34 protein-coding genes (1 of these 34 only partly in view) are annotated in these 43,090 nt (G+C 63.3%); 23 read left to right on the top strand and 11 right to left on the bottom strand.

Going from position 1 to position 43,090, the window contains the following annotated elements:
- Together V7787_RS17340 and V7787_RS17335 are read left to right on the top strand one after the other, a co-directional pair.
- Positions 1-4,402: amino acid adenylation domain-containing protein (locus V7787_RS17340; RefSeq protein WP_336088757.1), on the top strand; the 4,402-nt coding region annotated here is incomplete at its 5' end.
- 55 nt (positions 4,403-4,457) lie between these two features.
- Complete coding sequence (locus V7787_RS17335; protein WP_198747612.1) at positions 4,458-5,411, top strand: alpha/beta hydrolase; 954 nt, start codon at positions 4,458-4,460, stop codon at positions 5,409-5,411.
- 203 nt (positions 5,412-5,614) lie between these two features.
- Here the strand turns inward: V7787_RS17335 and V7787_RS17330 are convergent, their stop codons facing one another.
- The 6 genes from V7787_RS17330 to pvdM all read right to left on the bottom strand — a co-directional run bounded on the left by V7787_RS17330 (position 5,615) and on the right by pvdM (position 14,911).
- Positions 5,615-8,041: a TonB-dependent siderophore receptor gene (locus V7787_RS17330; RefSeq protein ID WP_064493125.1), complete on the bottom strand. Its 2,427-nt coding sequence runs from the start codon at positions 8,039-8,041 to the stop codon at positions 5,615-5,617.
- Between the two features lie 241 nt (positions 8,042-8,282).
- Positions 8,283-9,932, bottom strand: a complete 1,650-nt coding sequence (locus V7787_RS17325; RefSeq protein WP_064493126.1) for a cyclic peptide export ABC transporter — start codon at positions 9,930-9,932, stop codon at positions 8,283-8,285.
- Between the two features lie 16 nt (positions 9,933-9,948).
- Complete coding sequence (locus tag V7787_RS17320; RefSeq protein WP_336088756.1) at positions 9,949-11,283, bottom strand: lysine N(6)-hydroxylase/L-ornithine N(5)-oxygenase family protein; 1,335 nt, start codon at positions 11,281-11,283, stop codon at positions 9,949-9,951.
- Positions 11,284-11,398: 115 nt separating this feature from the next.
- Complete coding sequence (gene pvdO / locus V7787_RS17315; RefSeq protein ID WP_051101450.1) at positions 11,399-12,259, bottom strand: dihydropyoverdine dehydrogenase; 861 nt, start codon at positions 12,257-12,259, stop codon at positions 11,399-11,401.
- A 14-nt stretch (positions 12,260-12,273) separates the two neighbouring features.
- Positions 12,274-13,548 (bottom strand): pyoverdine-tailoring periplasmic protein PvdN, encoded by a 1,275-nt coding sequence (pvdN, locus tag V7787_RS17310; RefSeq protein ID WP_064493128.1) that lies wholly within the window; start codon positions 13,546-13,548, stop codon positions 12,274-12,276.
- Between the two features lie 16 nt (positions 13,549-13,564).
- Positions 13,565-14,911, bottom strand: a complete 1,347-nt coding sequence (pvdM, locus tag V7787_RS17305) for a pyoverdine-tailoring dipeptidase-like protein PvdM (RefSeq protein WP_336088755.1) — start codon at positions 14,909-14,911, stop codon at positions 13,565-13,567.
- Between the two features lie 220 nt (positions 14,912-15,131).
- On the opposite strand from pvdM, the gene pvdP reads away from it, so the two are divergent.
- Positions 15,132-16,760 carry a pyoverdine maturation tyrosinase PvdP gene (gene pvdP, locus V7787_RS17300; RefSeq protein ID WP_064493130.1) on the top strand — a complete coding sequence of 543 codons (1,629 nt, stop codon included), beginning with the start codon at positions 15,132-15,134 and terminating at the stop codon, positions 16,758-16,760.
- 140 nt (positions 16,761-16,900) lie between these two features.
- Here the strand turns inward: pvdP and V7787_RS17295 are convergent, their stop codons facing one another.
- From V7787_RS17295 to V7787_RS17285, 3 genes are read right to left on the bottom strand one after another with little or no spacing between them, the layout of a single operon-like run.
- Entirely contained in the window at positions 16,901-18,304 is a 1,404-nt protein-coding gene (locus V7787_RS17295; protein WP_336088754.1) for an efflux transporter outer membrane subunit, read from the bottom strand.
- A gap of 3 nt (positions 18,305-18,307) precedes the next feature.
- Positions 18,308-20,272, bottom strand: a complete 1,965-nt coding sequence (locus V7787_RS17290) for a MacB family efflux pump subunit (RefSeq protein WP_198747610.1) — start codon at positions 20,270-20,272, stop codon at positions 18,308-18,310.
- Positions 20,273-21,451 carry an efflux RND transporter periplasmic adaptor subunit gene (locus V7787_RS17285; protein WP_064493133.1) on the bottom strand — a complete coding sequence of 393 codons (1,179 nt, stop codon included), beginning with the start codon at positions 21,449-21,451 and terminating at the stop codon, positions 20,273-20,275. It lies immediately after the preceding gene.
- Positions 21,452-21,664: 213 nt separating this feature from the next.
- Here V7787_RS17285 and V7787_RS17280 point away from each other — a divergent pair, with 213 nt between their 5' ends.
- From V7787_RS17280 to V7787_RS17260, 5 genes are all read left to right on the top strand, one after another.
- The gene (locus V7787_RS17280; RefSeq protein WP_064493134.1) at positions 21,665-22,141 is read left to right on the top strand and encodes a sigma-70 family RNA polymerase sigma factor; all 477 of its coding nucleotides are present in this window, start codon (positions 21,665-21,667) and stop codon (positions 22,139-22,141) included.
- A 168-nt stretch (positions 22,142-22,309) separates the two neighbouring features.
- Positions 22,310-22,789 carry a hypothetical protein gene (locus V7787_RS17275; protein WP_019437855.1) on the top strand — a complete coding sequence of 160 codons (480 nt, stop codon included), beginning with the start codon at positions 22,310-22,312 and terminating at the stop codon, positions 22,787-22,789.
- A gap of 72 nt (positions 22,790-22,861) precedes the next feature.
- A complete protein-coding gene (locus V7787_RS17270; RefSeq protein ID WP_336088753.1) occupies positions 22,862-24,187 on the top strand; it encodes an MFS transporter in 1,326 nt (441 codons plus the stop codon).
- 94 nt (positions 24,188-24,281) lie between these two features.
- On the top strand, positions 24,282-24,578 hold the full coding sequence (locus tag V7787_RS17265; RefSeq protein ID WP_064493136.1) for a type II toxin-antitoxin system MqsR family toxin: 297 nt from the start codon (positions 24,282-24,284) through the stop codon (positions 24,576-24,578).
- Between the two features lie 2 nt (positions 24,579-24,580).
- Entirely contained in the window at positions 24,581-24,982 is a 402-nt protein-coding gene (locus V7787_RS17260; protein ID WP_019437852.1) for a type II toxin-antitoxin system MqsA family antitoxin, read from the top strand.
- A 119-nt stretch (positions 24,983-25,101) separates the two neighbouring features.
- Here the strand turns inward: V7787_RS17260 and V7787_RS17255 are convergent, their stop codons facing one another.
- Entirely contained in the window at positions 25,102-26,784 is a 1,683-nt protein-coding gene (locus V7787_RS17255) for an electron transfer flavoprotein-ubiquinone oxidoreductase (protein WP_023389616.1), read from the bottom strand.
- Positions 26,785-27,319: 535 nt separating this feature from the next.
- Here V7787_RS17255 and V7787_RS17250 point away from each other — a divergent pair.
- From V7787_RS17250 to V7787_RS17210, 9 genes are all read left to right on the top strand, one after another.
- Entirely contained in the window at positions 27,320-28,069 is a 750-nt protein-coding gene (locus V7787_RS17250) for an electron transfer flavoprotein subunit beta/FixA family protein (RefSeq protein ID WP_003254232.1), read from the top strand.
- A gap of 1 nt (position 28,070) precedes the next feature.
- Complete coding sequence (locus tag V7787_RS17245; protein WP_004573654.1) at positions 28,071-29,012, top strand: electron transfer flavoprotein subunit alpha/FixB family protein; 942 nt, start codon at positions 28,071-28,073, stop codon at positions 29,010-29,012.
- A 75-nt stretch (positions 29,013-29,087) separates the two neighbouring features.
- A complete protein-coding gene (locus V7787_RS17240; protein ID WP_020193859.1) occupies positions 29,088-29,909 on the top strand; it encodes a substrate-binding periplasmic protein in 822 nt (273 codons plus the stop codon).
- A 9-nt stretch (positions 29,910-29,918) separates the two neighbouring features.
- Positions 29,919-30,272 carry a DUF4398 domain-containing protein gene (locus tag V7787_RS17235; RefSeq protein WP_014859265.1) on the top strand — a complete coding sequence of 118 codons (354 nt, stop codon included), beginning with the start codon at positions 29,919-29,921 and terminating at the stop codon, positions 30,270-30,272.
- The gene (locus V7787_RS17230) at positions 30,269-31,081 is read left to right on the top strand and encodes an OmpA family protein (protein WP_233693018.1); all 813 of its coding nucleotides are present in this window, start codon (positions 30,269-30,271) and stop codon (positions 31,079-31,081) included. The genes V7787_RS17235 and V7787_RS17230 overlap by 4 nt, the downstream gene beginning before the upstream one ends.
- A 171-nt stretch (positions 31,082-31,252) precedes the next feature.
- Positions 31,253-32,695 carry an aminotransferase-like domain-containing protein gene (locus V7787_RS17225; protein ID WP_003254223.1) on the top strand — a complete coding sequence of 481 codons (1,443 nt, stop codon included), beginning with the start codon at positions 31,253-31,255 and terminating at the stop codon, positions 32,693-32,695.
- A 64-nt stretch (positions 32,696-32,759) separates the two neighbouring features.
- Positions 32,760-33,194, top strand: a complete 435-nt coding sequence (locus tag V7787_RS17220) for a hypothetical protein (RefSeq protein WP_336088752.1) — start codon at positions 32,760-32,762, stop codon at positions 33,192-33,194.
- 129 nt (positions 33,195-33,323) lie between these two features.
- Entirely contained in the window at positions 33,324-33,578 is a 255-nt protein-coding gene (locus tag V7787_RS17215) for a YkgJ family cysteine cluster protein (protein WP_019437847.1), read from the top strand.
- Between the two features lie 33 nt (positions 33,579-33,611).
- Positions 33,612-34,217 (top strand): START domain-containing protein, encoded by a 606-nt coding sequence (locus V7787_RS17210; protein ID WP_043195569.1) that lies wholly within the window; start codon positions 33,612-33,614, stop codon positions 34,215-34,217.
- Between the two features lie 175 nt (positions 34,218-34,392).
- Here V7787_RS17210 and gltA read toward each other — a convergent pair whose 3' ends face one another.
- Positions 34,393-35,682, bottom strand: coding sequence for a citrate synthase (gltA, locus tag V7787_RS17205; protein ID WP_003254218.1), 1,290 nt, complete (start codon positions 35,680-35,682; stop codon positions 34,393-34,395).
- Positions 35,683-36,034: 352 nt separating this feature from the next.
- Between gltA and sdhC the strand changes: the two genes are divergently transcribed.
- The 6 genes from sdhC to odhB all read left to right on the top strand — a co-directional run.
- Entirely contained in the window at positions 36,035-36,421 is a 387-nt protein-coding gene (sdhC, locus tag V7787_RS17200) for a succinate dehydrogenase, cytochrome b556 subunit (protein ID WP_008091902.1), read from the top strand.
- Positions 36,415-36,783 (top strand): succinate dehydrogenase, hydrophobic membrane anchor protein, encoded by a 369-nt coding sequence (gene sdhD, locus V7787_RS17195; protein WP_003254214.1) that lies wholly within the window; start codon positions 36,415-36,417, stop codon positions 36,781-36,783. Before sdhC ends, sdhD begins: the two co-directional genes overlap by 7 nt.
- Before the next feature lie 3 nt (positions 36,784-36,786).
- Positions 36,787-38,559, top strand: a complete 1,773-nt coding sequence (sdhA, locus tag V7787_RS17190) for a succinate dehydrogenase flavoprotein subunit (RefSeq protein WP_003254213.1) — start codon at positions 36,787-36,789, stop codon at positions 38,557-38,559.
- 11 nt (positions 38,560-38,570) lie between these two features.
- Positions 38,571-39,275 (top strand): succinate dehydrogenase iron-sulfur subunit, encoded by a 705-nt coding sequence (locus tag V7787_RS17185; protein WP_003254212.1) that lies wholly within the window; start codon positions 38,571-38,573, stop codon positions 39,273-39,275.
- A gap of 246 nt (positions 39,276-39,521) precedes the next feature.
- Positions 39,522-42,353 carry a 2-oxoglutarate dehydrogenase E1 component gene (locus V7787_RS17180; RefSeq protein ID WP_003254210.1) on the top strand — a complete coding sequence of 944 codons (2,832 nt, stop codon included), beginning with the start codon at positions 39,522-39,524 and terminating at the stop codon, positions 42,351-42,353.
- A 42-nt stretch (positions 42,354-42,395) separates the two neighbouring features.
- On the top strand, positions 42,396-43,090 hold the 5' portion of the coding sequence (gene odhB / locus V7787_RS17175; RefSeq protein ID WP_064493140.1) for a 2-oxoglutarate dehydrogenase complex dihydrolipoyllysine-residue succinyltransferase. The gene runs 529 nt beyond the window's last position; the window shows 695 of its 1,224 coding nt (coding positions 1-695); it begins with the start codon at positions 42,396-42,398; its stop codon lies off the right edge, out of view.

The raw sequence follows: 43,090 nt of genomic DNA, 5'->3' as shown, positions 1-43,090 counted from the left end.
CAGCCTGTCCGACGAAGGCGACGACCTGTACGTCAACCAGCTCAGCCTGCCGGTCGAGGGGCTCGAGCAAGAGCGCTTCCGCGCCGCCTGGCAGCATGTGATCGGCCGTCACGAGATCCTGCGTACCTCCTTCCACTGGGAAGGCGGCCAGAGCGCGCCGTTGCAGGTGGTGCACCGTCACGTCGACGTGGCTATGACCATGCTCGACTGGCGGGCACGATCCTTTACCGCCGCCGACCTCGAGACGGTCGCCCGCGCGCAGCGTGGCTTCGACCTCGGCCAGGTGCCGCTGCAACGCCTGTTGCTGGTGCGCACGGGCGACGCCGAGCACCAGCTGGTGTGGACCAGCCACCATATCCTCATGGACGGCTGGAGCAGTTCGCAGTTGTTCGGCGAGGTGCTGCAGCACTACGCCAGCGGTGAAGTGACCGGCGACAGCGGCCGCTACCGTGACTTCATCGCCTGGTTGCAGGAGCAGGATCAGGGGCGCCTGCAGGACTACTGGCAGGGCCGTCTGCGCCTGCTCGATGCGCCGACCCAACTGAGCCAGTCGATTCACCCGCGGCACACTGCAGACCTGCCGGGGCACGAGGCGCTGTACACCCGTTGGGACGCCCAACGCACCGCCGCCTTGCAGCAGCACTGCCGGGCCCAGGGCATTACCGCCAACACCCTGATCCAGGGTGCCTGGCTGTTGCTGTTGCAGCGTTACACCGGACAGCGCAGCGTGGCCTTCGGCGCTACAGTGGCCGGTCGTCCCGAGAGCCTGGCCAACGCTCAGCACATGCTTGGCCTGTTCATCAACACCTTGCCGGTGATCCAGACCCTCGAGCCGACACAGCGCCTGGATCAGTGGCTGCAGCAACTGCAGGCCGACAACCTGGACCTGCGCGAGCACGCCCATGCGCCGCTGGCCGACATCCAGCGTTGGTCGGGGCAGGGTGGCCAGGCCCTGTTCGACAGCATCATCGTGTTCGAGAACTACCCCATCGACCAGCGCCTGGAACAGGCCCAGGGCGGCCTGCGCTTCGGCGCCTCGAGCAGCCACGACGTCACCAACTTCCCCATGGACCTGGCGGTAACCCTCGGCGAGACTCTGGCCATCGAGTACCTGTTCCTGCGCAGCCACTTCACGCCCGAGGCCGTGCAGGGCATTCGCGCACTGATGGAGACCTTGCTGCAGTCGATGATCGACAGCCCTGTCGAATACATCGGCAACCTGCAACGGCTCAGCCCGGCGCAGTATCAGGCGCTCGACGCCTGGGGCGCGGTGCCGGCGCAGGCCGGCGAGCGGGTGATGCTGGCGCAACTGATCGCTCGCCAGGCGGCCGCGCGGCCCGAGGCCATCGCCGCCGAGTGTGCCGGCCAGAGCCTCAGCTACGCGGCGCTGGAGGCCCGTTCCGACGTGCTGGCGCGGCAACTGCTCGCCCGTGGTGCCGGCCCGGAGGTACTGGTGGGCGTAGCCCTGGAACGCTCGGTGGATATGCTGGTGGCCCTGTTGGCGGTGTTCAAGAGCGGTGGGGCTTATGTGCCGCTGGACCTGGACTACCCGGCCGAGCGCCTGGCCTTCATGATCCAGGACTCCGGCATGCGCCAACTGATCGGTCGTGCCGACCTGGGGCAGCGCCTGGCCCTGCCCGAGGGCCTGGAACCGCTCGACCCGGCGACCCTGGCGTGCGAAGCCGGTACGCCGGCCAGCGTGTTCCCGGTGCCGGGCGAGCACAGCCTGGCCTACTTGATCTACACCTCTGGCTCGACCGGTGTGCCCAAGGGCGTGGCGGTCAGCCATGGACCTTTGAGCATGCATTGCCAGGCCATCGCCGAGCTCTACGAGATGGAGGCCGGCACCCGAGAGCTGCACTTCATGTCGTTCGCTTTCGACGGCGCCCACGAGCGCTGGCTAACCACGCTGGCGGTGGGCGGTACGCTGATCCTGCGCGACAACGAACTGTGGACGCCCCAGCAGACCTGCGAGGCGCTGAGTCGGGGCCGGGTCGACATCGCCTGCTTCCCGCCCGCCTACCTGAAGCAGGTGGCCGAATATGTGCAGCGCAGCGGTGTCGAGCCGCCCCCGGTGCGTATCTATTGCCTGGGCGGCGACGCGGTGCCGGAGCAGACCTTGGCCGAGGTGCGCGAGGTGCTGCGGCCACGCTACATCACCAATGGCTATGGTCCGACTGAAACGGTAGTCACGCCGATGCTCTGGAAGGCCTCGGCCGAAGAGCCCTGCGGCGCGGCCTACGCACCCATCGGCCGGGTCGTGGGGCAGCGCTCGCTACGGGTGCTGGACGATGACCTCAACCCATTGCCGGTCGGTTTCGCCGGGCAACTGTTCATCGGTGGCCATGGCGTGGCTCGCGGCTATCACCAGCGACCATCGATCACTGCCGAGCGGTTCGTGCCGGACCCATTCGGTGAGCCTGGTGCGCGTTTCTACCGTTCCGGGGACCTGGTGCGCCTGCGTCAAAGCGGGATACTGGACTACGTCGGGCGTCTGGATCACCAGGTGAAGGTGCGGGGCTTCCGCATCGAGCTGGGCGAGATCGAAGCCAGCCTGCGCCAGCAACCGGGTGTCGGCGATGCCGTGGTGATCGCTCGCGACGGCGTCTCCGGCAAGCAGTTGATCGGCTACGTTGCGGCCACCGCCGAGGTTCGCGGCGATCAGCTCAAGGCCGCCCTGGCCGAGACGCTGCCGGCCTACATGGTGCCGTTGCAGGTGATCTGCCTGGAGCGCCTGCCGGTCTCGCCCAATGGCAAGCTCGACCGCAAGGCCCTGCCGGAGCCCTCCTTCGACCTGGCCAGCCATGCGCCCCCGCGCTGCGAGGAGGAACAATGGATGGCGCAGATCTGGGCCGAGGTGCTGCAGGTCGAGCAGGTGGGGATCGCCGATAACTTCTTCGAGCTGGGTGGCGATTCGATCCTCAGCCTGCAGGTTATTTCGCGGGTGCGCAACCATGCGCAACTGAAACTGGAGCTCAAGCTGCGCGACCTGATGCGTTGCCAGACCATCGCCAACCTGTTCGACCAGCAGGGCGTGTCGCGGGTCAGCGGCGAGCAGCAGGCCGTGGTGGTGGAGGGCGCCTTCCCGCTGATCCCGATCCAGGAGTGGTTCTTCACCGCGCAGACCCATGCGCCGGAACACTTCAACCAGGCGTTGATCCTGCGTGCCAACCAGCCACTGGATGCGCGGGCGCTGGAGCGCACACTGACCTGCATGCTCGGCCAGCACGATGCCTTGCGCCTGCGTTTCACCCACGAGCAGGGGCGCTGGATCCAGCGTTACCAGCCGTTGCAGGAGTGCCTGCAGCGCCTGGGCGACGACCCGCTGCTGTGGGTGCGCGAGGTGGCCGACGAAGAGGCGCTGGAGGACCTGGCCAATGAGCTGCAACGCAGCCTGGACCTGGCCCAGGGGCCACTGATGCGCGGCTTGCTGGCGACCCTGGGCAATGGCCAGGTACGCCTGCTGCTGGTGATCCACCACCTGGTAATCGACGGTGTGTCCTGGCGTGTGCTGCTGCAGGACTTGCAGGAGGCCTACCAGGCGTTCCTCGCCGAACGGGAGCCGCAGCTGCCGCTGCGCACCAGCAGCTTCGGTGAATGGGCCGCTGGCCTGGCCGGCCATGCGGTGACCCTGCGCGAGCGTGAGCTCGAGTACTGGGTGGCGCAGCTCGACCGGCAGGACGGGCCGCTGCGCTGTGACAACCCACGTGGCGGCAATCTCATGTGCCACCGCGAAGAGGCCGCGTTCAGCCTGGATGCGCAACGGACCGCACAGTTGCTCAAGGAGGCGCCCGCGGCCTACCAGACGCAGATCAACGACCTGCTGCTGACTGCGCTGAGCCGGGCCCTGTGCCAATGGGACGACAGTGCGTCGGCGCTGGTGCTGCTGGAAGGCCATGGCCGCGAGGATCTGTTCGAGCAACTGGACCTGAGCCGTACCCTGGGCTGGTTCACCAGCATGTATCCGGTACGCCTGAGCCCGGTGTCCGAGCCCGGGGCGTCGATCGTGGCGATTCGCGAGCAGTTGGCCCAGGTGCCGGACAAGGGCATCGGCTACGGCGTGCTGCGCCACATGGACGAACCGTGGGTGCGCGCGCGCCTGGCCGACCTGCCGCAGGCGCAGGTCACCTTCAACTACCTGGGGCAGCTCGACCAGAGCTTTGATGCCGAGCAGGCGCTGTTCCTGCCCGCGCCGGAGAGCGTTGGCGACAGCTTCTCGCAGCAGGCGAGCCTGGCCAACTGGCTCGAAGTGGTAGGCCAGGTGTTTGACGGCAAGCTGTCGTTCCGCTGCATCTACAGCAACCGACGCTTCCGCCAGGGCACCATCACGGCCTTCATGGAACAGTTCCAGGCCGAGTTGGTGCTGTTGATCGAGCACTGCCTGCAGGTCCAGGCCAACTGAATTTTCCTTCTTCTGACAGGCCGGATGCGGGTGCGTCCGGCCCAGGAACCGAGCCATGCCACTGAATCCTGAAATTGCCGAATTCCTCGACCTGGTCGACGCCAGCCCAGGCGATGGCCAGTCCATGGCCTTTCACCGCTCGACCCCCGCTCAGGCGCGCGACGCCTTCGAGCAGGCCTCCGTGCGCATGCGTTGGGAAGCGCCACAGGTGCACAGCGAGGACCTGCATTGCCAGGCTCGCGATGGCGCCACCCTGACGCTGCGTCTTTACCGGCCCTGCGCGCCTGCCGAGCAACCACTGCCGGTGCTGCTGTACCTGCACGGCGGTGGATTCGTGGTGGGCAGCATCGCCTCGCACGATGGTGTCTGTCGCGAGTTCTGCGCGCGCACCCCCTGCGCGGTGCTGACCGTCGATTACCGGCGCGCCCCGGAGCAACGCTTTCCGGTGGCGCTGGACGACTGCGCCGATGCCTTGGCGTGGCTGGCACACAACGCGCACGAGTGGGGGCTGGATGCCAGCCGGGTGGCCGTGGGCGGCGACAGTGTCGGCGCGACCCTGGCCAGCGTGCTGGCGATCGACGCCGCCCACCTGGGTGGGCCTGTCCAGCCGCGGCTGCAATTGCTTTGCTATCCAGTGGCCGATGCCTCGAAGAGCTGGGAGTCGCGTACGCTGTTCGCCGAGGGCTACCTGCTGGAAAGCGCCACCCTGGAGTGGTTCTACGATCACTATGCGCGCCAGGCCGAGGACCGCTCGAACTGGCGTTTCTCGCCGCTGCTGGCCACCGGCTTGCAGGGCGTGGCGCCGGCATACATCGGCCTGGCAGGCTTCGATCCACTGCTCGATGAAGGGCAGGCCTATGCGCGTCACCTGCGCGAGCAGGGGGTGACGGTCAGCAGCGAAGTGTTCGAGGGGTTGGTGCACGACTTCCTGCGCATGCGCCTGGTCACGGCCGAGATCGACACGGTGTATGCGAGGTTGGCGCAGGTGCTGCGTGATGCCTTGAACTGATGTTTTGCACTGGATATCGAGGGCCGCTATGCGGCCCTTTTGCGTTGCCCCGCGGGCAAGCCCGCTCGTGCAGATGAGCACATGGCTTGAGAGTGACGGGGGGCTGTGGGGGCGGGCTTGCCCGCGAATAGGGGGGCGTTGCTGCGTGGGGTGTGGCGCCAGGCCCACGACCCAGGGCCTGGCGCCCTGGGTCGTGGTTGCGGTCAGAACTTGTACTGCACGCTGGTCATGAAGTTGCGGGGCGCGCCGTACACGCCCCAGCTGTCGACGTAGGAAAAGTACTTGCGGTCGAAGACGTTGTTGAGGTTGAGCGATGCGCTCAGGTTCTGGGTGATGTCGTAGCGCGCCATGAGGTTGGTCACGGCATAGCTGCCCTGGGTGAAGGTGTGCAGGTCCTGGCCGGTCTTGCTCTGCCAGTTCACGCCACCGCCGATGGTCAGCTTGTTGTCCAGAATGCCGGGCAGGCGATAGGTGGTGAAGGTCTTGGCGCTGTGACGGGGGTTGTTGGTGACGATGCGGTTGTCGTCGGAGTCGGTGCTGACGCTGTAGGCGTAGCCGGCGAACGCCTGCCAGCCCTCGGCCAGCTCGCCGTTGAGCTCCAGCTCCACGCCCTCGGTGGTGGTGCCCTGCTCGGCGCGGTAGATGTCCGGCGCACGCACATAGACGGGCAGGTTGTCCTGTTCGATGCGGAACAGCGCCAGGCTGGCGTTGAGTTTTTCGTCGTTGAAGCTGCCTTTCACGCCCAGCTCGTAACCGGTGCCTTCCTGTGGGTCGAGGGCCTTGAACTTCTCATCGTGCACGCCATAGGGCTGCGGGTTGAAGATCTTGGTGTAGCTGCCGTAGACCGACCAGGTGTCGTTGAGGTCGTAGACCACGCCGGCATAGGGCAGGAATACGCCGTGGCGGTTTTCGTCGCTCTTGTTGTCGAGCGTCGGATCGTTCCAGTTCTGGTAGTCGCTGGTGCGTCGCCAGTCGGTGACGCGACCGCCGAGAATCACGGCCAGGTCGTCGGTCACGTGGAAGCGACCGGTCATGTAGGCGGCGTACTGGTTTTCCTGGATGTAGGTCTTGCCGACGGTGGTGGTGTCCGGGCGCGGGCCCTGGCCTTTCCAGTCCCAGATATTGTCGATGGTGCCGTCATAGCCGGTCCAGGGACCGAACCAGCCACCGTGATCCGGGGTGTTCTCGGTGTAGCGGGACAGGGTGACGCCGGTGATCAGCTCATGCTCCTGACCGAACAGGGTGAACGGGCCGGTCAGGTAGGCGTCGAGGTTGTTCTGGCGAGGCTTGCCCGACCAGCGGTTGGGGTACATGTAGGCGCCGGAGCCGTCCACCGAACTGATCTCGCCGTTCATGTAGTTGATCAGCTCGTCGAAGTCCATGACGCTGTGGCTGAGCTCGACCTTGCCGCTCCAGCCGTTGTCGAACTGATGCTCGAGGGAGGTGAAGACATTGGTCTGTTTGCGGTCGTTGTACGACCAGGTCGGCGAACTGTTCTTCGAGCGGCTGAAGTCGGTCTTGCTGCCGTCGGCGTAGCGGACCTGGAAGCCGGTGCGCAGCGGGTCGTTGACCTGGGTCTTGAGGTAACTGAAACCGACGGTCAGCATGGTTGCTTCGCTGAGGTCGAACTCGGAGATGCCGTAGATCAGCTGCGTATCCTGCTCGAGGCGGTCGACGAAAGAGTTCTGGGTCTTGTAGTCGACCACCAGACGCCCGCGGACGTTGCCGCTGTCGGTCAGAGGGCCGGAGACGTCGAATCCGGTGCCGTAACGGTCCCAGCTGCCAGCTTCGGCGGTCACGCTGCCCTGGAAGGTCGCGGTCGGGCGCTTGCGGATCATGTTGATGGTCGCCGACGGGGTGCCGGTGCCGCTGATCAGGCCGGTGGCGCCACGCACGATCTCGACACGGTCGTACATCGCCGTGCTCTGGGTGGTGTTGTCCAGGCGAGGGGAGGTGGGAACACCGTCGATCTCGAAGTTGTTGATCTGGAAGCCGCGCGACCAGTAGGTGTCGTTCTCGGCGCCGATGCCGGTGCGGAGCACGGTGATGCCTGGGGTGGCCTCCAGCACCTCGGTCAGGTTGGTCAGCTTCTGGTCGTCCAGGCGCTGGCGAGTGACCACGGTGACCGATTGCGGGGTTTCCTTCTGGGTCAGGTTCAGGCGCGTCGAACTACTGGACATGTAGGTGGTGTACAGGCCGGAGCCTTCGGTGATCGAGCCCGGCGCCATGCCCGAAATCGAGGTCGGGCTCAGCTCCAGTGCGGCCTTGCCGGCATTGGGTGGCGGCATCAGCAGGATGGTGTGGCCGTCCACGCGGTAGGACAGGCCGCTGCCCTGGAGCATGCGCTGCAGCACCTCGTCGGTCGACAGCGAGCCGGATACCGGGCTGGACTTCAAACCTTGCACCAACTCTGGGCTGTAGAGGATCTGCATCTGAGTCTGCTGGCCCAGTTGCTGCAAGGCGGTGGACAGCGGCTGGGCGGCGATGTTGACGGAGACCTGCTCGGCGTGCGCTGCGCTGCTCCCCAGCAGCATCAGGGCGAGCAGGGCGCCCGGCAGTACCGTACGGTTCGACTGCGATGGACGTACGGCGCGTGCCAGAGGGGTCGGGGACAGATTCGGGCGGTGCATGGGTGAAAGGGGCTCCTGAAGGAAGTGGGCAGTTTTTCTTTTGGAATAATCAGTAACTGATAATTAGACGCATCACGGATTGAAAACCGGAAAAACAGAATCAACAATCTGTCCTTTGCGATTTATCTGATGAAAACCCCGAGCGTTAATGCTATGGCGTCGACTGTTCCAGCTTCCTTGCGGGCGGATCGCGGCGCCGTGCCCCGGACAGGCCGGGCCGTGCGCCGCGCTCGTGGAGTGGTCAGGCCGGGACGTGCTGGGTGACCACGCGACCGGCTTCCATGCGTACCAACTGGTCGGCGATATCGAAGTAGCGATCATCGTGGGAGATCACGATGATGGTCTTGCCCAGGCGCTTGAGGTCGGGCAGCAGCTCGGTGTAGAAGATCCGGCGGAAGGTCGGGTCCTGGTCGGCCGCCCACTCGTCGAACACCAGCACCGGGCGATGCTCCAGCCAGGCATTGATCAGCGCCAGGCGCTTGCGTTGCCCGGTGGACAGGTCGGTGGTGGTGAACTTGCCGTCCTGGATGCTCACCTTGTGTGAGATTTCCAGGCGTTCCAGGTACTGGTTGGCATCTTCGGGAATGCTCTGTTCACCCTGGATCACATCGTCGAACAGGTAGTAGTCGGCGAAGATCGTGGTGAACAGCTGGCGATACTGGTCCCTGTCGCTGGCATCGATGATCTTGTCATCCAGTGCGATATGCCCCTGTTGTGGTGCGTAGAGTCCCAGCAACAGCTTGATCAGCGTGGTCTTGCCACAGCCGTTCTCGCCGACGATGAAGACAATTTCGCCCTGTTCGATCCGCAGGTTGACCGGCCCTAGTTGGAAGGGCGCGGCATCGCCCACCGCTGGGAAGGTGTAGCTCACCTCGACCAGTTCCAGGCTGCGCACCGTGGCCTTGGCAGCCGGTGCGTCGGTCAGCAGCAGGTGCGGCTCGGGGGAGGAGAACTGCCGGGAAAGATCGGCGATGCGCTGGAAGGCGATGCCGGCACGGCCGACGATGGGCAGCGTGCCGATCAGGTGTTCCAGCGGGCCTTTCATGTACAGCAGCACCAGGACGAAGCCACTGATGACCGCTTTGTCCTGTCCAGGGCCGGCACCGTGCATCAGCAGCGCGACGCCGATGACCACGAAGAACAGCATGGAGCCGAAGGTCTTGGCGATCACGAAGGTGTTGATCGCGCGGATCTGGGTCTTGCAGATGAAATCCGCGGTGGCCTGGATGCCATGCACGAACATGCGGTGGCGACGTGGGCGGTGGATGCGCAGTTCCTTCGCGCCACCGGCGACGGCGTTGTACTGGCGTTGCAGGTCGTCCTCGGCGTCGCGGGCGGCCATGAAGCCACGCACGCCTACCGATTGCGCCAGGTACTGGGCGCTCGTGCCCACGGCGATGGCCGCCAGCATCAGCAGGAACATCGGCCATGACAGCATGGCCAGGTAGCCCAGGCAGCCCAAGGTCACCGTCAGCGAGATCGCCAGGGGCGCGAAGGCGAAGGCGAAGTCGCTGATGGTGTCGACATCATGGGTCAGTACCGGAATCAGACGGTGGCTGCGAAAGCGCTCGATCTGCTCGATCGGCGCGGCGAGCACCTTCTCCCCCAGTGTTTTACGCAGGCGGGCGATGATGTGCTGGCCGACATAGTTGGTACCGATATCCGACAGGATCGTGCTCACCAGTGCCAGCAGGCACAACCCGGCAAAGCCCAGGATCAGGCTGTGCCCCAGGTCGCCCTCGGCGTGCAGCGCGCCGTTGATGGTGGCCAACAGCGTGGTCACGCTCAGGCCCCCGATCATGCCGAGGAAGATGGACAGGGTGACGATCGGCCAGAATGGCCTGAGCAGGGCCAGCAATTCACGCAGGGCCCCGCGGTTGGAAGTGCTCATCGGCTGGTTCCCGTCCTCAGGCGCAGGTCTGGCGCAGGCTGGCCGGCGCGTTGCTGGCCTGCTTGCCCAGGTGCTGGTAGAGCGACTGGCCGATCTCCGCCGCGCGTGCCGGCAATACCGACAGCAGCGTGTCGCTCAGGCCGTGGGAGGCTTCGCAGAACCCTTGCAGGTAGACGTTGGCGCCGAACTCAGGGTTGGCCAGCGCGCGGTAGTCGCGGTCCACCTCGAAGTCCTTCAGGTGCTGCTGCAGTGGCGCCAGCAATTCGCGGTGCGAGCGGCGTTCGTAGCCGGTGGCGAGGATCACCGCGTCGTAGCGGTGGGTCTGGCGCACATCGGTGGCCAGGTCGCGCAAGGTCAGCTCGATGCCTGCGGCAGTTTCCACCACATCTTCGATGGTGCGGCGGCACAGTACGGCGTGGCGGTGCTGATGGGCGACCTTCTGGCGGTAAAGGATGCCGTAGATGCGCTCGAGCAGGTCGACGTCGACTACCGAGTAGTTGGTGTTGTGGTATTCGCTGACCAGCTTCTCGCGCTCGGCGTGGGGCTGGTTGAACACCAGGTCGGTGTACTCGGGGGCGAAGATCTCGTTGACGAACGGGCTGTCGTCGGCCGGTTTGAGGGCCGAGGCGCGCAGGATCATGTCGACCTTGACCGATGGATAGCTGTCATTGAGATCGATGAAGGCCTCGGCGGCGCTCTGCCCGGAGCCGACCACGGCGATGCGCATCGGCTTGCCTTCGTTGCAAGGCAGCTGCTGCAGTGCGCTCAGGTACTGGGAGTGGTGGAATACCCGCGGGTCGTTCTTGAAGGCGCGGAAGGCGTCGGGGATCTTCGGCGTGCCGCCGCTGCCGACCACCACCGAGCGGGCACGGCGCTGGGTTTCACGGCCCTGCGGGTCGCGGGAGACGATGCGCAGGTGGTCGACCTTGCCCTCGCGTAGATCAGGTTCGATGCGCAGCACTTCCTCGCCGTACACCGCCTGGGTGGCGAAGTGCTCGGCGGCCCAGCGCAGGTAGTCGTTGTACTCCAGGCGGCAGGGGTAGAAGGTGCCCAGGTTGATGAAGTCGGCCAGGCGCTGCTTCTGGTGCAGGTAGTTCACGAAGCTGTAGGGGCTGGTAGGGTTGCGCAGCGAAACCAGGTCCTTGAGGAAGGAGATCTGTAGCTCACTCTGGGTGGCCAGGGTGTTGCCGTGCCAGCGGTAGTCGGTCTGCTTGTCGATGAACAGGGCGTCGAGGGCCTGGCCGTTGGTCTCGGCGAGCTCTTCCAGGGCGATGGCCAGGGCCAGGTTGGAAGGGCCGAGGCCGACGCCGATGAGGTCGTGGATTTTTTCGGGGGAAGAGGTCTGGCTCATGGTTGCGGTTCCTTGGATGGTCGAGTGGGGCGCCGCTGAAGGGCGCCCCGTGTCCTGCGCAAGTACACCGATAGGAACGAGCCTGCTGGCGGAGAATTTACCGCCGCCGGGCGCTTTACAGCTCGCGGACCACGCGGAATCCGATCCAGTCGCCACGGTCGTCGCGCACTGTGGTGTTGCGGTTGCCCGAGCGCGAGAAGATCGGCGCCTCGCCCCAGTCGTTGCCGCGGATCGAGATCTGCCGGCAGTCGGCTTCCTTCCTGGCGCTGCCGTCGGCCGGCGCGCCGACATAGCTGTCGTGGTAACAGTCGGCGACCCACTCGTAGACGTTGCCGTGCATGTCGTACACGCCGAAGGCATTGGCCGGGAAACTGCCCACCGGTGAGCTGTAGCTGAAGCCGTCCTTGGGGCCGTAGACGTTGGCGTTCTTGCTGATCTCGAGATTGGCGTCCGGCTCGAACGGGAACATGCCGGTGCTGCCGCCGCGTGCGGCGTATTCGCGCTGGGCTTCGCTGACCATGGCGTAGTGCTTGCCGGTCTTCTTCGACAGCCAGGCCACATAGTGCTCGATGTCTTCGTAGCTCATGCACACCGCCGGCTGGCGAGGGCCTTGCTGGTAGCTGGGCTTGCTGTTGGTGCAGCGCCGTCCGGGACGATCGTCGCCGTCGGCGATGACGATGCCGGTGGCCTTCTGGTAGTCGGCCCATTCACCGGCGGTGATCTGGAAACGGCTGATGGCGAACGGTTTGGCGAAGGTCACCGGATGCTGCGGACCTTCGTCGTCCTGGCGGCCCATCTCGTCGGGCGGGGTGCCCATGGTGAAGGTGCCGGCGGGCAGCACGACCATTTCCGGGCAGGTCTTGTCGCAGTCGCGGAACACCGTGCCGGGCTTGTCCGACGGCTGCGCGGCCAGGGCCGGCAGGCTGCAGGCGGCCAGCACGGCGGCCAGGGTGAGGCGGTGCAGAGGTGCGCTCATGGAAGATGCCTTGTTCAAAGTTGCTGGGTAATGAGGGACATGGCCCGGTCTATCTGCTGCTCGTCGTTGAGCAGGCTTGGCGCCAGGCGGATCACCGGGCCGACGTCGCGATATACGGCGTCGCACATCACCTTGTTGGTGGTGAGGTGCGCGGCGACGGCGTCGGCGTCACGATCCTTGATGCGGAAGAAGGTGAAGCCGGCGGAGAACTGTTCGCTGCGCGGGGTCACCAGCTGGATCTGGCGGTGCTCGAGCAGGCGCTGTTTGAGCAGGCTGTTTAGCTGGTGGATGCGCTGCTGCACCTCGGCCTTGCCCAACTGCAGGTGCAGCTTGAACGCTTCGCCGGCGGCCCAGCGGTGCTCGAAGGCGTGGTAGCCGCCCGGGGTCATGATGGTGGCGAAGTCCTCATCGCGGGAGAAGGTGGCGATGCTGGGCACCAGGTGCTGCATGCCGGTGGAGGCGGCGCAGATGATCCCGGTGCCGCGCGGGCCGAACATCCACTTGTGGGTACCGGCGATGAAGTAGTCGCAGTTGAAGTCGGCGAAGCGGGCGTTCTCCACGCCGAAGCCATGCACGCCGTCGACCACATACAGGATGCGCTCGGCTTCGCTGCGCTCGCGGTTGTGTCGGCGCACCAGTTCACCGATCTCGCCCACCGGCAGCTTGACGCCGCTGCCAGAGTGCACCCAGGTCATGCCCAGCACCCGGGTGTTGGGCTTGATGGCCTTGTCGAGGGTGCTCAGCACCTGGTCGGTGGAGACCGTCCATGGGTCGTCGAACAGGCGGATCTGGCGCACCGCGGTGCCCTGGCGCTGGTTGCGGAACTCCAGCGCCTTCTGCGCGGAATAGTGTTCGTGCTCGGTAATCAGGATCTCCTGCCCGGCGCCGACTTTGAGGCCGCCATAGATCATCGCCAGGCCTTCGGTGGTGCTGCCGGTCAGGGCGATCTGGCGCGGGCCGACCTCCAGGTAGCGTGCGGCCCACTCGCGTACTTCATCCTCGCGCTGCCATTCGTACTGGCTTTCCCAGTCCATCAGCGCGGCGGGGTTGCGGTCGAGGTCGGCGCGGTGGCGGTCGATGGCGGCCTGCACCGGGCGTGGGTGGGCGGTGACCAGGAAGTTGGCGAAGTGCGCCACGTTGGGGGCGAGGGGGAACAGCTCACGCAGGTTGCGCCATTTGTCGGCGCCGCTCAGCGGCTTGTCGGGGCTATCGGCCAGGGCCTGGGGCAGCAGCGGCAGGCTGGCGGCCAGCAGGCCAGCCTGCTTGAGAAAGGTGCGACGGTTGCTCATGGAAGACAGGCTCGACTCAACGGTTGGCGACGGGGTGGGCGGCTTTCTGCACTTGCTCCCAGACGCGCAGGAAGTTGCCTGCCCAGAGTTTCGCGATGTCCGTTTCGCTGTAGCCTCGGGTCAGCAGCTCGGCGGTGACGTTGCGGATTTCGCCGACGTTGTTCCAACCGTCCAGGCCGCCGCCGTCGTTGAAATCCGAGCTGATGCCGACATGGTCGATGCCGACTTTCTTCACCGTATAGTCGATGGCGTCGACGTACTGCGCGAGAGTAGCCTTGGGTTCTTCTTCCAGAGTGCTGTACAGCGCGCTTGCGTATTCGCCGAAACGCGCTTCGGGCCAGATGGCGATCACCGCATCGCCCGGCATCAGGGCGTTGGCCAGGCCCTGCAGGGGTTGCAGGTCGAAGCGCGCGCGCAGGGTGTCGAGTTTTTCCATCACCGGCTTGCTCAGGGGCTTGAGGTACTGGCCGAAGCCGACCACCTGGATGACACCGCCGCTGTCCTTGATCAACTGCATCTCCTTGTCGGAGAGGTTGCGAGGGATGTCTACCAGCGCCCGGGGCGCGGAGTGCGAGGCGACCATTGGTGCGCGGGTAAGGCGGGCGACATCTTCAAGCGCCAGGGTGGACATCTGCGATACGTCGATGATCACGCCCAGATCGTTGAGGCGCTTGACCGCCTGCTCACCCAGCGGCGACAGGCCACCGAGGGCATCGGCGGTGTCGTTGAAGAACGGCAGTGGGCGCGAGGAATCGGCCCAGTCGTTGTTGCCTGTGTAGCTGAAGCCGAACATGCGCATGCCGCGCGCAGCCCACAAGTCCAGCTGCGACAGGTCGTGGCCCAGTGGGTAGGCGTTGAGCATGCTGATGAAGATGGCGAACTTGCCTTCGCCATTGAGCCGGCGGAAGTCATCGGGGGTGTAGGCGATGCCGACCTGGTTGGGAAAGTCCCGGACCATCCCGCTGATGATCTTGTAGCGAGCTTCCTGTTCCTGCCGGGCGGCATCGACGAAGCCGGGGGTAGGGCGGTGCGGGGCGTTTGGGCCGTTCCAGATTTCCGGCCAGCCGAAGATGGTCAGCGCCGCACCGGACAGGCGACCACGGTTGGCCTTGACCAGGTCGAACTGGCCCGGGCCGTCCTTGTCGATTTCGTGGCCGGCGCTGCCCAGTTCGAGGGGCACGGTGACATGGCTGTCGAACGACAGCATGTGCTCGTGCAGGTTGTTGGCCTGTTGCACGATTTTCAGCGGGTAGCCGGCGTGCTGCTGTTGCCAGAAGAAATAGCCGGCGGCACCCCCCAGGGCGGCCACCAGGGCCAGGGGTAGGCCGATGTACAGGGCCTTGCGGGAACGGGTCTTGGTCATTGCCATCTCGTTGCACGATTGATCGGGGCGGCCTGCCGACATGAAGCGTGCTGCTTGGGCAGGGCTTGGGTATCAGGTGAACGAGCGACGGCCGGGCAAATTTATCGCCAGCTTCGAACCAGGCGGAGTCACGCCTGGCGCTAAATTTCGCCGGTGGCGCAACGTTTTAGCCTTGGACGGGCCGTGCTCCACGGCCGCAATGAATGCTCAGGTAGTTGCAATGACGATTTCTCGACGCGGGTTCATCGCCGGTGTGGCATTGGCAGGCGTGGCGGTGCCCGGCGCGATGTATGCGCAGCACGTGCAACGCCAGCGGTTTGACGAGCAGTTTCCGGAAACCCCCGGCGAGGCGGTGGTGGAACTGGCCGACGCGGCGCTGCAGCAATTGGGCGACACCTTGCGCGGTATCTGGCGTTTTACCCTGCAAGGGGAAGATGCCGGGCTGCCCGGCCTGCCTGAGGGTGAGTTGGAAATGTTTCTCGATGTTGCCCCAAGTGGCCGCGGCCTGCGTGGTTACCTGGACACGCCTGAGCGCCTGCGTGGCTCCGAGGAGCCACGTTACCGAGTGCTTGGTGACCTGCTGGTGGATACGAACAGGGCCTTGCGTTGGCGGCTGTTTCCTACCTGGCCGGGGGAAGACCAGGCGGGCTACCAGTGCACGGTGGTGCTCGACGAAGTCTGGGGTGGGTTCGGTAATGCCGGGCAGGCCACCCTGAATGGGCGCATCGCGGCGCTGGGGCGTTCGTTGACCCTACCCGTGCAGGACAACAAATTTCTTGCGCTCAAGCGCAGTTTCCCCGAGGCACGCGAGCGCACGCCTTTGTCCTCGGCCTTGCTGGCTTGGCTGATTGCGCCGGAGCACCGTCTGTTCCACCAGTTGTGGCATGCCTCGCGTGACAAGTGGCACAACCTCGACAAGGACAAGCAGGCGGCCCTACGCGGCTTGGGTTGGCAGCCTGGGCCGCGCGACCAGGAGCGTGACGCCCGTGGCCGGCACAAGGATCGCAATGGCTCGGGCGAGGACTTTTTCTTCATGCACCGACACATGCTGCGTGCCGCTCGGGCCATCCAGGACCTGCCGTCATGGGCGCGTTTCCCACTCCCGCAGCCAGAGCTCGAACGCGACCGCGTCGGCTTCGCCAGCTATTTCGACAACCATGACGGTACGGCCTTGCCACCCACCTGGCTGGCTTCGGACGATGCCGCCTATACCCAGTGGGTGCGCGATATCAAGACGCCGGATACCTTCCACGGTAACTTTCAGGTCTGGGAGTCGAGGTACACCGACCCGCATTACCTGAGCACCCTCACCCTAGGGCAGTTCGGTTCGCAGATGGAGTTGGGCCTTCACGATTGGTTGCACATGCGCTGGGCCTCGGTGCCGCGCGACCCGTCCAGCGGCTTGCCGGTGCCGTTCGCGCGCCAGCCGGAGGACTTTGCCGCACGCTGGTTCGAAGCGGAAAACGACTTTCTCGGCGACCCGTTCTCGTCCCATGTAAACCCGGTGTTCTGGCACTTCCATGGTTGGATCGATGACCGTATCGAAGATTGGTTCCGCGCCCATGAACGCGCGCATCCCGGCCAGGTGCGGCGCACCGAGGTCAACGGTGTACCGTGGTTCGCGCCGGGGCGTTGGGTAGAGGTAGCCGACCCATGGCTGGGGCCGGATACCCATGGCTGTTCGACTGTGCCGGGGCTGCGGCCGGGCCGCAGTGTGGAGATGGACCCAGAGACCATGAAGCTGGCGCTGCGTATCATCTTCGCTGATGACGACCTGTTTGCCAGCTTGCGGCCGAAGGTGCCGCAGCGGCCCTGGTATGCCCGCAACCTGAAACTGGCGCGGCGCTGACACCGTGCGGGTTTAGCCTAATGCCAGTGTTAGGTAATCTTGGGCCGCTTTGCGGCCCATCGCCGGCAAGCCAGCTCCCACAGGAATCGCGTAATTACCTGTGGGAGATCACCCAGCCCCTTGACGCTATCTGACAGGCATCAGCGCTCGACCTGCCAGCCACCTCCCAATGCCTTGTACAACGCTACGCTGCCCTGCAGTCGAGCCAGGTGCAGTTGCGCCTGTTGGTCCTGGGCGACATACAGCGTGCGCTGGGTTTCCAGCACGGTCAGCAACGTCTCGGCGCCGGCGCTGTAGCGCTGCTGCGCAAGGTCGAAGGCGGTGCGGGCTTCCTGTACCTCCTGGTCCTGCCACTGCTGCTGGCGGTCTACGCCATGGATCGCATTGAGCGCTTTTTCCACGTCGGCGAAGCCTGCCAGGATTGCGGTGCGATAGTCGTGCAGCAGCTCTTCCTGTTCGGCACTGGCCAGTTCGCGTTCGGCGCGCAGGCGGCCGTTGTTGAAGATGGGTGCGACAATGCCGGCAGTCAGGGTATAGAAGGGGCTGTCGAGAATATCGCCGAAGGTCCGTGCACCGCTGCCCAGGTCCGCTCCCAGGGTCAGCTTGGGCAACATGGCGGCCCTCGCCACTTGTACGTTGGCGCTGGCGGCGGCCAGTCGGGCCTCGGCGGCGGCAATGTCGGGGCGCCGGCCGAGCAGGTCGCTGGGGACGCCGCTGCCGATCGCCGGCCAGCGCAGGGCGCCGATCGATTCGTTGGTGTCCGGCAATGCCTGCACCGGATCACCGAGCAAGGTGGCGAGGGTTACCCGGTTGTCCTGCCATTGCTGCTCCAGCAGGGGCACCTGGCGCTCTTGTGCCGCCACCAGGCTGCGTTGCTGCGCCAGCTCCAGTCGCGTGGCCGAGCCAGAACGCTGGCGTGCCTCGACCAGGCCCAGTACGTCCCGGGCGTTTTTGAGGTTGAGGCGAGCGATACGCAGCTGTTCCTCCAGGGCCAGGCCCTGTAGGTAGCTATCGGCGACGGCGCTGGTCAGGGTCAGCTCCACCGTCTGGCGATCGAAGCGGCTGGCGTCCAGGCCATGCAGGGCGCTGTCGCGGGCGGCGCGGATGCCGCCCCAGAAATCGACCTCGTAGCTGGCGCTCAAGCGTGTGCCGAATGAGGTACTGGTGCGCTCGCTGCTGCTGGCGTCGAGTTGGTCGTTGCCGTCGCCGCGCAACAGGCGCTGACGGCTGCCGTCCAGGCCGAACGTCAGTTCCGGCAGCAGCGGAGCGCCGGTGATCACGGCTTGGGCTTGGGCCTGGCGCACCCGTGCCGCGGCGGCGGCCAGGTCGTGGCTGTTGTGCCGGGCGCGTTCGATCAGGCGGTCCAGCTCGCGGCTGGCGAAGGCTTGCCACCAATGGGCATCCGGCAGGGTCTGGCTGGGAGCGTCGGCACGGGATTGCCAGGTTGGCGGCGCGGCAATACCGACCTCGGGGGCGGGCGGTGTGCTGCAGGCGGCCAGGGCCAGGCTGAGGGTCAACAGGCTGATGCGGCTTGGCAATGTCATGGGCTATACGCTGGTAAGGGCTTTGACCGGATCGAGGCGAGCAGCCTTGCGGGCCGGCATGAAACCGAACACCACGCCGGTGATGACGGCGCAGGTGAAGGCGCCGAGAATGGCGGGTAGGGCGAATGCCACGGCGATGCCGGCGAGCATCAGGCCGCCACCGATGCACAGTGCCAGCACGATACCCGTCACCCCGCCGACCATTGACAGCATCACCGCCTCGCTGAGGAACTGACGCAGGATATCGCGCTGACGGGCGCCGGTGGCCATGCGGATGCCAATCTCGCGGGTACGTTCGCGCACGGTCATGAGCATGATGTTCATCACGCCGATACCGCCGACCAGCAGGGAAATCGCGGCGATGGCACCGAGCATCAGCGACAGGCTGTTCTGGGTGCGCGCTTCGGCCTGGATCAGTGCGGCGTCGTTGGTCAGTTCGAAGTCCTGCTTGCCTTGGTGGCGCTGGCGCATCAGGTGGGCGATTGCCCGCTCGGTCTCACTAACCCGGCTCGAATCGGCAGCTGCGATGATCACGTATTCCGGGTCTTGCTTGCCGAACAGACGCACGGACGCGGCGGAGTAGGGCACCACGATGCGCTCGTCGCTGTCCTGGTCGCCGGAGCTGGCACCTTTGCCGGCGAGCAGGCCGACCACTTGGAAGGGCACGTTGCCGATCAGCAGGTACTGGCCCAGCGGATCGCTGCCAGGCTCCATGAGCTTGTCCCGGACCTTCTGGCCGATCACCGCGACGGCGGCGGCAGCCTGTTCGTCAGCTTCGGTGAAGAAGTTGCCTTCGACGACTGGCCAGTTGAGGATCTCGGAGAACTGGGTGTTATTGCCGCCGACGTAGAACTGCTGGTTGTTGTTGCCGTGGCGCACGGTCAACTGGTCGCCGATCACCGGCATGATGCGCTGGACCTGGGGTAACTGGGCGATGGCGGCGACATCGTCCAGCGTGACGATGCCGGCCGGTTCGCGCAGCGAGGCGTGGCGGCCACTGAGGTAGAGGATGTTCGAGCCGAACGCCGCCATCTGCGCCATGACCTGGCGCTTGCTGCCTTCGCCGACAGCCAGCATCACTACCACCGAGGCCACGCCGATGACGATGCCGAGCAGGGTCAGGGCGGTGCGGAAGCGGTTGATCCACATGACCCGCCAGGCCGCTTGCAGGGCTTCGAGCAATTCGCCCTTCCAGGCCCCGCGCAAGGTGGCGCCGCGGTCCAGTCGCTGGCGCAGGTCGTCGGCCTGCAGGCCTGGATGCGTTTCGTCGGGGGGCTGGTCGGCCGCCGAGTCGCTGATCATCAGGCCGTCGCGGATCTCGATCACCCGTCGCGCCCGGGCCGCTACTTCACGGTCGTGGGTGATGAGGATGATCACATGGCCCTGGCTGGCCAGCTCGTCGAGCAGGGCCATGACTTCGGCGCCGCTGTGGCTGTCCAGGGCGCCGGTGGGTTCGTCGGCGAGGATGATGTGGCCGCCGTTCATCAGGGCTCGGGCGATCGACACCCGCTGTTGCTGGCCACCAGACAACTGGTGCGGCCGGTTGCCCGTGCGGCTGGCCAGGCCGAGGCGTTCGAGCAGGGCTGCGGCGCGGGCATGGCGCTCGGCGGCCGGGGTGCCGGCATAGATGGCTGGCATTTCGACGTTTTCCTGGGCCGAGCCGGAGGGGATCAGGTGGTAGCCCTGGAATACGAAACCAAAGGCTTCGCGCCGCAGCCAAGCCAGTTCGTCGCTGTCCAGTTCGGCAACGTCCTTGCCAGCGAAGCGAAAACTACCGCTGGTGGGGCGATCGAGGCAGCCAAGGATGTTCATCAGGGTCGACTTGCCCGAGCCGGAGGCGCCGACGATGGCGACGAACTCGCCAGGGTGGATGCTCAGGCTGATGCCGCGCAGCACTTCCACCTTCGGCGAATCGATGCCGCCGTAGTGCTTGCGGATGTCAGTGAGTTCAATCAGGGGCGCTGTCATTCAACCTCCGCTGGCGGCTGGGGCGCCGATGACCAGTTGCTCGCCTTCGGCGAGGCCATCGAGTATCTGCACACGCAGGCGGTCGCTCAGGCCGGTGCGCACCTTGCGCTGTTCGATCTTGCCGTCACGGGTGAACACCTGGGCCAGGCGCAGGCCTTCGTCTTCGGCATCATCCAGGGCTGCCAGCGGCGCCGTGAGCACTTGGCTGGCCTGGCCGGCGACGAAGAATACCTGGGTGGTCATTTCGGCCATCAGGGCCCCATCCGGGTTTTCCACATCGAGCAGCACGGTGTATTGCACCACTTGGGCGCCAGTTGTGCCGGCGGTGACGCTGGCGGGGCTGCCACCGCCCTGACTGGTCTGATCCAGCGGCCTGGGCGGGATCGGCAGGATTTGGCGCACGGTGCTGGTCCAGCGGCGCTTGCCGCCGGCCAGGGTGGTGAAGTAGGCGGTCATGCCGGGTCTGACCTTGCCGATGTCGGCTTCGGACACCTGTGCCCAGACGGTCATCGGCGAGAGTTTGGCGATGCGCAAGATCAGCGGTGTTTGCTGCTGGGCGTTGAGCGTTTGGCCTTCGCGGGCATCCACCGCCACCACAGTGCCGTCCATGGGCGCATAGATGCGGGTGTAGCCCAGCTCTGCCTGGTCGCTGCGCAGGCTGGCCTGGGCCTGGAGGATCTGCGCCTGGTACATGTCGATGCGGGCCTGGGTCACCTTGAGCTGGGCATCGGCGATTTGCAGGTCTTCCTCGCGGGTGGCACCGGCAGCGGCCAGGTCGCGCTGGCGCTTGAGTTGTTGCTGGGCCAGGCGGTACTGGGCACGCTGCTCGGCCAACTGGGCCTTGAGGTTTTCGATCGAGTATCGGCCGGCATCAAGCCTGGCCTGCTGGGTGGAAGGGTCGATTTCCACCAGCAACTGGCCTTGGCGGACCTGGTCGCCCGCTTCTACATGCAGGCGACGGATCTGCCCGGAGGCCTGGGCGCCGACGTCCACATAGCGGCGTGGTTGCAGCGTGCCGAGGGCGGTGACGCTGCTTTCTATATCGGCGCGGGTCACGGCCACGGTGTTGACCGGATGATTGTCCAAGGGCAGGGTCTTCCAGGCCAGCAGGCTGCCCAGGCCAAGCAGGCCCAGGCCACCGAAGAGGATGCGGCGGCGAGTATTGGGTAAGCGTCTCATGCGGACTTCCAGCCAGGGATGTTGGCCATACGCAGCCAATCGAGGCGCGCAGGGAGGTCCCAGTTAGACGAAGACGAGTGGGCGGGATTTACCCGCACTGGAGGGGGAGGCTGTGTGTTGCTGAGAATAATTATAATTTGTAAGATTGCAAGCTGATATCACACACTCCCGCGCCTCTGCCGCCGTCCAGGCAGGGTGGCGCCAGGTACCGTCGTGGAACATTATTATCGTGAACTGGTGAGCTTCCTTTCCGCACGCCTTGGCAGTCGCCAAGCGGCGGAAGACGTTGCCCACGATGCATACCTGCGGGTACTGGAGCGCACCGACACCGAGCGCATCGAGCACCCGCGCGCCTTCCTCTACCGCACCGCGCTAAACCTGGTGGTCGACCGCCACCGCCGCCACCTGGTGCGCCAGGCCGAGCCGCTGGAGGTGCTGGATAGCGACGAGCGCTGGCATACTCCGGCGCCGGCCCACGACATGCAGCAGGACCAGCGCCTGGCGCTGATGCAGCGTGCCCTGGATGAGCTGAGCAAGGTCTGCCGCGAGTGCTTCTTGCTGCGCAAGCTCGACGGCCTGTCGCACCAGCAGATCGCCGAGCACCTGGGCATTTCCCGCAGCCTGGTGGAAAAGCACATCGTCAATGCCATGAAGCACTGCCGGGTGCGCATGCGGCAATGGGAATCCTGATTGCCAGGTTAAAGGCAAATGCAAATTCCGTCAGTCAATCACTTGATTTATGCGGCTTTCCCGACTTCTATCAAAGAAGACCGCTGCCAGGCATGGCCCTGGCAATAGCCGTTACCGGCGCAGTATGGTCATGGAGCGTGCCCATTACCTAATGGCCCAGGTCCGACCATGGCAAACAAGACCCTGCGCATCCTCATCGCCGATGCACACCCGTGCCAGCGCCTGCAACTGGAGCGGTTGCTCAATGGCCTGGGCTATTACCGGATAGCCCCCGTGGATAGCTTCGAGGAACTGCAGCGCCTGGTGCAGTGCGCCTTGCAGCCCTTTCACCTGTTGCTGGGCAATATCGAGTTGGCCAGCCATTGTGGCGTAGATCTGGAACGCTTCTGCCGCGTCAGCACACAAATCCAGCATGCCCTGCTTTACCATTCCAGCCAGTTGAAAGTGCCAGCAGTGCCGCAGACCGAGCGCCAGGCGGTCAGCCTGAGCCTGCCTCAGGCGCCTGATAACGAGGCGCTGGAGACATTCATGGCAATCATCGACGCCCCGATGGTGGTCGGCAAGCTACCGCTACCGGGCACGCTGCCAGCCAGTACAGCGCGGCCACGGCCGCGAGCCAACTTCGCGCATACGGTGTTCAGCCGCTAGCGGTGCTGCCGGCGGGGCAATCGGGCAGCTATTTGTTATGCTCTTGCCCTTTGCCGATCTGCGGACCCTGCCATGACTGCCATCGATACCGCTCGCCCGCCCCGGTTCAGCCGCGGCGACCATCGGACCCTGGGCCTGGCGGCGCTGGGCGGCGCGCTGGAAATCTACGACTTCATCATTTTCGTGTTCTTCGCGCTGACCCTCAGCCAGCTGTTCTTCCCGCCCGAGATGCCCGAATGGCTGCGCCTGCTGCAAAGCTTCGGGATCTTCGTCACCGGCTATCTGGCGCGGCCGCTGGGCGGCATCCTGATGGCGCACTTCGCCGACCATCTGGGGCGCAAGCGGGTATTCAGCCTGAGCATCCTGATGATGGCCCTGCCGTGCCTGCTGATCGGTGTGATGCCGACCTATGCCGACATCGGCTATGCCGCCCCGCTGATCCTGTTGGCCTTGCGCATCCTCCAGGGGGCTGCCGTAGGCGGTGAAGTGCCAAGCGCCTGGACGTTCGTTGCCGAGCACGCGCCAAACGGGCGGCGCGGCTATGCCCTGGGCTTTCTGCAGGCAGGGCTGACCTTCGGCTACCTGCTGGGGGCGCTGACCGCAACCTTGCTGGCGCAACTGTTCACTCCGCAGGAAATCCTCGATTACGCCTGGCGCTACCCGTTCCTGTTGGGTGGGGTGTTCGGTGTGATTGGTGTGTGGCTGCGCCGCTGGCTCAGTGAAACACCGGTGTTCCTCGCCCTGCGCGCTCGCCAGGAGCAACCTGTGACGTTTCCGCTGCGGCAAGTGCTGGGCGAGCACCGCCGGGCGTTGATCCCTGCCACGTTGCTGACCTGTGTGCTGACCTCGGCGGTGGTGGTGCTGGTGGTGATCACGCCGACGGTGATGCAGCAGCGTTTCGGCATGAGTGCCGGGCACACCTTCGCCCTGAGCAGCGTGGGCATCGTCTTCCTCAACATTGGCTGCGTGCTGGCCGGGCTGCTGGTCGACCGTGTGGGTGCCTGGCGCGCGCTGATGCTGTATAGCCTGTTGCTGCCGCTGGGTATCGGCGCGTTGTACGCCAGCCTGGTGGGGCAGTGGGGCATGACCTGGCTGGCCTATGCGCTGGCGGGGTTGAGCTGCGGCGTGGTGGGGGTGGTGCCCTCGGTGATGGTGGGGCTGTTCCCGGCGCAGATCCGCGTATCGGGCATTTCCTTCACCTACAACGTGGCCTACGCAGTGTGGGCCAGTACCACGCCGCTGGCACTGATTGCGCTGATGCCGTGGAGCCCGTGGGTGTGTGTCGGGTTTTGTCTGATCATGGGCGCGGTGGGGCTGCTGACAGCCTTGTATTTCGGGCGCCGTGAGCCATTGGTGTTTGCGGCGGAGCCGATGCCGGTCATGTGCGGCGACAAATGAGCCGGTAACGGCTGCGGGGCATTGGGGCAGACTTCCAGGTGGGGGCTATTGGAATAACCTATTAGCCAAATTTAACCTGGAAGGTTAATTTCTCATTGAAAAGAGAATGCCTCATTGCCCGCTGGAGCGGGTAAGAGCACTGGTGGGCGCTGGCCGCATCAGCCCTACAACCGCTTCCTTACGAGGCGCTCAGGCCTTGGGAATGGAATATGCGGACATGCTGGAGGTCATCACCGGTCTGGAGCGCAGAGATTTCTACAAAAGCATGACCAGTTATGCCGACCACCGCGTTTGGCAAGATGTCTATCGGCCGCTTACGGTAAAGGGATATCTGTACCTGAAACTGTCAGTGGTAGATGACGCGCTCATCGTGTCTTTCAAGGAGTTGTGAACATGAGATGCCCAATTTGCGGAGGTGCCGAGCTCGCGCTAGACACTCAGGACATGCCCTACCGGTATAAGGGGGAATCGACCCTGATACCTGATGTGACGGGCGATTACTGTTCTGTCTGTGGTGAGGCAGTGCTAAGTCATGACGAGGCTATGCGAGTCAGCGATCTGATGTCTGCCTTCAATCGCCAAGTCAATGCTCTAGACGTTGATCCCGATTTCATCGTTTCCGTACGCAAGAAATTTGATCTGGATCAGCGGGAGGCTGGGGAAATATTCGGTGGAGGAGTCAATGCTTTTTCACGTTATGAGAATGGCAAAACCAAACCGCCGGTGGCGCTGATCAAATTGTTCAAGTTGCTCGACCGTCACCCGGAGCTCTTTGAGGAAGTCAGGACTGCGTGAGGCGGTTGCCCGGCCTTGCTTGGGTTTCCAAATGACACTGTCTGTAGGCGCGGATAGCCAACAAAAAGCCCCCGGCCCATAAGGACCGGGGGCTTTTTGTTGCTGCAAGGGCAGGGGCCTTACATGTTCGGGTAGTTCGGCCCGCCAGCGCCTTCAGGGGTGACCCAGGTGATGTTCTGGGCCGGGTCCTTGATGTCGCAGGTCTTGCAGTGCACGCAGTTCTGCGCGTTGATCTGGAAACGCTTGTTGCCGTCTTCCTGGGTGACCACTTCGTACACGCCTGCCGGGCAGTAGCGCTGGGCAGGCTCGTCGTACAGCGGCAGGTTGCTGGCGATCGGTACGCTCGGATCGGTCAGCTTCAGGTGGCAGGGTTGTTCCTCTTCGTGGTTGGTGCTGGAGAGGAATACCGAGCTGAGCTTGTCGAAGCTGAGCTTGCCGTCCGGTTTCGGGTAGTCGATCTTTTTCGAGTCGGCGGCCAGCTTGAGGCAGGCATAGTCCGGCTTGGTGTCGTGCAGGGTGAACGGCAGCTTGCCACCGAACCAGTTCTGGTCGACATAGTTGAACGCCGCGCCCAGCAGCGGGCCGAACTTGTGCATGGCCGGGCCGAAGTTGCGGCTGGCGAACAGTTCTTCGTACAGCCAGCTGGCCTTGAAGGCGCTGACATAGCTGTTCAATTGATCGCCGCCTTCGCTGCCGGCGATCAATGCGTCGGCCACTGCTTCGGCGGCGAGCATGCCGGACTTCATCGCGGTATGGCTGCCCTTGATCTTGGCCACGTTCATGGTGCCCAGGTCGCAACCGATCAGCGCGCCACCATTGAAGACCATTTTCGGCAGCGAGTTGATGCCGCCCTTGGCCAAGGCGCGGGCGCCGTAGCTGATGCGCTTGCCGCCTTCGAGGTACTGGCTGATCACCGGGTGGTGCTTGAGCCGCTGGAATTCGTCGAACGGCGACAGGTAGGGGTTGGCATAGGACAGGTCGACGATCAGGCCGACCACCACCTGGTTGTTTTCCAGATGATAAAGGAACGAGCCACCGGTGTTTTCCTTGGCCACCACGTCCAGCGGCCAGCCGGCGGTGTGCACCACCAGGCCCTGTTCGTGCTTGGCCGGGTCGATTTCCCAGATTTCCTTCAGGCCGATGCCGTAGTGCTGGACGTCGGACTCGCTGTCGAGGTTGAAGCGCTTGATCAGCTGCTTGCCGATGTGGCCACGGCAGCCTTCGGCGAACAGGGTGTACTTGGCGCGCAGTTCCATGCCCGGGGTGTACAGGCCATCCTTGGGGTTGCCTTCACGGTCGACACCGAGGTCGCCGGTGACGATGCCGCGGACCACGCCGTTGTCGTCGAACAGCGCTTCCTGGGCGGCGAAGCCCGGGTAGATCTCCACACCGAGGTTCTCGGCCTGCTGGGCCAGCCAGCGGCACAGGTTGCCCAGCGAGATGATGTAGTTGCCATGGTTGTGCATGGTCTTGGGCACGAACAGGTCAGGCACCTTGGTCGCGCTACCGGCATCCTTGAGCACGTAGATGTCGTCGCGCTTCACTTCGGTGTTCAGCGGTGCGCCGAGTGCTTTCCAGTCGGGGAACAGCTCGTTCAGGGCGCGGGGCTCGAACACTGCGCCAGAGAGGATGTGGGCGCCGACTTCAGAGCCTTTCTCCACCACGCAGACGCTGATTTCGCTACCGGCTTCGGCGGCCTTCTGCTTCAGGCGGCAGGCGGCGGACAGGCCCGCCGGGCCGGCGCCGACGATGACCACGTCGAATTCCATGTATTCGCGTTCCACTGGTTCTCTCCTACTCATCAAGGCTCGTGCTGTTGCTTTGTCTTATGGGTGCGGGGCATTCGCAGCGGTTCTACGCAACGGCGGAACTGTAGCTGGGCAAATGACGGACTACACCGTTTTGTCTTGGCCGCGCATTATATCTACACCACTTGGCGGGTCCAATACAAACGTTTGTTTGAATTTGCCGCAGGCCAGTAAAATCACAGGAACGCGGCTGGAGGGTGACCGATTTGCCGTATTGACCGGAATGGGTGTTACGGTCAAGATACGAGCGGTTTTACGTTCGCCGTAGGCTTGCAGCCGGGCGCAGGTACACCTCTAAAGGCCAGGTGTGGAGCAGGGTTTTGCGGGCTTAGGCCGGTTTGTAGTGGAGTTTACACGCCACGACAGGAAATGACCCGTGAGGATTTGTCGCAAGAGTCCGAACAAGACTGTTTGGTCACTGTGAAGATGCTGCCTCCCGATACGTTTTTAGAGGTGCCCTTGTACCCACGCGCATCGCTGGGCTCTGCCCCAGGCGACTATCTATTCACCGGAGAGTAACGAGGAATCCATGAAGGTTCTTGTAGCTGTCAAACGAGTGGTCGACTACAACGTCAAGGTTCGCGTCAAAGCGGACAACTCCGGCGTCGACCTTGCTAACGTCAAGATGTCCATGAACCCCTTCTGCGAAATCGCCGTGGAAGAAGCCGTACGCCTGAAGGAAAAAGGCGTTGCGACCGAGATCGTCGTGGTTTCCGTCGGCCCGACCACCGCTCAGGAGCAACTGCGTACTGCCCTGGCCCTGGGTGCCGACCGTGCCATCCTGGTAGAAGCCGCTGACGAACTGAACTCCCTGGCCGTGGCCAAGGCGCTGAAGGCCGTTGTCGACAAGGAGCAGCCGCAGCTGGTCATCCTCGGCAAGCAGGCCATCGACAGTGACAACAACCAGACCGGCCAGATGCTGGCCGCGCTGACTGGCTTCGCCCAGGGTACCTTTGCGTCCAAGGTCGAAGTCGCTGGCGACAAGCTGAATGTCACCCGTGAAATCGATGGCGGCCTGCAGACCGTTGCACTGAACCTGCCCGCGATCGTCACCACCGACCTGCGCCTGAACGAGCCACGCTACGCGTCGCTGCCGAACATCATGAAGGCCAAGAAGAAGCCACTGGAGACTGTTACTCCAGACGCACTGGGCGTTTCCCTCGCCTCCACCAACAAGACCGTGAAGGTTGAAGCCCCGGCTGCCCGCAGCGCTGGCATCAAGGTCAAATCGGTGGCCGAACTGGTCGAGAAGCTGAAGAACGAAGCGAAGGTAATCTGATATGACTATCCTGGTTGTCGCTGACCTTCTACAAGGTCCGGAGAACGGTGCCGTAGCCCCGGCCACCCTGAACACTGTCGCCGCAGCCGCCAAGATCGGTGGTGATGTGCACGTGCTGGTCGCAGGCCAGAACGTCGGCGGCGTTGCTGAAGCCGCTGCCAAAATCTCTGGTGTTGCCAAGGTGCTGGTGGCTGATAACGCCGCCTACGCCCACGTCCTGCCGGAAAACGTCGCGCCGCTGATCGTCGAGCTGGCCAAGGGTTACAGCCACGTGCTGGCCCCGGCTACCACCAACGGCAAGAACATCCTGCCACGTGTTGCCGCGCTGCTGGACGTGGACCAGATCTCCGAGATCATCTCGGTCGAGTCCGCCGACACCTTCAAGCGCCCGATCTACGCGGGTAACGCTATTGCCACCGTGCAATCGAGCGCGGCCATCAAGGTGATCACCGTGCGTACCACCGGCTTCGACGCCGTGGCCGCCGAAGGTGGTTCGGCTGCCGTCGAGGCTGTTGGCGCTGCGCACAACGCCGGTATTTCGGCTTTCGTTGGCGAAGAGCTGGCCAAGTCCGACCGCCCAGAGCTGACCGCTGCCAAGATCGTCGTTTCCGGCGGCCGTGGCATGGGCAACGGTGACAACTTCAAACACCTGTACAGCCTGGCCGACAAGCTCGGCGCTGCGGTTGGTGCTTCGCGCGCCGCAGTCGACGCAGGCTTCGTGCCGAACGACATGCAGGTCGGCCAGACCGGCAAGATCGTTGCGCCACAGCTGTACATCGCCGTCGGTATCTCCGGCGCGATCCAGCACCTGGCCGGCATGAAAGACTCCAAAGTGATCGTGGCGATCAACAAGGACGAAGAAGCGCCGATCTTCCAGGTGGCCGACTACGGCCTGGTCGCTGACCTGTTCGAAGCGGTTCCGGAGCTGGAAAAGCTGGTCTGATCCGCCTGCTTCACTTATAAAGAACCCGGCCCTCGCTTTGAGGGTCGGGTTTTTTTATGGGTTGAGGAGTAAGGCATGACGTTGCGCGGAACGGGCAGGGTGCTGGCGTGCGTGGCGCTGTTGCTACCATCACTGGCTATGGCAGCAGGCAAATGCGAGCGCCTGGTGGCGACCGGTAGCCCAGATGCGCCGCCCTATTCGTGGCAAGACCCAAAAGACCCCGGGCACCTGATTGGCGCCAACGTCGACCTGTTGCGCCAGGTGGCTGGCGAACTGGGTGTGAAGGTCGAGGTGCTGAGTGCCGGTCGCCGTGATCAGGCGCTGGAAGAGGTGCGCAGTGGGCGCATGGACCTGCTGCTCGACACACCCTTGCAGGTGGAGCAACTGACCGCGCTGGACTACATCCATCCGCCGTTGCAGCTCAATGAGTACCTGGTGTGGACCCGCCATGATGCAGCGGTGACCTTTGATGGCCCGGCCGATCTGGCCAGATATCAGGGCAGTTTGTCCGAGCGTGCACGCCTGACCCCGGCCTTTACTGCGTTCGCCAAGGCACAGCTCAAGCTGGTGCCGGCGCAAAACCTGACCCAGGCCTTTCAGAAACTGGTACTCGGCCAGGTGGACTATGTGCTGGCTGGCCGTTACTCCGGTATGGCCATGGCCCAGAGCCTGGGCATGAGCAATGACCTGATAGCCCGCGGCTTGCCGGTGGACAGGCCGGGCCTGTACCTGGCGCTATCGCACAACTCGGCGTGTAATGACAGCTGGTTGCGTGGGCAATTGGCAAAAAAACTGACAGAATTGCCGATCTCTGGTGCATCCGAAGCTGTGCTGCAACGAAATGTCGAGCGCTGGAAAGCGCAGATGCAGGTACCGGCGGACGCCCCCAAACACTAGGAAGATTGCGTGAGAACCCAACCACTAATCCTTGCCCTGGCCGTGCTCGGCCTGGCTGGCTGCGCCAATGATCCGGCCCCTGAAGAGCAGATGCGCATTTCCGAACAGGCACTGGACCAGGCCAAGGCCGTCGGCGCCACTGAGCAGGTCGAAACGCTGAAACTGGCTGAAGACAAGTTGGCCCGCGCCAAGGCCAACATGCTTACCCAGGACTACCGCGATGCGCGCATGCGCGCTGAGCAAGCCGAGCTGGATGCGCGCCTGGCCGAGGCCCAGGTGCTGAACCAGAAGAGCGAAGAGCAGCTGCAGGTGCTGCAGTCGCGGGTCAAGCGCTTGCGCAAGCAACTGGAGGTACAGCCATGATCCGTCGTACGCCTTTGGCTGCACTGGCATTGTTGGCGCTGACGGCAGGTTTGCAAGGTTGCGCCAGCCAGCGCAGCAGTGCCGCGCTGGATGAGGCCACCGCTGCCTTCCAGGGGGTCAAAGATGATTCCGATGTGCTGCGCAGCGCGCCGCGTGACGTGATTCGGGCGGGTGAGTCGCTGGCTCGCGCCGAGCGCCTGTCCAGTTACATCGGCACCGGTTCCGATGTGCGGCATTATGCTTACCTCAGCCAGCGCTACAGCGAGATTGCCCGCGAGCATGCCAAGCTGGCGCTGAACCAGGAGCGCCAGGCCAAGCTCGACCTGGAGCGCCAGCGCCTGCAGCTGGCCTTGCGTGAGGCCAAACTGGCCAGCGTGCAGCAGCAGGGCAAGTGGGTAGAGTCGCAGATTGCCGCGTTGGCTTCGGAGCAGGCCGACCGTGGCTTGGTGATGACCTTGGGCGATGTGCTGTTCGATACCGGCAGTGCCGACCTGAAGAACTCGGCCAGCCGGACTGTGCTCAAGCTGGTGCAGTTCCTGCAGCTCAATCCGCGCCGGGTAGTGCGTATCGAGGGCTATACCGACAGTACTGGCGCGGGCGAGGAGAATCTCAAGCTGTCGCGCGACCGGGCGCAGTCCGTGGCCGACATGCTTGTGGACCTGGGCATCGACGAAAAGCGCCTGCAGGTTGAAGGCTATGGCGACCAGTACCCGATCGAGGCCAATGCTTCGGAGAGGGGCAGGGCGCAGAACCGTCGGGTGGAGATCGTATTCTCCGATGACAAGGGGCGGCTCGCACCGGCGCGCTGAGTCTTGTGGAAATGGGCCGCTTTGCGGCCCGTTTTATGTCGGTTTAATCGTTTCGATAGCTGTCACGCTGTTGTATTGTCGACTACGTTGCAATCTGTCCCAGTACACTTTGCAACTGTTACGGTATCCTCTACCGTCAGTGACCCGTACAAGAACAACGAGCATGTCGACATGACCAACCTGCTGCTGTACCAGCGTATCGCCCAGCAACTGGCCGATGATATCCGTCGCGGTGTCTACCAGCCAGGCGAGCGGGTACCCTCCGTGCGCAAGATGAGCGCCCAGCTCAATGTCAGCCATGCCACGGTGTTGCAGGCCTATGCCAATCTCGAGGACCAGGGGCTTATCCGGGCGCGGCCGCAGTCTGGCTATTACGTGCACCAGACCCCTGCCTTGACCGCGCAAACCCCGGACATCGCTCGGGTGGAGCGCCCGGGCCTGGTCACGCGCGCCAGCATCATCCAGCAGGTGCTGACTGAGGCGCGCCGCGATGGTGTGTTCCCGTTTGGCGCTGCTGTGCCGCATGTCGACTACCTGCCAGTGCGCGCCCTGCATCAGCAAATCGCCAAGGTGACGCGCTTCCATAGCCCGCGCGCCTTCAGCTACATGTTCAGCCCCGGTTTCGAGCCGCTGCGCCGACAGATCGCCATACGCATGCGCGATGCCGGCGTGCTGGTCGACCCGCGCGAAGTGATCGTGACCCATGGGTGTGTCGATGCCCTGCAGATGTCGTTGCGGGTGCTGACCCGCCCAGGTGACCTGATCGCCGCCGAGTCACCGACCTATTACGGCTTGCTGCAGCTGGCAGACCTGCTGGGTTTGAAAGTGATCGAAATCCCCAGTGACCCGTCCACCGGTATCAGCCTCGAAGCCTTGCAACTGGCGGCTAACCAATGGTCGATCAAGGCGCTGGTGCTCACTGCGCGCTTGAGCAACCCGCTGGGCGGCACCGTTCCCGAAGAGCGGCAAAAGCAATTGCTGCGCCTGGCCTCGGACTTCGATATCCAGATCATCGAGGATGACATCTACGGTGAGCTGATGTTCGAGCAAGGCAAGACCAAGGCGCTGAAGGCGTTCGACCGGCTGGACCGGGTGATCTACTGTTCGAGCTTCTCCAAGACCCTGTCCCCTGGCGTGCGGGTGGGGTGGATGATCGCCGGGCGTTACCAGGACGAAATTCAGCGCCTGCAGACTTTTACCACCCACTCGGCCTGTAGCGTGACGCAGATGGGCGTGGCAGCCTACCTGGAAAATGGCGGCTACGACCGGCATCTGCGCTACATACGCCAGGAATATCGCAAGAACCTCAGTGCCTATCAGCTGGCAGTGCAGCAGCACTTCCCCGAGGGTACCCAGATGACCCGGCCGACAGGCGGCTTCATCCTCTGGGTGAGCCTGCCTGGTCGGGTCAATACCCAGGAGCTGCATGTGCGCGCGCTGGAGCAGGGCATCAGTATTGCACCAGGACTGATATTCAGTAACACAGAGCAGTTCAACCACTGTGTCCGACTCAATTGCGGCATACCTTGGAATAAAGAGGCCGAGCGGGCTGTGATTACGCTCGGTTTGCTGGCGCAGCAGTTGTGCAGGGAGACTGCGGTCACGCTGTTGTAAGGCTTGCAAGCCGCCTGTGGAACAGGGAGCATAGGCATTTTTCCTGCCAGTCTGTCCATTTGCCATGAACGCTTCGCGCTGCTTTGTCCTGATCGTGTGCCTTCTGACGTTCTGCTGCCCGGTCGTCCCTGCCTTGGCTGCGCAACCGGCAAACCAGGCTCAAACAGCTCAGGGTAAGCACGTGCCAAAAAAGGCGACTGCCAAGACTGCACACAAGCCGGTCAGCAAAGCCGTTGCCAAGCCCTTGCCCAAGACAAATCTGGACCTCAGCCTGCCAGTCGAGATGGTCGACAACCTTGAGCCGAATGTGGGCACGCCTTCGCCAATCCAGCGGCGCAAACCTTTGTTGCCGCCCATGTTCACAGAAAAGCCAGAGACCAATGACAGTCCGTATCAGCTCAATGGCCGGCTGATCAACAACGAAATGCAGCTGCAACTGCGCAATGACAGCCGTCATGACGTGGAAGGAGCTGCCATCGATTTCGAGTATCGCCAATAGGCGGGAACTGACTGCCAGGTCACAGCAGATTTCATCGTGCCAGCAATTTCAAACGACTGTTTGAGCGGTTACTATCCAGGGACGTTCGTCCCGTTTTGTTCCAGGGAGTCCTGATTTTGGTGAATAGCCATGCAATGCCGTGAGGGCTGTGGTGCCTGCTGCATCGCCCCGTCCATCACTTCTGCGATGCCGCGAATGCCCAATGGCAAGCCGGCGGGTGAGCGCTGCCTGCACCTGACTGCGGCCAACCTTTGCGACCTGTTCGGCAAGCCTGAGCGGCCGGCGGTGTGCGGTGGTTTCAAGGCAGATGTCGAGGTGTGCGGCAGTGATCGTGACGAGGCAATCAGGATTCTTGGCTGGTGGGAGCAGATGACGGCGGCGTGACAGGCTGGATCTTCGACAACAAGGATAAACATGATGAGATCGTTCAAGCGTATTGCACTGCTGTGTGGTGTGGGTGTTCTGCTGTCGCCTGTGGCCTGGGCTGAAAACTGGCAAGTGGCCAAGGACGAGGAGGGCATCAAGGTATCCCTCAGTGAGGTGGCCGGGTCCAAGTACAAGGCCTATCGCGGTGTGACCGTGATCAAGGCGCCGCTGGCCAAGGTCGAGGCGCTGCAGGAGGACGTGTCCGGGGCTTGTGCCTGGATTCACGAATGCAAGTCGCAGAAGCTGCTCAAGCACGAAGGTGACCAGAGCTGGACCTATACCCAGTTCAATACGCCATGGCCGGTGACGCCGCGTGATTCCGTGCTGCACATTACGACCGTCAAGGAGGCGGATGGCAGCCTGACCCGTAACCTGAAAGAAGAGCCGACTTACCTGCCGGAAGAGAAGGGTTTTGTTCGGGTGGCAAAAGTCGACGGCTTCTGGAAGCTGGTGCCCAAGGGTGACAGCACTGAAGTGACCTACCAGGTGCACACCGAGCCAGGTGGTAGCGTGCCGGCGATGGTGGCCAACAAGTTCGTGGTGGATGCGCCGTTCAATACCCTGAAAGGGCTGCGCGAGCGGGCGGAGAAAAACTGAGGTTTTGTGGTGTCTGTGCCGGCCTCTTCGCGGGCTTGCCCGCTCCCACAGGTACAGCGCAGCCCTCGAGATCTGTGCAGTACCTGTGGGAGCGGGCAAGCCCGCGAAGAGGCCGGTACAGGACAAATGAAAAAGGCTGCCCGAGGGCAGCCTTCTTGCGTTCGGCTACTGCAGCTTACTTGCGGTCTTTCAGGGCAACGATGTCGCGCTTCTGCTCGCCGGTGTACAGCTGGCGCGGACGGCCGATCTTGTACGGGCTGGAGAGCATTTCTTTCCAGTGCGAGATCCAGCCCACGGTACGTGCCAGGGCGAAGATCACGGTGAACATGCTGGTCGGAATACCGATCGCCTTGAGGATGATCCCCGAGTAGAAGTCGACGTTCGGGTACAGCGAGCGCTCGATGAAGTAAGGATCGGTCAGGGCGATCTCTTCCAGGCGCATGGCCAGTTCCAGCTGCGGGTCGTTCTTGATGCCCAGCTCGCGCAGGACTTCGTCGCAGGTCTGCTTCATCACGGTGGCGCGCGGGTCGCGGTTCTTGTACACGCGGTGACCGAAGCCCATCAGCTTGAACGGGTCGTTCTTGTCCTTGGCCTTGGCGATGAATTTGTCGATGTTCGAGACATCGCCGATTTCATCCAGCATGGTCAGTACGGCTTCGTTCGCACCGCCGTGGGCCGGGCCCCACAGTGCGGCGATACCGGCGGCGATACAGGCGAACGGGTTGGCACCCGACGAGCCTGCCAGACGAACGGTGGAGGTGGAGGCGTTCTGCTCGTGGTCGGCGTGGAGGATGAAGATCCGGTCCATTGCCTTGGCCAGCACCGGGCTGATCGGTTTGATCTCGCACGGGGTGTTGAACATCATGTGCAGGAAGTTTTCCGCGTACGACAGGTCGTTGCGCGGGTACATCATCGGCTGGCCCATGGAGTACTTGTAAACCATCGCAGCCAGGGTCGGCATCTTGGCGACCAGGCGCACCGCGGAGATTTCGCGGTGTTGCGGGTTATTGATGTCCAGGGAGTCGTGATAGAACGCCGACAGGGCGCCGACTACGCCGCACATCACCGCCATCGGGTGAGCGTCGCGACGGAAGCCGTTGAAGAAGGACTTCAGCTGCTCGTGAACCATGGTGTGGTTCTTGACGGTGCTGACGAACTGGGCCTTCTGCTCGGCGTTCGGCAGTTCGCCATTGAGCAGCAGGTAGCAGGTTTCGAGGTAGTCGGACTGTTCGGCGAGTTGCTCGATCGGGTAGCCGCGGTGCAGCAGGATACCTTTGTCGCCGTCAATATAGGTGATCTTCGACTCGCACGAGGCAGTCGCCATGAAACCTGGGTCGAAGGTGAAGTGACCAGTGGCCCCTAACCCGCGGACGTCGATTACATCAGGACCAACGGTGCCGGTTAAAATGGGCAGCTCGACGGGGGCAGCGCCCTCGATGACCAACTGCGCTTTTTTGTCAGCCATGTGGCCTCCTATTAATGCTTGAAATCATCAGACAGACCCCCCACGCAGGGCCCGCACCACTATAGAGGGATAAATTCAGATGTCAATTTGCCTAAAGGCTTGTTGAATCAGGCATTCAAGCCTGATTTTTCCCGAAATTCTCGCCCATTTACGCCTTTTGTTCATTAAAGGCAATGCGCTATTTGGGCTACCCCGTCACGTTGTCATAAGCAGCCTAACTGTCTATACTCGGCACCCGACCGCCAGGGGCTTGCAAGCCCGAACTGCTGGGGGTCGCCGTTCCCTGGGTGGTGGGTACCTGACCAGTACACTTACCAACAACTTTGCCCTGATTCGCTAGGGGCTCTTCAGTGTGAAAAAAGCCGTGAAAAGCCAACGACCTGTAAACCTAGACCTAAGGACCATCAAGCTCCCCGTCACTGCGTACACGTCCATCCTGCACCGTATCTCCGGCGTCATCCTGTTCATCGGCCTTGCCATCATGCTTTATGCACTGGGCAAGTCGCTGGGTTCCGAGGAAGGCTTCGGTGAGGTGAAGGCGTGTCTGACCAGCCCGCTGGCCAAGTTCGTGACCTGGGGCCTGCTGTCCGCCCTGCTTTATCACCTCGTGGCAGGTGTTCGTCACCTGATCATGGACATGGGTATCGGTGAGACGCTGGAAGGCGGCAAGCTGGGCTCGAAAATCGTGATCGTCATCTCCGTGGTGCTGATCGTTCTGGTGGGAGTTTGGGTATGGTAACCAATGTCACGAACCTGTCGCGTTCGGGCCTCTATGACTGGATGGCGCAGCGCGTTTCTGCGGTCGTTCTCGCGGCTTACTTCCTCTTCCTGATCGGCTACGTGGTCGCCCACCCAGGCATCGACTACACCCAGTGGCATGGTCTGTTCTCCAACAACGCGATGCGGATCTTCAGTCTGCTGGCCCTCGTTGCCCTGGGCGCTCACGCCTGGGTCGGCATGTGGACCATTGCAACCGACTACCTGACGCCTATGTCGTTCGGCAAGTCGGCAACTGCGATTCGTTTCCTGTTCCAGGCGGTATGCGGCGTTGCGATGTTCGCTTACTTCGTCTGGGGTGTGCAGATTCTCTGGGGTATCTGATCCATGGCTAGCATTCCAACCATTTCCTTCGACGCCATCATCATCGGTGGCGGCGGCGCCGGCATGCGCGCAGCGCTGCAACTGGCTCAAGGCGGCCACAAGACTGCCGTAGTCACCAAGGTCTTCCCGACCCGTTCGCACACCGTATCCGCCCAGGGCGGCATCACCTGCGCCATCGCTTCGGCCGACCCGAACGACGACTGGCGCTGGCACATGTACGATACCGTCAAGGGTTCCGACTACATCGGTGACCAGGACGCTATCGAATACATGTGTCAGGAAGGCCCGGCTGCGGTCTTCGAGCTGGATCACATGGGTCTGCCGTTCTCGCGCACCGAAACCGGCCGCATCTACCAGCGCCCGTTCGGTGGTCAGTCCAAGGACTTCGGTAAGGGTGGCCAGGCCGCCCGTACCTGTGCCGCTTCCGACCGTACCGGTCACGCACTGCTGCACACCCTGTACCAGGGCAACCTGAAAGCGGGCACCACGTTCCTCAACGAGTACTACGCAGTTGACCTGGTGAAGAACCAGGACGGCGCATTCGTGGGTGTGATCGCCATCTGCATCGAAACCGGCGAAACCCTGTACATCAAGTCCAAGGCCACCGTGTTGGCCACTGGCGGTGCGGGCCGTATCTACGCGTCCACCACCAATGCCCTGATCAACACCGGTGACGGTATCGGCATGGCCCTGCGTGCAGGCGTGCCGGTGCAGGACATCGAAATGTGGCAGTTCCACCCGACCGGTATCGCCGGCGCCGGTGTACTGGTCACCGAGGGTTGCCGCGGTGAAGGTGGCTACCTGATCAACGCCCACGGCGAGCGCTTCATGGAGCGTTACGCGCCGAACGCCAAAGACCTGGCCGGCCGCGACGTGGTTGCCCGTTCCATGGTCAAGGAAATCATCGCCGGCAACGGCGTGGGCCCGAACAAGGACCACGTACTGCTGAAGCTGGACCACCTGGGCGAGGAAGTGCTGCACAGCCGCCTGCCAGGTATCTGCGAACTGTCCAAGACCTTCGCCCACGTCGACCCTGTGGTCGCGCCGGTGCCGGTCGTGCCGACCTGCCACTACATGATGGGCGGCGTTGCCACCAACATTCATGGCCAGGCCATCACCATGGACGCCGACGGCCAGGATCACATCATCCCGGGCCTGTTCGCCGTAGGTGAAGTGGCGTGCGTATCGGTTCACGGTGCCAACCGCCTGGGCGGCAACTCGCTGCTCGACCTGGTGGTGTTCGGCCGTGCTGCCGGCCTGCACCTGGAGAAGGCGCTGAGCGAAGGCGTGGAATACCGCGACGCCAGCGACACCGACGTCGATGTTGCCCTGAACCGCCTGAACAAGCTCAACGAGCGTACCAGCGGTGAAGACGTTGCCAGCCTGAAGCGCGAGCTGCAGAGCTGCATGCAGAACTACTTCGGTGTATTCCGTACTGGCGAATACATGCAGAAGGGTATCGAGCAGCTGGCCGGTCTGCGTGACCGTATCGCCAACGTCAAGATCAACGACAAGTCCCAGGCCTTCAACACCGCGCGTATCGAAGCGCTGGAGCTGCAGAACCTGCTGGAAGTCGCCGAAGCTACCGCTATCGCGGCCGAAGCCCGTAAAGAGTCCCGCGGTGCTCACGCCCGTGAAGACTTCGAAGACCGTGACGACGAAAACTGGCTGTGCCACACCCTGTACTACCCGGGTGAGAAGCGCGTTGCCAAGCGCGGCGTCAACTTTGCGCCGAAGACTGTTCCAGCCTTCGAACCAAAAGTCCGGACTTACTAAGGGTGGCTGCTATGTTGAAAGTCGAAGTTTATCGTTACAACCCGGATACCGATTCGGCGCCAAAAATGGAGTCGTTCGACGTCGATACCGGCGGCAAGGACCTGATGGTGCTGGATGTATTGGCACTGATCAAGGAAAAGGACGAGGGTTTCTCGTACCGTCGCTCCTGCCGTGAAGGCGTTTGCGGTTCCGATGGCATGAACATGAACGGCAAGAACGGCCTGGCCTGCATCACCCCGCTGTCGGCGGTGGTGAAAGGCGGCAAGCTGGTTCTGCGTCCTCTGCCAGGCCTGCCGGTCATTCGTGACCTGGTGGTCGATATGAGCATCTTCTACAAGCAGTACGAGAAGGTGAAGCCGTTCCTGCAGAACGACACCCCGGCCCCGGCCATCGAGCGCCTGCAGTCGCCGGAAGACCGTGACAAGCTGGACGGCCTGTACGAGTGCATCCTGTGCGCTTGCTGCTCGACTTCCTGCCCGTCGTTCTGGTGGAACCCGGACAAGTTCCTGGGCCCGGCAGCATTGCTGCAAGCCTACCGCTTCCTTGCCGACAGCCGCGATACCAAGACTCAGGAGCGCCTGGCGTCCCTGGATGACCCGTTCAGCGTATTCCGCTGCCGCGGGATCATGAACTGCGTAAACGTTTGCCCGAAAGGTCTGAACCCGACCAAGGCAATCGGTCACGTACGTAACATGCTGCTGCAAAGCGGCACCTGATACAAAGCGTTGTACCTGCAGTAAGCCGAGGTGCGGGTGGTGAGCCCGCACTGAGGTAAAACCCGAACAAGGGCCCACAAAGCCCGCGTTCATTACCTATGAAGATATGAGACCAGCAGGGGCTTTCCGGGCTGGTACCCGGAAAATCAGCAGGATCCAGGTGGCGTGGTTCAGTCGCTGTTTTCGGACTTTTCCAGGTTTGCTGTGGCTCTCGCCGATCAGTCCCCTAATCGAGGGTGACCAAGCATGCAAGAAAGCGTGATGCAGCGCATGTGGGATAGCGCCCACCTTTCAGGTGGTAACGCTGCATATGTGGAAGAGCTCTACGAGCTCTACCTGCACGACCCTAACGCTGTGCCAGAAGAGTGGCGCACTTACTTCCAGAAGTTGCCAGCCGACGGCAGCACCGCTACTGATGTATCGCACTCGACAATCCGCGACCATTTCGTACTGCTGGCAAAGAACCAGCGCCGCGCCCAACCGGTTTCCGCCGGGAGCGTGAGCAGTGAACACGAGAAGAAGCAGGTTGAAGTTCTGCGACTGATCCAGGCCTATCGTATGCGCGGCCATCAGGCTGCCAAGCTCGACCCGTTGGGGTTGTGGCAGCGCCCTGCGCCCGTAGACCTGTCGATCAATCACTACGGCTTGACCAATGCCGATCTTGATACGACCTTCCGTGCCGGCGACCTGTTCATCGGCAAAGAGGAGGCGAGCCTACGCGACATCTTCGATGCACTCCAGAAGACATATTGTCGCACCATTGGCGCCGAATTCACCCACATCGTCGATTCCGAGCAGCGCAGCTGGTTCCAGCAGCGCCTGGAAAGCGTGCGCGGCCGTCCGGAATTTTCCGCTGACGTGCAGGCCCACCTGCTCGAGCGCGTGACCGCCGGTGAGGGCCTGGAAAAGTACCTGGGCACCAAGTACCCGGGCACCAAGCGTTTCGGCCTTGAAGGCGGCGAGAGCCTGATTCCGATGCTGGATGAAATGATCCAGCGTTCCGGTTCTTACGGCGCCAAGGAGGTCGTGATCGGCATGGCCCACCGTGGCCGTCTGAACGTGCTGGTAAACACCTTCGGCAAGAACCCGCGCGAGCTGTTCGACGAGTTCGAAGGCAAGAAGATGAACGAGTTGGGCTCCGGTGACGTGAAGTATCACCAGGGCTTCTCTTCGAACGTGATGACCCCGGGTGGCGAAGTGCACCTGGCCATGGCGTTCAACCCGTCCCACCTGGAAATCGTTTCGCCGGTGGTCGAGGGTTCGGTGCGCGCCCGTCAGGACCGCCGCAACGATACCGTTGGCGACAAGGTGCTGCCGATCTCGATCCACGGCGACGCTGCGTTCGCTGGCCAGGGCGTGGTCATGGAAACCTTCCAGATGTCGCAGACCCGCGGTTTCAAGACCGGCGGTACCGTGCACATCGTGATCAACAACCAGGTTGGTTTCACCATCAGCAACCCGCTGGATGCGCGCTCCACCGAGTACGCGACCGACGTTGCCAAGATGATCCAGGCACCGATCCTGCACGTGAACGGCGATGACCCGGAAGCCGTGCTGTTCGTCACCCAGCTGGCCATCGACTACCGCATGCAGTTCAAGCGTGACGTGGTCATCGACCTGGTCTGCTACCGTCGCCGTGGCCACAACGAGGCTGACGAGCCTAACGGCACCCAGCCGCTGATGTACCAGCAAATCAGCAAGCAGCGCACTACCCGTGAGCTGTATGCCGAGCAGCTGATCCAGGCCGGTCGCATCGACGCCGAGCGCGCTCAGGCCAAGATCGACGAGTACCGCAACGCGCTGGACAATGGCCTGCACGTGGTGAAAAGCCTGGTCAAGGAGCCGAACCGCGAGCTGTTCGTCGACTGGCGTCCGTACCTGGGCCATGCCTGGACCGCGCGTCACGACACCCGTTTCGACCTCAAGACCCTGCAGGATCTGTCGGCCAAGCTGCTCGAGCTGCCGGAAGGTTTCGTGGTCCAGCGTCAGGTGTCGAAGATCTACGAAGACCGTCAGAAGATGCAGGCCGGTGGCTTGCCGATCAACTGGGGTTATGCAGAGACCATGGCTTACGCCACCCTGCAGTTCGAAGGTCACCCGATCCGCATGACCGGCCAGGACATCGGCCGTGGCACCTTCTCGCACCGTCACGCGGTGCTGCACAACCAGAAGGACGCCAGCACCTACATTCCGTTGCAGAACCTGTTCCCAGGCCAGCCACGTTTCGATCTGTACGATTCGTTCTTGTCCGAGGAGGCGGTACTGGCCTTCGAATACGGCTACTCCACCACCATGCCGAACGCGCTGGTGATCTGGGAAGCCCAGTTCGGCGACTTCGCCAACGGTGCGCAAGTGGTGATCGACCAGTTCATCACCAGTGGTGAGCACAAGTGGGGCCGTCTGTGTGGCCTGACCATGCTGCTGCCACACGGCTATGAAGGGCAGGGGCCGGAGCACTCCTCCGCGCGTCTGGAGCGTTACCTGCAGCTGTGCGCCGAGCACAACATCCAGGTCTGCGTACCGACGACGCCGGCACAGATTTACCACCTGCTGCGTCGCCAGGTCATTCGCCCGCTGCGCAAGCCGCTGGTCGTCCTGACGCCGAAGTCGTTGCTGCGCCACAAGCTGGCCATCTCGACCCTGGAAGACCTGGCAGAAGGCTCGTTCCAGACCGTGATCCCGGAAATCGACGCAATCGATCCGGCCAAGGTCGAGCGTCTGGTGCTGTGCAGCGGCAAGGTCTACTACGACCTGCTGGAAAAACGCCGTGCCGAAGGCCGCGAAGACATCGCCATCCTGCGTATCGAGCAGCTGTATCCGTTCCCTGAGGACGATCTGGTCGAAATCCTCGCCCCTTACACCAATCTCAAGCATGCGGTCTGGTGTCAGGAAGAGCCGATGAACCAGGGCGCCTGGTACAGCAGCCAGCACCACATGCGCCGTATCCTGGGCCGCCACAACAAGGCACTGGTCCTGGAATACGCCGGTCGCGACGCTTCTGCCGCGCCAGCCTGTGGTTACGCTTCGAAGCACGCCGAACAGCAGGAAAAACTGCTGCAAGACGCCTTCACTGTCTAACGCCTTCGCGCACCTGAAACCGAATTTAAGGAAACACAGATAATGGCTATCGAGATCAAAGCCCCAACCTTCCCGGAATCGGTTGCCGATGGCACCGTTGCCACCTGGCACAAGAAGCCGGGCGAAGCCGTCAAGCGTGACGAGCTGATCGTCGACATCGAGACTGACAAGGTTGTCCTGGAAGTACTGGCTACTGCCGATGGCGTGCTCGGCGACATCGTCAAGGGCGAGGGCGACACCGTCCTGTCCGACGAATTGCTGGGTTCGATCGTTGAGGGCGGTGCTGCCGCTGCGCCTGCCGCGGCAGCCGCACCTGCAGCTGCTCCGGCTGCTGCCAGCGCTGATGCTGGCGAAGATGACCCGATCGCTGCCCCGGCTGCGCGCAAGCTGGCTGAAGAAAACGGCATCGACCTGGCTACCGTTGCAGGTACCGGTAAAGGCGGTCGCGTCACCAAGGAAGACGTGGTTGCTGCTGTTGCCAAGAAGAAGTCGGCACCTGCCGCTGCACCGGCTGCCAAGCCTGCCGCTGCTGCCGCTGCCCCGGTTGTCGTCGCCGCTGGCGACCGTACCGAGAAGCGCGTGCCGATGACCCGCCTGCGTGCCAAGATCGCCGAGCGCCTGGTCGAAGCCCAGTCGAACATGGCGATGCTGACCACCTTCAACGAAGTGGACATGACCGAAGTCATGGCCCTGCGTTCGAAGTACAAGGACCTGTTCGAGAAGACCCACAATGGCGT

This window comes from Pseudomonas sp. CGJS7, assembly GCF_036961695.1.
This window is presented reverse-complemented; position numbering and strand designations above follow the sequence as displayed.

Bases quoted from the DNA above. Each gene is read 5' to 3' on its own strand.
- V7787_RS17275 (WP_019437855.1), top strand. From the start codon at position 22,310: ATGGCAAACAAGACCCTGCGCATCCTCATCGCCGATGCACACCCGTGC.
- V7787_RS17245 (WP_004573654.1), top strand. From the start codon at position 28,071: ATGACTATCCTGGTTGTCGCTGACCTTCTACAAGGTCCGGAGAACGGT.
- sdhA (WP_003254213.1), top strand. From the start codon at position 36,787: ATGGCTAGCATTCCAACCATTTCCTTCGACGCCATCATCATCGGTGGC.
- V7787_RS17260 (WP_019437852.1), top strand. From the start codon at position 24,581: ATGAGATGCCCAATTTGCGGAGGTGCCGAGCTCGCGCTAGACACTCAG.
- V7787_RS17270 (WP_336088753.1), top strand. From the start codon at position 22,862: ATGACTGCCATCGATACCGCTCGCCCGCCCCGGTTCAGCCGCGGCGAC.
- V7787_RS17250 (WP_003254232.1), top strand. From the start codon at position 27,320: ATGAAGGTTCTTGTAGCTGTCAAACGAGTGGTCGACTACAACGTCAAG.
- pvdO (WP_051101450.1), bottom strand. From the start codon at position 12,259: ATGAGCGCACCTCTGCACCGCCTCACCCTGGCCGCCGTGCTGGCCGCC.
- V7787_RS17225 (WP_003254223.1), top strand. From the start codon at position 31,253: ATGACCAACCTGCTGCTGTACCAGCGTATCGCCCAGCAACTGGCCGAT.
- V7787_RS17325 (WP_064493126.1), bottom strand. From the start codon at position 9,932: ATGAGCACTTCCAACCGCGGGGCCCTGCGTGAATTGCTGGCCCTGCTC.
- V7787_RS17295 (WP_336088754.1), bottom strand. From the start codon at position 18,304: ATGACATTGCCAAGCCGCATCAGCCTGTTGACCCTCAGCCTGGCCCTG.
- pvdM (WP_336088755.1), bottom strand. From the start codon at position 14,911: ATGACCAAGACCCGTTCCCGCAAGGCCCTGTACATCGGCCTACCCCTG.
- gltA (WP_003254218.1), bottom strand. From the start codon at position 35,682: ATGGCTGACAAAAAAGCGCAGTTGGTCATCGAGGGCGCTGCCCCCGTC.
- V7787_RS17285 (WP_064493133.1), bottom strand. From the start codon at position 21,451: ATGAGACGCTTACCCAATACTCGCCGCCGCATCCTCTTCGGTGGCCTG.
- V7787_RS17220 (WP_336088752.1), top strand. From the start codon at position 32,760: ATGAACGCTTCGCGCTGCTTTGTCCTGATCGTGTGCCTTCTGACGTTC.
- V7787_RS17240 (WP_020193859.1), top strand. From the start codon at position 29,088: ATGACGTTGCGCGGAACGGGCAGGGTGCTGGCGTGCGTGGCGCTGTTG.
- V7787_RS17335 (WP_198747612.1), top strand. From the start codon at position 4,458: ATGCCACTGAATCCTGAAATTGCCGAATTCCTCGACCTGGTCGACGCC.
- sdhD (WP_003254214.1), top strand. From the start codon at position 36,415: ATGGTAACCAATGTCACGAACCTGTCGCGTTCGGGCCTCTATGACTGG.
- pvdP (WP_064493130.1), top strand. From the start codon at position 15,132: ATGACGATTTCTCGACGCGGGTTCATCGCCGGTGTGGCATTGGCAGGC.
- V7787_RS17330 (WP_064493125.1), bottom strand. From the start codon at position 8,041: ATGCACCGCCCGAATCTGTCCCCGACCCCTCTGGCACGCGCCGTACGT.
- V7787_RS17290 (WP_198747610.1), bottom strand. From the start codon at position 20,272: ATGACAGCGCCCCTGATTGAACTCACTGACATCCGCAAGCACTACGGC.
- V7787_RS17185 (WP_003254212.1), top strand. From the start codon at position 38,571: ATGTTGAAAGTCGAAGTTTATCGTTACAACCCGGATACCGATTCGGCG.
- V7787_RS17320 (WP_336088756.1), bottom strand. From the start codon at position 11,283: ATGAGCCAGACCTCTTCCCCCGAAAAAATCCACGACCTCATCGGCGTC.
- V7787_RS17180 (WP_003254210.1), top strand. From the start codon at position 39,522: ATGCAAGAAAGCGTGATGCAGCGCATGTGGGATAGCGCCCACCTTTCA.
- V7787_RS17210 (WP_043195569.1), top strand. From the start codon at position 33,612: ATGAGATCGTTCAAGCGTATTGCACTGCTGTGTGGTGTGGGTGTTCTG.
- V7787_RS17215 (WP_019437847.1), top strand. From the start codon at position 33,324: ATGCAATGCCGTGAGGGCTGTGGTGCCTGCTGCATCGCCCCGTCCATC.
- pvdN (WP_064493128.1), bottom strand. From the start codon at position 13,548: ATGAGCAACCGTCGCACCTTTCTCAAGCAGGCTGGCCTGCTGGCCGCC.
- V7787_RS17230 (WP_233693018.1), top strand. From the start codon at position 30,269: ATGATCCGTCGTACGCCTTTGGCTGCACTGGCATTGTTGGCGCTGACG.
- V7787_RS17255 (WP_023389616.1), bottom strand. From the start codon at position 26,784: ATGAGTAGGAGAGAACCAGTGGAACGCGAATACATGGAATTCGACGTG.